General features: G+C 72.9%; 22 protein-coding genes and 1 tRNA gene. 10 read left to right on the forward strand and 13 right to left on the reverse strand.

All coding sequences use genetic code 11. The features are described from left to right. The 4 genes from ACIP82_RS35605 to ACIP82_RS35620 form a co-directional block, all read right to left on the reverse strand. Positions 1-12,594 (reverse strand): SDR family NAD(P)-dependent oxidoreductase (locus ACIP82_RS35605; RefSeq protein WP_400659603.1); only part of this gene is annotated, 12,594 nt, incomplete at its 3' end. A 396-nt stretch (positions 12,595-12,990) separates the two neighbouring features. Further along, positions 12,991-13,707 (reverse strand): HAD-IA family hydrolase, encoded by a 717-nt coding sequence (locus ACIP82_RS35610; protein ID WP_400659606.1) that lies wholly within the window; start codon positions 13,705-13,707, stop codon positions 12,991-12,993. Positions 13,708-13,869: 162 nt separating this feature from the next. Further along, complete coding sequence (locus ACIP82_RS35615; RefSeq protein ID WP_400659609.1) at positions 13,870-14,976, reverse strand: Gfo/Idh/MocA family protein; 1,107 nt, start codon at positions 14,974-14,976, stop codon at positions 13,870-13,872. 8 nt (positions 14,977-14,984) lie between these two features. After that, a complete protein-coding gene (locus ACIP82_RS35620; protein ID WP_363614919.1) occupies positions 14,985-16,151 on the reverse strand; it encodes a DegT/DnrJ/EryC1/StrS family aminotransferase in 1,167 nt (388 codons plus the stop codon). Positions 16,152-16,314: 163 nt separating this feature from the next. Between ACIP82_RS35620 and ACIP82_RS35625 the strand changes: the two genes are divergently transcribed. The 5 genes from ACIP82_RS35625 to ACIP82_RS35645 all read left to right on the forward strand — a co-directional run bounded on the left by ACIP82_RS35625 (position 16,315) and on the right by ACIP82_RS35645 (position 20,252). Beyond that, complete coding sequence (locus ACIP82_RS35625) at positions 16,315-16,755, forward strand: type II 3-dehydroquinate dehydratase (RefSeq protein WP_030397945.1); 441 nt, start codon at positions 16,315-16,317, stop codon at positions 16,753-16,755. Then, positions 16,755-17,774 carry an ROK family protein gene (locus tag ACIP82_RS35630; protein WP_400659613.1) on the forward strand — a complete coding sequence of 340 codons (1,020 nt, stop codon included), beginning with the start codon at positions 16,755-16,757 and terminating at the stop codon, positions 17,772-17,774. Before ACIP82_RS35625 ends, ACIP82_RS35630 begins: the two co-directional genes overlap by 1 nt. Before the next feature lie 99 nt (positions 17,775-17,873). Next, the gene (locus ACIP82_RS35635) at positions 17,874-18,935 is read left to right on the forward strand and encodes a 3-dehydroquinate synthase family protein (protein WP_400659616.1); all 1,062 of its coding nucleotides are present in this window, start codon (positions 17,874-17,876) and stop codon (positions 18,933-18,935) included. Between the two features lies 1 nt (position 18,936). Then, positions 18,937-19,791 carry a shikimate dehydrogenase family protein gene (locus ACIP82_RS35640; protein ID WP_400659618.1) on the forward strand — a complete coding sequence of 285 codons (855 nt, stop codon included), beginning with the start codon at positions 18,937-18,939 and terminating at the stop codon, positions 19,789-19,791. Positions 19,792-20,117: 326 nt separating this feature from the next. Next, positions 20,118-20,252, forward strand: coding sequence for a hypothetical protein (locus ACIP82_RS35645; RefSeq protein ID WP_400659621.1), 135 nt, complete (start codon positions 20,118-20,120; stop codon positions 20,250-20,252). Between the two features lie 223 nt (positions 20,253-20,475). Here ACIP82_RS35645 and ACIP82_RS35650 read toward each other — a convergent pair whose 3' ends face one another. Next, the gene (locus tag ACIP82_RS35650; protein WP_400659624.1) at positions 20,476-20,763 is read right to left on the reverse strand and encodes a hypothetical protein; all 288 of its coding nucleotides are present in this window, start codon (positions 20,761-20,763) and stop codon (positions 20,476-20,478) included. A 365-nt stretch (positions 20,764-21,128) separates the two neighbouring features. Between ACIP82_RS35650 and ACIP82_RS35655 the strand changes: the two genes are divergently transcribed. Together ACIP82_RS35655 and xerC are read left to right on the forward strand one after the other, a co-directional pair. Beyond that, positions 21,129-22,277 carry a hypothetical protein gene (locus tag ACIP82_RS35655; protein ID WP_400659627.1) on the forward strand — a complete coding sequence of 383 codons (1,149 nt, stop codon included), beginning with the start codon at positions 21,129-21,131 and terminating at the stop codon, positions 22,275-22,277. Positions 22,278-23,148: 871 nt separating this feature from the next. Next, positions 23,149-24,204, forward strand: coding sequence for a tyrosine recombinase XerC (gene xerC / locus ACIP82_RS35660; RefSeq protein WP_400659648.1), 1,056 nt, complete (start codon positions 23,149-23,151; stop codon positions 24,202-24,204). A gap of 461 nt (positions 24,205-24,665) precedes the next feature. Here the strand turns inward: xerC and ACIP82_RS35665 are convergent, their stop codons facing one another. Together ACIP82_RS35665 and ACIP82_RS35670 are read right to left on the reverse strand one after the other, a co-directional pair. Next, complete coding sequence (locus tag ACIP82_RS35665) at positions 24,666-30,878, reverse strand: hypothetical protein (protein ID WP_400659629.1); 6,213 nt, start codon at positions 30,876-30,878, stop codon at positions 24,666-24,668. A 116-nt stretch (positions 30,879-30,994) separates the two neighbouring features. After that, positions 30,995-33,280 carry a hypothetical protein gene (locus ACIP82_RS35670; RefSeq protein ID WP_400659631.1) on the reverse strand — a complete coding sequence of 762 codons (2,286 nt, stop codon included), beginning with the start codon at positions 33,278-33,280 and terminating at the stop codon, positions 30,995-30,997. 299 nt (positions 33,281-33,579) lie between these two features. On the opposite strand from ACIP82_RS35670, the gene ACIP82_RS35675 reads away from it, so the two are divergent. Continuing rightward, positions 33,580-34,011 (forward strand): transposase, encoded by a 432-nt coding sequence (locus ACIP82_RS35675; RefSeq protein WP_400659634.1) that lies wholly within the window; start codon positions 33,580-33,582, stop codon positions 34,009-34,011. Between the two features lie 548 nt (positions 34,012-34,559). Here ACIP82_RS35675 and ACIP82_RS35680 read toward each other — a convergent pair. From ACIP82_RS35680 to ACIP82_RS35705, 6 genes are all read right to left on the reverse strand, one after another. Beyond that, positions 34,560-34,633: transfer RNA gene (locus ACIP82_RS35680), tRNA-Pro, on the reverse strand. Positions 34,634-34,787: 154 nt separating this feature from the next. Further along, positions 34,788-36,077 (reverse strand): MFS transporter, encoded by a 1,290-nt coding sequence (locus ACIP82_RS35685; protein ID WP_400659651.1) that lies wholly within the window; start codon positions 36,075-36,077, stop codon positions 34,788-34,790. Between the two features lie 258 nt (positions 36,078-36,335). Further along, the gene (locus ACIP82_RS35690) at positions 36,336-37,127 is read right to left on the reverse strand and encodes a DUF1684 domain-containing protein (RefSeq protein ID WP_363614803.1); all 792 of its coding nucleotides are present in this window, start codon (positions 37,125-37,127) and stop codon (positions 36,336-36,338) included. A gap of 226 nt (positions 37,128-37,353) precedes the next feature. Beyond that, complete coding sequence (locus ACIP82_RS35695) at positions 37,354-38,214, reverse strand: acyl-CoA thioesterase II (RefSeq protein WP_363614805.1); 861 nt, start codon at positions 38,212-38,214, stop codon at positions 37,354-37,356. A gap of 238 nt (positions 38,215-38,452) precedes the next feature. Then, a complete protein-coding gene (locus tag ACIP82_RS35700) occupies positions 38,453-39,085 on the reverse strand; it encodes an alpha-ketoglutarate-dependent dioxygenase AlkB (protein ID WP_363614811.1) in 633 nt (210 codons plus the stop codon). 324 nt (positions 39,086-39,409) lie between these two features. After that, entirely contained in the window at positions 39,410-40,219 is an 810-nt protein-coding gene (locus ACIP82_RS35705) for a transglycosylase family protein (RefSeq protein ID WP_400659639.1), read from the reverse strand. Between the two features lie 700 nt (positions 40,220-40,919). On the opposite strand from ACIP82_RS35705, the gene ACIP82_RS35710 reads away from it, so the two are divergent. Together ACIP82_RS35710 and ACIP82_RS35715 are read left to right on the forward strand one after the other, a co-directional pair. Continuing rightward, positions 40,920-41,786 carry a hypothetical protein gene (locus tag ACIP82_RS35710; protein WP_400659642.1) on the forward strand — a complete coding sequence of 289 codons (867 nt, stop codon included), beginning with the start codon at positions 40,920-40,922 and terminating at the stop codon, positions 41,784-41,786. 222 nt (positions 41,787-42,008) lie between these two features. After that, the gene (locus ACIP82_RS35715) at positions 42,009-42,719 is read left to right on the forward strand and encodes a hypothetical protein (protein WP_400659645.1); all 711 of its coding nucleotides are present in this window, start codon (positions 42,009-42,011) and stop codon (positions 42,717-42,719) included. The last annotated feature ends 142 nt before the right edge of the window (positions 42,720-42,861 follow it).

The following is a 42,861-nucleotide window of genomic DNA, read 5'->3' on the forward strand; positions in this document are numbered from 1 at the left end:
CACCGAACGGTCCGACACGTCGGCAGCCACCACCTCCACCGACGCACCGAGCGCCTCAAGCCCGGCCACCAACTCCGCCGCACCCGGCGCCTCCGCGCCGCGACGACTCACCAGCAACAGCCGCCCCACCCCGTACGACTCCACCAGATGCCGGGCCACCAGCCCGCCCAGCGTCCCCGTACCACCGGTCACCAGCACCGTCCCCACCGGATCCAGAACCAGCCCGGCACCGGCGGGCACCTCAGCACGCGCCAGGCGCGGCACCACCGCAGTCCCGTCGCGCCAGGTGACGTGGGGTTCGCCGGACGCGAGCGCGTCGGCCACCAGTGAGGCGGGCACCGCCGAGCCGTCGGTGTCCACCAGGACGATCCGGCCCGGGTGTTCGAGCTGCGCGGTGCGGACCAGACCCCGGACGGCGGCGGCCGCCGGGTCCCCGGCGCCGTTCGCGGTCAGGACCGCGAGCGGGCCGGCGGAGTCACCGGCCAGGTGCTCCTGGATCCCGCCGAGCGCGGCGCCGACGAGTGCGCGGGCCGCCTGCGGCGCCGGCAACCCCTCGGGGACGCGGGTCAGGTCGAGCACGTCGTCCTCGGACGGGCGGTCCGCCGCCCGCGGCAGGTCGGCGGGCGCCCAGTCGACGCGGTACAGGTGCTCGGCGGCGGTGTCCTGGGCGGCGGACAGCCGCTCGGGCGCCACCGGCCGCAGGACCAGCGCCCCGACGGCACCGACGGGCCGGCCGACCGGGTCGGTCAGCGCGAAGGAGACGCTGTCCGGGCCCTCCCGGCGGGAGTGCACCCGCAGCGCGGTGGCCCCGGACGCGTACAGGGCCACGTCGTTCCAGGCGAACGGCAGCAGCACCTCCCCCGGTCCTGCCACCGGCGCCGCGCCCAGGTTGGCGGACTGCAGGGCGGCGTCCAGCAGGGCCGGGTGCAGTCCGAACCGCCCGGCGGAGTCCGTCAGTTCCTCCGGCAGCGCGACCTCGGCGAACACCTCCTCGCCCGACCGCCAGGCGGCCCGCAGGCCCCGGAACGCGTCGCCGTACTCGTAGCCCGCCTCGGCCAGCCGCTCGTAGAAGCCGTCCAGGGCGACCGGCTCCGCGCCGGCCGGCGGCCACGCCTCGTAGCCGAACTCCGGTGCGGTCTCGGCCGCCAGGAAGCCGGTGGCGTGCCGGGTCCACACGCCGCCCTCCGCGTCCTCGGGCCGCGAGTGCACGTGGACGGCCCGGCGGTCATCGTCGGCGGTGGCCGGATCGACCGTGACACGGACCTGGAGGCCACCGCGCTCGGGCAGGATCCCGGGCGCCTCGACGACCAGTTCGTCGAGTCGGCCGAGACCGGTCCGCTCCCCCGCCCGCAGGGCGAGTTCGAGGAAGGCCGCACCGGGCAGCAGGACCGTCCCGGAGACGGCGTGGCCGGCCAGCCACGGGTGCGATCGGATCGACAGCCGCCCGGTGAACACCTCTCCCCCGTCGGGCAGTTCGACCAAGGTGCCGAGCAGCGGGTGCCCGGCGGCGGCGAGCCCGAACGCGGTCACGTCACCGGTGGCGGCCACGGGCTCCAGCCAGAAGCGCTGGTGCTGGAAGGGGTAGGTGGGCAGTTCGGAGGGGCGGACGGTGCCGGCCTCGGCGTGGGCCGTGGACCAGTCCACGGGCAGGCCGCGGACGTGGAGTTCGGCGGCGGCGAGCAGGACGCGGTCCCAGCCGCCGTCCTCACGACGCAGGGTCCCGGTGACGACGGTCGGCGCCTGGACGGCCTCCTCCAGGACCTCGACGACGGCGTGCGCGAGCACGGGGTGCGCGCTGACCTCGACGAACGCCCGGAAACCCTCGCCCGCCAGGGTCTCGACGGCCTCGGTGAAGCGGACGGTCTGCCGCAGGTTGCGGTACCAGTACCCCGCGTCCAGCTCCGGACCCTCCAGCCAGCGGCTCTCGACCGTCGACAGGAACGGGACGACAGCCGGCCGCGGCTTCACCGAACCCAGCAGCTCGGCGAGTTCGGCCTCGATCGACTCCACGTGCGAGGTGTGGGAGGCATAGTCGACGGGGATCCGCCGCACGCGCACACCCTGCTCCTCGTACGAGACGACGAGCGTGTCCAGACCCGCCGGGTCACCGGCCACCACGACCGAGGACGGACCGTTGACAGCGGCGACCTCCACGCCGTCCGGCAGCGTGCCGGTCACCTCGGCGAGCGGCAGCCCGACCGACACCATCCCGCCCCGACCCGCCAGACCCCGCGCGATGGCCTGCGACCGCAACGCCACCACCGCCGCCGCGTCCTCCAGCGAGAGGATGCCCGCGACATGCGCCGCCGCGATCTCCCCCTGCGAGTGACCCACCACCGCATCCGGAACAACACCCAGCGACGCCCAGAGGCGGGCCAGGCCGACGTTCACCGCGAACGACACCGGCTGCACCACGTCCACCCGCTCCAGCGAGGCCGCACCCGGCACCTGATTCACCACATCGAGCAACGACCAGTCGACATAAGACTTCAAAACCTCATCGATCTCACCGAGAGCCTCCGCGAAGACCACGGATTCAGCGAGCAACCGACGCCCCATCCCCACCCACTGGGAACCCTGACCCGGGAAAACGAACACCGACCGACCGCTCACCTCCGCCCGACCGGACACCAACCCGGCCACGGCCCCTCCCTCGGCCAGGGCCCTCAGGGCAGCGACGAGCGCGGCCCGGTCGGCGCCGACGGCCACGGCCCGCTCGGTGAACCGGGTGCGCGCGGCGACGAGCGCCCGGGCGGTGGCGGCGAGGTCCGGCACCGACGGCCCCTCCGCGAAGGCCGCCAGCCGCGCGGCCTGCTGACGCAGCGCCGCCTCCGAGGCGGCCGAGACCACCCAGGGAACCACGTTCTCCCCGGCGCCGGCACCGGCGGTACCGGTCGGGGTGGCGCCGACACCGACGGGGGTGCCATCGACGGACACGGCGCCGCCGGCCGGCTCCGCCTGCTCCAGGATCACGTGCGCGTTCGTCCCGCTCACACCGAACGCCGAGACGCCGGCCCGGCGCGGGCGGCCGGCCTCCGGCCAGGCCCGCTGCTCGGTGAGCAGGGCGATGCCGCCCGAGGACCAGTCGATGTGCGAGGAGGGCGCGTCGATGTGGAGGGTCTGCGGCAACACGCCGTGCCGCAGCGCCTCGACCATCTTGATCACGCCCGCCGCACCGGCGGCGGCCTGGGTGTGGCCGATGTTGGACTTCACCGACCCGAGCCAGAGCGGCTGTTCGGCCGGGCGGTCCTTGCCGTAGGTGGCGAGCAGGGCGTGTGCCTCGATCGGGTCGCCGAGCGGGGTGCCGGTGCCGTGCGCCTCGACGGCGTCGACGTCGGCGGCCGTCAGGCGGGCGTTGGCGAGCGCGGCCCGGATCACCCGCTCCTGCGAGGGACCGTTCGGGGCGGTCAGACCGTTGGACGCACCGTCCTGGTTGACGGCCGAACCCCGGACGACCGCCAGCACCTCGTGCCCGAGACGCCGGGCGTCGGAGAGCCGTTCCAGCAGCAGCAGGCCCACGCCCTCGGACATCCCGAACCCGTCGGCGGCGTCGGCGAAGGCCTTGCTCCGGCCGTCGGCGGCGAGGCCGCGCTGCCGGGAGAAGCCGACCAGGCCTTCGAGCGTGGACATCACCGAGGCGCCGCCGGCCAGGGCCAGCGTGCACTCCCCGGCGCGGAGCGCCTGGGCTGCGAGGTGCAGGGCGACCAGGGAGGAGGAGCAGGCGGTGTCGACGGTGATCGCGGGTCCCTCCAGGCCGAGGGCGTAGGAGAGGCGGCCGGAGAGCACGCTGCCCGCGTTGCCGGTGACCAGGTAGCCCTCGTCGGCGGCGCCGCCGGTGCCCTGGGTGCCGTAGTCCTGGCCGTGGGTACCGATGAAGACGCCGGTCGGGGTGGCGCGCAGGGCGGTGGGGTCGAGTCCGGCGCGCTCCAGGGTCTCCCAGGCGACTTCGAGCAGCAGGCGCTGCTGCGGGTCCATCGCCAGGGCCTCGCGCGGGTTGATGCCGAAGAAGGCGGCGTCGAAGTCGGCGATGCCGGGCAGGAATCCGCCGCCGCGCACGTAGGTGCGGCCGGGGGCGTCGGGGTCGGGGTCGTAGCTGCCGTCGAGGTCCCAGCCCCGGTCGGTGGGCAGGCCGGTGACGGCGTCGCTGCCGGCGGCGACGAAGCGCCAGAGGTCCTCGCCGGAGTCGAGGCCGCCGGGGAAGCGGCAGCCGACGGCGACGATCGCGATCGGCTCGTCCTCGGTCCCGGCGGCCTGTGCCGCGGGGGTGGCGGGGGCGGCGGGGGCCGGTTCCGCGCCGACGAGTTCGGTCGCGAGGTGGGCGGCGAGGGCCTTGGGCGTCGGGTAGTTGAACACCAGGGTGGCGGGCAGACGCAGACCGGTGGCGGTGCCGAGGGCGTTGCGGAGTTCGACGGCGGTGAGCGAGTCGATGCCGAGTTCCTTGAACGCCTTGTCGACGTCCAGCGCCGCGGCCGAGCCGTGGCCGAGGACGGCGGCGGCGGTGTCCCGGACGAGGGCGGTCAGCAGCTCGTCGCGGTCGGCGGCGGAGAGTCCGGCGAGCCGCCGGGCGAGGGCGCCGGCGCCGTCCGCGGCGGTGCGGGCGGCGGCCCGTCGCAGGGCGCGGGGTGCGCGGGCGGCGGGTGCCAGGTCGCGCAGCAGCGGCGGGAGGTCCTCGGTCCGGACGCCGGTGACGTCGAGCCTGATCGGCACCACGGCCGCGGGCTCGCCGGTGAGCGCGGCGTCCAGGAGGGCGAGGCCCTGGTCGGCGGAGAGGGGGCGGGTACCGACCCGGGCCATCCGGGCGAGGTCGGTGTCGCTGAGCCGGCCGCCCATGCCGGCGGCCTCGGCCCACAGGCCCCAGGCGAGCGACACGGCGGGCAGTCCGAGCGAGCGCCGGTGGGCGGCCAGGCCGTCGAGGAAGGCGTTGCCGGCCGCGTAGTTGCCCTGGCCGGAGCCGCCGAGGACGCCGGAGGCGGAGGAGTAGAGCGCGAACGCGGCCAGGTCGAGGCCGGCGGTGAGCTCGTGCAGGTGCCAGGCGGCGTCGACCTTCGGGCGCAGCACGCTGTGCCACTTGGCGGCGTCCAGGGCTTCGACGACGCCGTCGTCGACGATCCCGGCGACGTGGACGACGCCGGTCAGGCGGTCGGCGAGGGTGTCGACGACGGCGGCCAGCGCGGTGCGGTCGGCGGTGTCGACGGCCTCGGCGCGGACCAGGGTGCCGTGCGCGGCGAGTTCTTCGAGCAGGTCGGCGGGCACGGCGGAGCGGGAGAGGAGCACGAGTTCCGCGACGCGGTGGACCGCCGCGAGGTGACGGGCCACCAGGCGGCCCAGGCCGCCGTTGGCGCCGGTGACCAGGACGGTGCCACCGGCCAGCGGGGACGGCGCGCCCTCTGCGGGGGCGGGCCGGGCGGCCGGGCGGCGCAGGCGGGCGACCAGCCGTCGCCCGTCTCGCAGCGCCAGCTGCGGTTCGTCGCCCGGTGCGGCGGCCACCGCCCGGGCGGCGTCGGCCGGGTCGTCGGCCTCGACGAGGACGAAGCGGCCGGGGTTCTCCGACTGGGCGGTGCGCACCAGGCCCCGGACGGGTTCCTGGACGAGTTCGCCGCGCCGGGTGACGACGACGAGCCGGGAGTCGGCCGTCCGGTCGTCGGCCAGCCAGGCCTGGAGCGCCCGCAGGACGTCGTGGCCGACGGCGTGGGCGCGCTCGGGCACGGTGTCGGAGGGCGCGCCGCCGCCGGCGGGCAGGACCACGAGGGGCGGCAGGGCTCCGTCCTCGGGCAGGTCGCTGTGGAGGGTCCAGTCGGCGGGCGCGTCGGCGGCCTCGGGTGCGGGGACCCAGTCGACCTCGAACAGGGCCGCGTCGTCCGCCGGACCGGCGGTGAGGCCGCGCGGGTCCACCGGCCGCACGGTGAGGGCCTCGACGTCCACGACGGGGGCGCCGGTGTCGTCGGCGGCCCGGATGGTGAGGGTGTCGGGGCCGGCGGAGGTGACGACCACGCGCAGCGCCTCGGCGCCGGTGGCGTGCAGGCGCACGCCGGCCCAGGAGAAGGCGAGCCTGGGCACGTCGGCGCCGGGGAAGAAGCCGGCCTCGCCGAGCGGGTGGAGGGCGGCGTCCAGCAGGGCGGGGTGCAGGCCGTAGGCGGCGGCGTCCGAGGTGGTGTCGGGGAGGCGGAGCTGGGCGTAGAGGCGGCCGTCGGCGAGCCAGGCGGCCTCGACGGCGTGGAACGCGGGGCCGTAGGCGACGGTGAGCCGGTCGTAGAGGCCGTCGATGTCGAGCGGGCGGGCTCCGGCGGGCGGCCAGACCGTCAGTTCGTCGGCGGTGGCGGGCTCCGGGCCCTCAGGGGCGAGCGTTCCGGTGGCGTTGGCGTGCCACGGCAGGCCGGGGCCGGTGCGGGTGAGCAGCCGGACGGCGCGGCGGCCGTCCTCGGCCTCGCCGACGTGGACCTGGAGGTCGAGGCCGCCGCCGTCCGGGACGACGAGCGGGGCGGAGACGGTCAGTTCCTCGACCGTGGGCACGCCGAGCCGGTGGCCGACGTGGGCGAGGGCGTCGAGCAGCGCGGTGCCGGGCAGCAGCGTCGCGCCGCCGATCCGGTGGTCGGCCAGCCAGGGCAGGGTGCGTTCGGTGATCCGGCCGGTGAAGACTGCGCCTTCCTCGGTGCCGAGCAGCAGTTCGGCCTCCAGCAGCGGGTGACCGGCCTTGTCCAGGCCGACGGCGGCGAGGTCGCCGGCGGCGCGGCCCGGCCGGAGCCAGTAGCGCTGGTGCTGGAAGGGGTAGGTGGGCAGTTCGGAGGGGCGGACGGTGCCGGCCTCGGCGTAGGCCGTGGACCAGTCCACGGGCAAGCCGTGCACGTGGAGTTCGGCGGCGGCGAGCAGGACGCGGTCCCAGCCGCCGTCCTCACGACGCAGGGTCCCGGTGACGACGGTCGGCGCCTGGACGGCCTCCGCCAGGGCCTCGACGACGGCGTGCGCGAGCACGGGATGCGCGCTGACCTCGACGAACGCCCGGAAACCCTCGCCCGCCAGGGTCTCGACGGCCTCGGCGAAGCGGACGGTCTGCCGCAGGTTGCGGTACCAGTACCCCGCGTCCAGCTCCGGACCCTCCAGCCAGCGGCTCTCGACCGTCGACAGGAACGGGACGACAGCCGGCCGCGGCTTCACCGAACCCAGCAGCTCGGCGAGTTCGGCCTCGATCGACTCCACGTGCGAGGTGTGCGAGGCGTAGTCCACCGGGATCCGCCGCACGCGCACACCCTGCTCCTCGTACGAGACGACGAGCGTGTCCAGACCCGCCGGGTCACCGGCGACGACGACCGAGGACGGACCGTTGACAGCGGCGACCTCCACGCCGTCCGGCAGCGTGCCGGTCACCTCGGCGAGCGGCAGCCCGATCGACACCATCCCGCCCCGACCCGCCAGACCCCGCGCGATGGCCTGCGACCGCAACGCCACCACCGCCGCCGCGTCCTCCAGCGAGAGGATGCCCGCGACATGCGCCGCCGCGATCTCCCCCTGCGAGTGACCCACCACCGCATCCGGAACAACACCCAGCGACGCCCACAGCCGCGCCAGGCCGACGTTCACCGCGAACGACACCGGCTGCACCACGTCCACCCGCTCCAGCGAGGCCGCACCCGGCACCTGGTTCACCACATCGAGCAACGACCAGTCGACATAAGACTTCAAAGCCTCATCGATCTCACCGAGAGCCTCCGCGAAGACCACGGACTCAGCGAGCAACCGACGCCCCATCCCCACCCACTGGGAACCCTGACCCGGGAAAACGAACACCGACCGACCACTCACCTCCGCCCGACCGGACACCAGCCCGGCCACGGCCCCTCCCTCGGCCAGGGCCCTCAGCCCGCTCAGCGCCCGCGCCCGGTCGGCGGCGACCACGACGGCCCGCCGTTCCAGCGCGGCCCGGGAGCCGGCGAGCGCGCGGGCGACGGCCGGCGCCTCGGCGACGGGCCTGGCCTCGGTGAACTCGGCAAGCCGTTCGGCCTGTTCGCGCAGGGCCTCGGGGGAACGGGCGGAGAGCAGCCAGGGCACCGGGGTACCGGAGCCGGCGTCGAGTTCGCCGTCGAGTCCGGCGGGCACCGCTCGGTTCGCCGGCTCCTGGGCGGGAGCCTGCTCCAGGACGACGTGGGCGTTGGTGCCGCTGACGCCGAACGAGGAGACGGCGGCCCGGCGCGGCCGGTCGACCTCGGGCCAGGCCCGTTCCTCGGTGAGCAGGGCGACCGCGCCGGACTCCCAGTCCACCTTGGTGCTGGGCGCGTCGATGTGCAGGCTCTTCGGCAGCACGCCGTGCCGCAGCGCCTCGACCATCTTGATCACGCCGGCGACGCCGGCGGCGGCCTGGGCGTGGCCGATGTTGGACTTCAACGACCCCAGCCAGAGCGGCTGTTCGGCCGGACGGCCCTGCCCGTAGGTGGCCAGCACCGCCTGCGCCTCGATCGGGTCGCCCAGCGAGGTCCCCGTCCCGTGGCCCTCGACGGCGTCGACGTCCGCCGCCGTCAGCCCGGCGTTGGCGAGGGCGGCGAGGATCACCCGCTCCTGCGAAGGGCCGTTCGGGGCGGTCAGACCGTTGGACGCACCGTCCTGGTTGACGGCCGAACCCCGGACCACGGCCAGCACCTCGTGCCCCAGGCGCCGGGCGTCCGACAACCGCTCCAGCAGCACCAGACCCACGCCCTCGGCCCAGGCGGTGCCGTCGGCGCCGTCCGCGTAGGCGCGGGCCCGGCCGTCGGCGGAGAGCGCGCGCTGGCGGGAGAACTCGACGAAGGAGGTGGGCCGGGCCATGATCGCGGCGCCGCCGGCCAGGGCGAGCGTGCACTCGCCCTCGCGCAGCGCCTGGGCGGCCAGGTGCAGGGCCACCAGGGAGGAGGAGCAGGCGGTGTCCACCGTCACCGAAGGGCCTTCGAGGCCGAAAATGTAGGAGATGCGGCCGGAGGCGACCGAGCCGGCGTTGCCGGTGCCGAGGTAGCCCTCCAGGCCGTCCGGGACCTCGGCGAGGTCGGTGGCGTAGTCGTGGTACATCAGGCCCGCGTAGACGCCGACCGGCTGCCCCTTGAGCGAGGTCGGGTCGATGCCCGCGCGCTCCAGCAGTTCCCAGGAGGTCTCCAGCAGCAGCCGCTGCTGCGGGTCCGTCGCCAGCGCCTCGCGCGGCGAGATCCCGAAGAAGGCGGCGTCGAACTCGCCCGCGTCGTGCAGGAATCCGCCATGACGGGCGTAGGAGGTGCCGGGGACGGCCGGGTCCGGGTCGTAGAGGGCGTCGAGGTCCCAGCCGCGGTCGGCGGGGAAGGGGGTGATCGCGTCGGTGCCCTCGGCGACCAGCCGCCACAGGTCGGCCGGGGAGGCGACGCCGCCGGGCAGGCGGCAGGCGGCGCCGACGATGACGACGGGGTCCTCGGCGGGCGGCACGGTGCGCGGTACGGGCGCGGGCCGGGCGGCGGTGGCCGGACGGCCGGTCAGCGTGTTCACCAGGAAGGCCGCGACGGCGGTCGGGTTGGGGTGGTCGAAGGCGAGGGTGGCGGGCAGCCGCAGGCCGGTGGCCGCGGTGAGGCGGCCGCGCAGTTCGACGGCCGTGGCGGAGGTGAAGCCGAGGTCCTTGAACGGGCCGTCGGGGCGGATCGGGTCGGGGCCGTCGCCGGCCAGCCCGGCGGTCTCCGCGAGGACGAGGTCGAGCAGTTCGCGCTGCCGGTCGGCGGCCGGGCGGCCAGCCAGGCGGCGGCGCAGCGCGGCGGCGGTCGCGGTGTCCGGGGCGCTCGGGCCGGCCGGGGTGTCGATGAGGTCGCGCAGCAGGGCCGGGACGTCCCGCGGGGCGAGGGCGTCCAGCCCTTCGGGGTCGAGCCGGAGCAGCAGCAGGGAGGTGTGGTCGGCCAGGTGGGCGGCGTCGAACGCGGCGGCGCTCTCCTGGGCGGTGAGCCGGCCGAGGCCGGGCGGAACGGGGCGTCCGTCCCCGTCGGCAGGGCCGGTGATGAGGGCGAGGCCGGGCAGGCCGTGGCGGCTGCGGTAGTGGGCGAGGGCGTCGAGGAACGCCGCGGCGGCGGCCTCCCCGGGGGCGCCGGGGAGGCCGAGCGGTCCGACGGTGGGGGTGTGCACGACGAAGGCGGACAGCTCGGTGCCGGCGGTCAGTTCGTGCAGGTTGACGGCGGCGGCGAGGGCGGCGCCGAGGCCGGGAAAGGCCGCGCCGGGGGTGTGGACGACGGCGTTGAAGCGCGTGCCCGGGCCGGCCAGCCAGTCGGCGAGGGCGTCGCGGTCGGCGAGGTCGAGGGCGCTGAGGGTGGTCTCGGCGCCGGCGGCGGTGAGCCGTTCGGCGAGTTCGGCGGCGGCCCGGTCGGCGGGGCCGTGGGGGCTGGTGAGCAGGATCCGGCGCACGCCGCGGCCGGCCACCAGGTGGTGGGCGACGGCGGCGGCGGCCGGCCCGTCGGCGCCGGTGACCAGGACGGCGCGGCGCGGGTCGAAGCGGGCGCCGGGCTCGCCGTGGGCGAGCGCGGCGGACACCCGGGCGGCGCGCGGGCGCAGCGCCACGCCGGAGCGGACGACGAGTTCGGGTTCGCCGGAGGCGACGGCGGTGGCCAGGGCGTCGGCGGCGTTCTCCTCCGCGTCGAGGTCGACCAGCAGGAACCGGCCGGGGTTCGCCACCCGGGCGGCGCGGACCACGCCGCGCAGCGCGGCCTGGACGAGGTCAGTGGCGCCGCCGGGTCCGGCGGCGCCCCGGGTGACGACGACCAGCGCGGTGTCGGCGAGCCGTTCCTCGGCGAGCCAGGCGGTGAGCTGCCCGTCGAGGGCGCGCACGGCGTCCTCGACATCGGCGGCGAGCGGTCCGGGGGTGCGCAGGCCGGCGCCGACGCCGAGCACGGCGACATCGGGCAGCGGGCCGGCCGCGGCCAGCGCGGCCGGGTCGGGGTGGGCGGCGGCGCCGAGGGCGTCGGCGAGGCCGAAGGCGTCCGCGCCGAGCACCGCCCAGGTGCCGGCGGCGGGGCGGGCGCCGGGGACGGAGGAGAGCGGCAGCCAGTCGACGCGGAACAGGTGCTCGTAGTGGCTGCCGCCGGCGGCCCGCAGCCGGGCGGGCGCGTCGAGCAGCACGTGCCGGGTGATCTTGCCGGAGGCGGTGCGCGGGATGCGCTCCGTCTCGTACAGCTCCTCGGGGACCTTGAAGTAGGAGAGCCGTTCCCGGCAGGCGGCCAGCAGGGCCTCCGGGTCGAGGCCGCCGGGGCCGGGCACCAGGAAGGCCACCGGCACCTCGCCGAGCACCTCGTGGGGCTTGCCGACGACGGCGACGTCCGCGACGCCGGGCACTCCGCGCAGCACCTCCTCGACCTCGGCCGGGTGGATGTTCTCGCCGCCGCGGATGATGAGTTCCTTGATCCGGCCGGTGATGGTGAAGTAGCCGGAGCCGTCGCGCCGGGCGAGGTCGCCGGTGTGGTACCAGCCGCCGCGCAGCGCCTGCTCGGTGGCCTCGGGCTGGTTGTGGTAGCCGAGCATCACGCTCGGGCCGCGCACCCAGACCTCGCCCTCCTCGCCGTCGGCGACGTCCAGGCCGGTCTCGACGTCGACCAGGCGCACACCCAGGCCGGGGACGGGCAGGCCGCAGGAGCCCTCGACGCGGGCGCCGGTGGGCCAGTTGACGGTGATCGAGCCGCAGGTCTCGGTGGAGCCGTAGGCGTCGATGAGCGGCGCGCCGAACGCCTCCTCGAAGGAGCGCCGCAGCGTGGCGGTGGTCATGGCGCCGCCGACCAGGCACATCCGCAGGGCCGGCGCGGTGAAGCCGTCCTCTCGGGCGGCGCGCACCAGCTGCTGGTACATGGTGGGCACGCCGGCCAGGAAGGTCGCGGACTCCTCGCGGACGGCCTCCAGGACGTCCCGCGCGGCGAAGCCGTCGAGGATGCGGGCGGTGGCGCCGACGGCGGTGACGCTCAGCACGCAGGCGATGTGGGAGAGGCTGTGGAACAGCGGCAGCGGCCAGACCACCCGGTCCACGGCGCTCAGGCCGGGCACCGGCACGTAGCAGGCGGCGACCGACCAGAGGCAGTTGCGCTGGGTGGACAGCACGCCCTTGGGCCGGCCGGTGGTGCCGGAGGTGTAGAGCATCCAGGCGGGGTCGTCGAGGCCGAGGTCGTCGCGCGCGGGGGTGGCGGGGTCGGTGCCGGCCAGGGTCTCGAAGGAGAGGGTGCCGGCCGGGACGGGGCCCTCGCCGGTGACGATCACCCGCAGGTCGGCCCGGCCGCGGGCGAGGGCGTCCAGGCCGGCGGCGCGGGCGGCGTCGGTGATGACGACGCGGGCGCCGCTGTCGTCCAGCAGGTGGGTGAGTTCGGCCTCGGTGGCGTGCGGGTTGAGCGGGACGCCGATGGCGCCGGCGCGCAGGATGCCGAAGTAGGCCTCCACCACCTCGACGCTGTTGCCGAGCAGGATCGCGGCCCGGTCGCCGGGCTGGAGGCGCAGGTCGGCGAGGTGGCCGGCGATCCGGCCGGTGCGGGCGTGGAGCTCGGCGTAGGTCACGCCGCGGACGGCGTCGCGGAACGCGGTCTTGTCCGAGCTGTCGCGGGCGTGCTCGGCCAGCAGTTCGGGCAGCGGCCGGATCAGCTCGGTGCGCAACATGCCGTCACTTCCTTGGGTCGGTTCGGTTCGGGTCGACTCGGTTCGGGCCTCGGGCGGGGGGCATTAGATTTCCGCCTGGCACCAGGGGTGGGCGGCGGCGGAATGGGATTCCATTTCCGGGCCGGATTTTCGCGGTACGGGGCCGGCGCATTGCCGGGCGGCCTTTCCGGGGCGGCCGTGCGCGAATTCCCGCCGGTCACAGTCTCGTGCGGCGGGGGCTCCGGGCCGCCCCTATCCGACCCCCTATACGGGCCCTATTCACGGTGGGCGGGAACGGCCCCGCCCCGCCGGGCGCGGCGGGGCGGGGCGGGGCGGGGCGCGGCGGGGCGAGGCGGGGAGGGGAGGGCGGACCGGCCCGGCCGGTGGGGCGGCCGGGTGGTCCGGGCTCGCGGCCGGTCAGCGGGCCGGGACGGGTTCGGGCAACAGGGCGAGCAGGTCGTCGGGCCGGCGCAGCACCGCGTCGGGCCGTTCGGCGAGCAGCGCCGCCTCGTCGGTCTCGCCCCACAGCACGGCGATCGCGCCGACCCCGGCGCCCCGGGCGCTCGCCAGGTCGGTGACGGCGTCGCCGACCATGACGGTCCGTTCGGCCGGCACGTCGAGCAGTTCCAGGGCGCGCAGCACGATGTCGGGCGCGGGCTTGGCCCGGGGGACCTCGTCGGAGCCGAGCACGTGGTCGAAGTGGTGCAGCAGGCCGAGCTGGTCGAGCAGCGAGCGGGCCCGGGGGCCGCTCTTGCCGGTGGCCACGGCCAGCCGGATGCCGCGCCGGTTGAGGTCGATGAGCAGTTCCCGCACCCCGGCGTGCACGGTGACCTGGGGGGCGAGCCGGTAGCTCTCCCGGACGAAGGGCTCCTCCAGGGCGAGCGGCAGCCCCATGATCCGCATGATGTCCGGGAAGTAGCGGCCCAGGTGGCGGCAGTACTCCTCGAACGGCGGGTTGCCGTCGCCGACCACCTCCTCGTAGGCGGTGAGGAACGCCCGGCGCATCACGTCGAAGCTGTCGACGATGACGCCGTCGAGGTCGAAGACCACGGCGCGCAGCGGGGAGGAGGAGGCGAGCGCGTGGCCGTCGGGCCTGGTGGTCGGGGCGGTGGCTGCGGGCTGGTCGATCGGCATGGGATCTCCATGGGACGAGGGGCTGCCCGGACGGGTGACCGGGCCTGACGCCCCGGGGCCGACGAGATGGGCACGGCCTCCGGGGCCGGGACACGGGGCTGCTCGGGTGGAGCCGCGGCTCGGCGGGGAACGGCGGGGACGGCGGTCGGACGCCGACGACGGTCAGACGGCGAGGGCCGCGGCCTCGTCGGCGAGCCGCGGCCGCGGGGCGCGGGCCGCCGCGTAGAGCCGCTCGATGACCGAGATGGTGTGGTGGGCGCGGTTCACGGCCGCGCCGCGCGAGGCCGGGTCGGCGAGCAGGGCGGGCAGCTCGTCGAGCTGGCGCACGTACTCGGTGCCGACGCTCTCCCCGGGCAGCGGGACCTCGGTGGTGACGCCGTCGCGGGTCCGGGTGAGGCGCGGGACCCGGCGGTTCGGGCTGAAGCCGAAGGTGCACTCCAGGGTCGCGGAACCGGTGGCGCCCTCCACGGTGATCCGGGTGGTGTCGACGGGTTCGTGGGAGGCCCAGCTCGCCCGCACCGCCACCGAGACGCCGGTGTCGGTGAGCAGGAAGCCGCGGGCGGTGTCCTCGACGTCGCCCGCGCCGTCCGGCCCCTCGGTGCCGCGCCAGCCGGCGCCGCGCCTGCCGTCGTTGACGAAGTCGGCGGAGAGCGAGCCGAGCACCGACGGGAACCGGACGCCGCCGCCGAGCACGGCCTGGGCCGTGTCCAGCAGGTGCCAGCCGAGGTCGACCAGGGCGCCGCCGCCGGAGAGCCGCCGGCTGGTGAACCACCCGCCGGCGTCGGGGACACCGCTGGCGCGGACCCAGGCGAGGTCGACGTGGCGGATCGGGCCGAGGTCCGCCGCCAGTTCGGTGAGGGCGGCGACGTCCGGCCGGTAGCGGGCGGCGCTGCCCGCCAGCAGGACGGTCCCGCCGGCGCGTTCGGCGGCGGCCAGCCGGTCCGCCTCGGCGGCGCTGAGGCAGACCGGCTTCTCCAGGAACACCGGGATGCCGCGGGTGAGCAGGCGCTCGGCTACGGGGGTGTGCAGGTGGTTGGGCACCGCGACGACCGCGAGGTCGACATCGGGGCCGAGCAGGTCGGCGTCGGCGAGGAGCGCGGCGCCGGACGGCACGTGCTCCGCGCCGCCGGGGCCGGGCTCGACGACGGCGGTGACCCGGTAGGCCGGGTGGGCCGTCAGGCGGGGCAGCCAGATGGTGCGGCCCGCCCAGCCGAGGCCGACGACGGCCACCCGTACCGGGGCGGCCGGCCCCCGTCCGGCGGTGCTCACCCGCGCGTTCACACCGCGGCCAGGGCGTCGGCGATGATCTGGGCGGTGTCCTCGATCGCCCGCTCGCTCGCGAGGAGGGTGCGGTGGTGCAGCCAGATGCCGTCGGCGGTGAGCGCCTCGCTGTTGGGGCAGGCCTTGGCCAGCTCGTCGACGGTGGTGTCGGGCGCGGCCGACTCCCAGAAGCCGTCCGAGCGGTAGATGGCGCGGAAGACCACGAAGGCGGGCAGGCCGCGCGCGATCAGGTCGTCGACCAGGGCGTTGCGCCTGTCCTCGCCGAGGCCGGGCACCCGGAACATCGCCATGTAGTGCGGGACGCGGTCGGCTCGCTCGTCGTGGCCCTGCGGCACCACGCCGGGGATCTCCGTCAGCAGGCTCTTGAGCAGCTTGGCGCGCTCCTCACGGACGCTGATCTGGCTGTCCAGGCGGGCGAGCTGGGCGCGCAGCACGCTCGCGGAGAACTCGTTGAGCCGGAAGTTGGAGCCGGAGGTCTGGTGGTAGTACTTCCGGTCCGTCGGCGGGCGACCGCAGCTGTGCCGCAGGAACGCCTCGTCGTACTGGGCGGTCTCCGGGAAGGTGACGGCGCCGCCCTCGCCGGCCGTCATCAGCTTGCCGTTCTGGAAGCTGAACGCGGCGATCGAGCCCAGCTCGCCGACCCGGCGGCCGCGCCAGCGGGCGCCGTGGGCGTGCGCGGCGTCCTGCACGATCGAGACGCCCGAGTCGGCGGCGAGCTTGTCGAGGGCGTCCAGGTCGGCGATCTGGCCGGCGATGTGGACAGGCATGATCGCGCGGGTCCGCGGGGTTATCGCGGCGGCGGCCGCCTCGGGGCTCAGGTTGTAGGTGTCGAGGTCGATGTCGACCGGCACCGCGGTGGCGCCGAGCCGCTGGGCGGCCTGGGAGGAGGAGATGAACGTGAACGCGGGCACGATGACCTCGGTGCCCGGGCCGACACCGAGCAACTGGAGGGCGATCTCCAGCGCGTGGGTACCGTTGGTGACGGCGAGCGCCTTGGCGGCGCCGTGGTAGTCGGCGAACTCCTGCTCGAAGGTCTCGACCTCCTTGCCGCCCATCCGCCACCACTGGCCCTGCTCCAGGGCCCTGAGCAGTCCTTCGCGCTCGGCATCGTCGTACTGCGGCCAGACCGGGAACTCCGGAGCCGGACGTCCTTGGGCACTCATGATTCCGCGCAGCCTTTCCTGTAGGGGGGACCGTGGAACGGCACGCTAACCCAGGAAATGCGGCCCGTCACTTCCCCTACACACCCCCCTAGAAAGCCCTTGTCCTGCAGTCCGGTAGCCCTCTTCGGGGTTCGCCCGGGGAACTCGCTGCTATAACCGGAATATGAGCGAACTGCTATTGCTGAATGGCCCCAATCTCGGGATTCTCGGCCGCCGCGAACCGGAGGTCTACGGCACCGACACCCTGGCCGACATCGAGGCCGCGGTCGCCGCCGAGGTGGCCGGCCGGGGCTGGAAGGTGGTCTCCGTCCAGCGCGAGTCCGAGGGGCAGCTGATCGAGGCGGTGCAGGACGCCTGGGACGGCTCCGTCGGGGCGATCGTGAACCCGGGCGCGCTGATGATCGCCGGCTGGGGCCTGCGCGACGCGCTCGCCGCCTACCCGCGGCCGTTCGTCGAGGTGCACCTGTCCAACGTCTGGGCGCGCGAGTCCTTCCGGCACGAGTCGGTACTGGCGCCGCTCGCCTCGGGCGTGATCGTCGGGCTCGGCGCGCTCGGCTACCGGCTCGCCGCGCAGGCGCTGCTGGCGAAGGTCCCGGCGTCCTGATGGGCTTCGCGACGGGAACCCCGGCAGGGGACACCACGACGACGCGGGCCGCGGCGGCGCAGGGCCCCACGGCTCAGGCCCCGACGGCTCAGGCCCCGACGGCCGCCCGGGGCGTGCTCGGCATCGACATCGGCGGCACCAAGGTGGCGCTGCGCGCCGAGGACGGCCCGCCCGGCGGGCCGGTCCGCACCGAGGAAGCCGTGCTGCGCTGGCCCGGCGCCCGGGTGGCCGGCGTCTACGCCGACTGGACGGCGCTGGCCGGCACGGTCGCCGACCTGCGGGAGCGCTGGGAGGGCGACTTCGCGGCGGTCGGGGTGGCCGTGCCCGCGACCATCGGCCCGGACGGCCGGGTGCTCGCCTGGCCGGGCCGCCCCGGCTGGCGCGGCTTCGACCTCGTCCCGGCGCTGCGGCGGCTCTTCCCCACCGCGGCGCTGGCCTGGGCGGACGACGGTGATCTCGCCGCGCTCGCCGAGGCGGTGCACGCCGGGTCCGGGCACGTGGTCTACCTGGGTGTCGGGACGGGCGTCGGCGGCGGTGTCGTGCACGAGGGCGCGCCGCTGCCGGGCCCGGGGCGCGGCTCCTGCGAGGCGGGGCACCTGATCGTCGACCGCCGGGGCCCGGTCTGCGACTGCGGGCGGCGCGGCTGCCTGCAGGCCACCGCCTCCGGTCCGGCGACCCTGCGGCGCGCGGAACTGCTGCGCGGCGCGCCGGTCGAGTACGCGGAGCTGCGGACCGGGCTGGCCGAGGGCACGCCGTGGGCGGTGGAGGCCGTCGAGGAGACCTGCGCCGCGCTGGCGGCGGTGGCCGTCTCGCTCGGCGAGCTGTTCCACCCCGAACTGACCGTGCTGGGCGGCGGGTTCGCCGACGGGCTGCCCGGCTTCACGGCGCGGGTGGAGGCGCACGCCGCCGCGCTGGCCCGCCCCGGCGGCCCGGCCCCCGCGATCCGGCCGGCCGTGCTCGGCGGGCTGTCCTCGCTGCACGGCGCCCTCGCGCTGGCGCGGCTGCAGCCCGCGTCCTGAAGCCGTGCCCGCGCCCGCGCGCCCCAGTCCCACCCCACCGAGCGACATCGCACCACACACCACCGCACACCACCGCACCGACCAGCCCTGGGAGCCGAGTTGACCACGACAGAAACCCTCGTCCGCACGGACGGCGGGCTGCGGCGCATCGACGTGGAGCTGGGCGAGCGCGGCTACCCGGTGCTGATCGGCCCCGGCGCCCGCCACCGGCTGGCCGGGGTACTCGCGAGGATCGGCGCCCGCCGGGTCGCGGTGGTCAGCGCCCGGCCCGCCGAGTGGCTGCCCGACACCGGCCTCGACACCCTGGTGGTGGAGGCGAAGGACGGCGAGGAGGGCAAGTCCCTCGCCTGGGTGGCCGAACTGTGCAGCCGCTTCACCGCGTTCGGCCTGGGCCGGGCGGACGCCGTGGTCTCCTGCGGCGGCGGCACCACCACCGACGCGGTCGGGCTCGCCGCCGCGCTGTACCACCGGGGAGTGCCGGTGGTGCACCTGCCCACCTCGCTGCTGGCCCAGGTCGACGCGAGCGTCGGCGGCAAGACGGCGGTGAACCTCCCGGAGGGCAAGAACCTGGTGGGCGCGTACTGGCAGCCGTCCGCCGTGCTCTGCGACACCGACTACCTCAGCACCCTCCCGCCGCGCGAACGCGTCAACGGCTACGGGGAGATCGCCCGCTGCCACTTCATCGGCGCCGGGGACCTCCGCCACCTGCCGCTGCCCGAGCAGATCGCCGCGAGCGTCGCCCGCAAGGCCGCCGTGGTGGCCGCCGACGAGCGCGACGCCGGGCTGCGGCACATCCTCAACTACGGCCACACCCTGGGCCACGCGCTGGAACGCGCCACCGACTTCCGGCTGCGCCACGGCGAGGCGGTCGGCGTCGGCACGGTCTTCGCCGGCCGGCTGGCGGGCGCGCTCGGCCGGATCGGCCCCGAGCGGGTCGCCGAGCACCACGAGGTGGTCGCCCACTACGGGCTGTCGACCGCGCTGCCGCCGGAGGTCGACACCGGGGCGCTGATCGCCCTCATGCGGCTGGACAAGAAGGCCGTCGACGGGCTCTCCTTCGTCCTGGACGGCCCGCGCGGCGCCGAACTCGTCAGCGACGTCCCCGAGTCACTGGTCGCCCGCACGCTGGACGCCATGCCGCGCGCCGCCGGGGAGGCCTGAGGTGTCCCTTCCCCCCGACCTGCCGGCCCCCGACGCGCCGACCCCCGACGCGCCGGCCGCCGGGCCGCCGATCTCCGGCCGCACCCGGCTGTTCGCGGTGCTCGGCGACCCGGTCGCGCAGGCCAAGGCGCCCGCTCTGCTCAACCCGCTGTTCGCGGCGAGCGGCGTGGACGCCGTGCTCGTCCCCGTGCACGCCCCGGCGGACCGGCTGGACGAGGTCGTGCGAGGGCTGAAGGCCGTCGCCAACCTGGACGGGCTGCTGGTCACCGTCCCGCACAAGCTGGCGATGTGCGGGCACGCCGACGAACTCAGCGACGCCGCCGCCCTGCTGGGCAGCACCAACGCGCTGCGCCGCGAGCCGGACGGCCGCTGGTACGGCGACAACTTCGACGGCGCGGGGTTCGTCAGGGGCCTGACCGCCGCGGGGCACCACCCGGCCGGGCTGCGGGTGGCGCTGGCCGGCGCCGGAGGCGCGGGGCTCGCCATCGCCGCCGCCCTGCTCACCGAAGGAGCCGCCGCACTCACCGTCACCGATCCCGACCAGGGCCGGGTGGACGCCCTGCTGGAGCGGCTCGGCACCCGCTGGCCCGGCCGCGTGGCCGCCGCCCCGCGCCCGCCCTCCGGCGTCGACCTCGCGGTCAACGCCACCCCGCTGGGCCTGGACCCGGCCGACCCGCTCCCCTTCGACCCGGCAGCACTGGCGCCCGGCGCGCTGGTCGCCGACATCATCATGACGCCCGCCGAGACCCCGCTGCTGCGCACCGCCGCCGCCCTCGGCCTCGCCACCCACCCCGGCATCCACATGCTCGCCGAGCAACTGCCGCTCTACCGCTCCTTCTTCCGCATTCCGGGGTGACCCCCGTTCCTCCGGAACCGCCGGAGAGCCCGGAACGGGCGGGACGGGCTGGACCCGCAGGACAGGCGGGAGAAACGGGGCACGGGGGCGTGCCCGGCGGGACGGAACCCCCAGGATCCACCGGGCCCGCCCTGTGGGGTGCCATGAGTGACGCAATGCCCCTGAACAGGTACTCTGCAGCTCCAGGTGATCATGGCAGGCTCGGTCTGTATGGCGCTGCGCATGCTCTACCTGGTCTTTCTCCGGCTCCTGGGACTGCCCCTGCTGCTCTCCCGCTCGGGGGGGCGAAGGACGCCGAGATCCTCGCGTTACGCCACGAGAACACGGTGCTGCGCCGTCGGCTCGGCGTCCGGCCACGCCTTTCCTGGCCGGACCGCGCGGTGCTCTCCGCTCTCGCCCGGCACCTGCCGGGCAGGCTCCGTCGGCACCGCCTGGTCACCCCCGGCACCCTGCTCACCTGACACCGCCGACTGCTCCGCTGGAACTGGAAGCAGAAACCCGTGCGCACGGGACGACCCCCGGCCGCACCGAGCGCTGCAACTTCGCGCTCCTGCCGACAACCCCGACGTCATCCCGTTCCCAGCCCAGCGGATCCAGCGCCACGACGTCCTCGACGGACTCATCCACGAGTACCGCAACACCGCCTGACGAAGACCAGAGCAGCTGACGAAAACACAGTTCGGCTCATGTCCGGGACTTTTGGAACCCTACAGAGTCCATCGCGGGGAACGCGAAGCGTGGCTGCCGGCGGATGAACTCCATGCGCTCGGAGACGATCGGGAAGTCCAGGTTGGTGCGGTCGGCCGACACCCGCGGGTCGGCCAGCAGCGTGCGGATCTCCGCGCGCCCGGTGACCAGCCAGGCCGCGCGGCCGTCGTACAGCGTCACCCGACTCACCGGCCCGTCGGTCGACAGGTAGCCGGACGGCGGCTGGTAGGGACACGTACGGTCCTGTGGATACGACAGCGACATGAGCGTTCCCCTGCCCGCGGGCCGAGGAGCGTCGGCCCGCGCGTCGGCCCAAGAGTCGTTCGCTCGGAGTCAACCTGCCCAGAGCGGTTGCACCGTAGCGGTGTATCCGGTTCTTCCCTCCAGCGGGCAGTCCGACACCGCACGCTGCTCCAGCTCCTGCGCCTGCACGACAGCCGACGCCGCGAGGTGCGCCGCCTCGTCCTACCGCCGGCGGCGGCCCCTCCGCGGCTCCACCCGTCTCCTGTCCGAAAACCGCTGCTGCCCCGCTCTTCGACGTCCCCGGGGCCGCCGAACCTGTCGGCACGTCAGAATGGCTTGTGGCCTGGCAATGTGCTGGCAGAATCACGAACCGGAGGTAGGGCTTCATGACCCGGTACAGCATCGACCCCGAACGACACGAGCTGATCGCCACCTGGGGAACCGGCGAGGGTGGTCTCGCCACCCGCATCGGCGTCCTCCCCGCTGGGACCGGCACCTCCGCGCTCCTGGGCCTGGCCCGTGCGCTCACCCAGCTGTCCGAGGCCGCGTGGCGCACCTACACCCACCCCGCCAGCGCTGCCTCCTCCCAGGAACCCAACAGCGAGGGCTGGCGCCGCTCGGAGGAGCGAAAGGCCTTCGACGAGGTCCCCCTCGCCATCACCCGGCCCAACCTCCCCCAGGACGGCATGCTCGACGTCTCCTACAGCCCCCTCGTCGAATCCGCCCACCGCGCCGGCCGCGCCCTCCACACCCTGGACGACCGCGAGCTCACCGACGCCGTCCTCGCCGAAACCGCCACCGAACTCGCCGCCGTGGAGAACGCCGAACTCGGCGACCTCACCGGCCGCGCCCGCCAGGCCGTCCTCCTCAGCCGCGAAGGCGCCTCCCCCGTCCAGGTCGCCGCCGCCGACCGCCTCCTCGAACAGAACCCCTTCGGCCCCGCGGCCCTCCTCACCGAGATCGACCCCACCGCCGCCGCCGTCGCCGCCGCCCACTGGCTCGCGGCCGCCGCCGAGGTCACCGCCGAAGCCACCGGCCACTCCCCCACCACCCTGCTCCTCGAAGCCGACAACAGCGAAGCCCTCCCCCACGAAACCCCCACCCTCGTCCTCGAACTCCTCGAAGCCGGTGTCTCCCCCTACGACGCGGTCACCGGCCTCGTACGCCACGCCCTCCACATCGCCGACGGCCTCCTCCCCGACCCGGCGGGCCTGCGCGAACAACTCGAAGACCTCGACGACGACCTCGCCGAACACACCGGCCCGGACACCGACCCCGAGGACACCGGCCTGCGCCTGACCCCCCTCGACCCCAGGCGCCCCGCCCGCGACCTCCTCGAAGACCTCCTCACCGGCATCCACGGCTGCCAGCTCCTCCACGAGGAATACGACGACCCCGACCACGAGGACGCCGATGCCGACGAGGCGGAGGACCGGAACGACGAACAGGCCGAACAGCACCAGGGCCACGGCCGCGAACGCTTCGCCCACCTCGTCCGCGAAACCGCAACCCGCCACCGCGACCGGCTCACGTGACCGACCACCCGAACCCGACGCACCCCCTCGACAATCACCCAGGGTGACGACGGGGGGCTGGCCACCCGCTCCCCTCGGCGACTCCGCGTGACACGCGCCGACCTGTCGGCAACCGCACGTTCACCCAGGCCGTCGACACGCGCGCCCGAACCCCGGCCGATACTACTCAGCGTAACCGCCCCAGCATGCACGTCTGGCGTTCAATCAGGTTCGGGAATTCCGCAACCCCGGAAAGGGGCCGGAATTCCACCACCCACCGGAACGGGCCGAGCAGCCCTGCGGGCGGGGAATGAGGATTCCCGCCCCCTCCGACATTCGGAGGAATTCGATAGACTCAGAGCATCCCAGATACCTCTCGCAGCCCGGATGCCGGGGCGCCGGACGTGATCCACAAGGCCGCGAGCTGCTCAAGGAAGCCACAGGCAATCTGAGCGCAGGTCAAGGGATCACACCAGGTCAGAGGCACCAAATGCCTTCGGTGGTCGCACGGTGGTCCCGTCGTCCGCCGCAGTGCGCCCGCACGGGACGAGACTGGAAGAGCCCGCACGACCACGACCCGCCGTGAAGTGATCACCATGCGCTCCTCCGCCAAACGCGGCCGCGTCTACCGCCGCTGCGACTGCCGCGACCAGCACCGCAAACAGCTCAGCGCCCGCTGCCCCCTCCTCGCCGCCGACCCCCACCACGGCACCTGGACCTTCGCCGTCGACAGCCACGCCACACCATCCGCCGCGGCGGCTACCTCAAGAAGAAGGCCGCGAAAAAGGCCCTGCACCGCCACCTCGAAGGCGAACGCACCGGCATCCCCCACAACCCCGACCAGAGCGTCGCCGACTACCTCGACGACTGGTTCCACGCCAAACAGGCCGAACTGAAGCCCACCACCGCCTCCCACTACCGCAGGTACGTGTACGACGACCTCATCCCCGCCTTCCGCACCATCCGCCTCGACGACTTCCGCTGGCCCCACATCCGCACCTTCGCCGACCACCAGCTCACCCACGGCCGCGGAAGGGCCACCGTCCACCGCATGCTGTGCACACTCTCCAGCGCACTCGGCGACGCCGTCCGCGCCGGCCGCCTGCACCACAACGTCGGACGCCCCCTGGTCATCCGCCGGCCGCGCCACGCCGACCGCATCGAGTGGACCACCGACCACGCCGCCACCTTCCTGCGCTACGCCCACGGCGCCGACCCCCCGATCGCCGACCTCACCGAACTCCTCACCGGCTCCGGCATCCGCAAGGGCGAAGCCCTGACCCTCCACGAGGACGACGCCTACCTCGACAAACGCTTCATGTACATCCACTGGACGCTCTCGGCCATCGACAACACCGAACTCGCCTTCACCGAACCCAAGACCCGCTCCAGCCGCAACTGGGTCGCCCTCTCCGACCGCGCCACCGCGGCGATCGCCCACCGTCTCGCCCCCGACACCCTCCGCGGCCCCAACCCCGCCCCCGGACACGGCCTGGTCATCCACCGCCACGGCCGCCCGCTCCACCCCTCCTACGTCCTAAGCCAGTTCCACCGCCTCTGCCACAAAGCCGGCGTCCCCGTCACCGGCGTCCACGACCTGCGCCACCTCGCCTGCGCCCCCGCCATGGACGAACACGTGCCACTGCCCATCGTCTCCAAGACACTGCGGCACTCCACCTTCTCCACCACCGTGGACGTCTACCACTACCTGACCATCCAGGCCGTCCGCGAAGCCGTCGACGCCATCAACCACGCCCTCGACCAGGCCGACCACAACGCCCTGCACGACCACCACGCAGCCCGAATCCCCCACAACCCCCACCTGACCACCCACCAGGCACGGAAAACGACACAGCATCGCCAACCAGCACCCCGGCCAACCCACCGGGACCACACTGCGACCACCAGCCGACGGAACACCAAAAAGGCCGCCTCCACCTTCCGGTGAAAGCGGCCTCCGACCTGCGAAAACGCTGGTCGGGACGACAGGATTTGAACCTGCGACCCCTTGACCCCCAGTGGTCGAACGGGCATCTGACTTATGCTCACCAGTCCAGATCACGCAGGTCAGGTCGTATCTCATCCACTCGCCATGACGCCTAATACCGCCTCATGACACCCAGTCCGTGAGAGGTGCGTGAGAGGTGCGCGAGCCGCAGTGAGCTTCCTCACTGCGGCTCAGCGGTGAGCACGTGGATGCCGACGAACCTCTGCTGTCTCGCAAGCGACGATTGTCCCAGCGGTCATCGAGCGCGAAACTCTTAAGGCCGGTGTCCTCGCCGCCCCCGAGGGCCAAGTCGGAGGAGGCCCCGCCAGGACGGGGCCTCCTCGTCGCCGCCCTCGCCGACCGCTACGGTACGGAGTCGCCCCCGCCTGACCGCACGCCGTCTGGGCCAAGGGGAGGCTCCGCTATGGAATTGCCGGGGAGAAGCGCCCCCGCCTCGGGGTCAGCCCCTGGAGCGCCATGCACCTCCGGAGCAGCGGTTCCAGGCGCAACTGGCCTCCCTCGTGGTCGAACACCTGGAGGGCGTCAAGGCAGGTAATGATCCAGCGGGCCTCGTCCTCGTCCTCAATCCGGACGGCCACGGCGGTCACCGCGCTCTCCAGGTCGAACGAGTCCTCCGTGAATTCTTCGGCAAGAGACCGGTAGCCGGTCACGAGCAACGGATCCGCGTACACGCCGGTCGCCTCGGCAAAGGCGCGAGCTTCGGCCCGGTCCTCGCGCAGGCCGGCCAGTCTGTGCAGCACCGCATCCGGGTCGCCCACTTCGCCGTGGAGACGGTGGGCCCGGTCGACCAGGATCGGCCAGCCTCCGGTCAGTTCATGGAGACGGTCCAGGCGGTCCTCCGTATGGAACTTCTCGACCCGCTGGGCCCAGCCGCGTAGGCTGCGACGGTCGTGCCGACGCAGCACCACCGGAGCCGCCGAGGTGGCTTCGGTGCCCGTCAGCAGGGGACGCCACAGACCCAGCTGGGAAGGGTCTGTGACCACGACCACCGCGCGGGTCACCCCCGGTGTCACAGGCAACAGCGTATCGGCCAGGTCCACAGCCTGCCGGGGGGCCTCGGGTCGGGCGTCCGGGTACCGAGCGAAGTCACTGATGACTACACGTCGTTCACGCGGACGCCCACCCGTGAGTTCCTGCTTGTAGACACTGGGCCTGCCGACAGGCGGCAACGTCCAGTCGGCGATACGTCCGGCAACCGTACGAAGGGTGTCACCGACGTCGCCGACACCGGTCGCGGTGGTACCGAGGACGACCCTCGTCTGGTTGGCTCGCTCGCCGAGGAGGTCGTCAAGCTGGGTGATGGTTAGCGGGGCCGACCGGCCATCGGGCAACTCGGGACGCCCCTCCTGCACGATGCTCTCCTGGAGCTCGCAGTCCTGTTCGGCTCTGAGCAGACGGGCGTCCACCTCATGAGAGGTGCCGATCATGCGAAGGGCGTTCGGGCCCCTCAGATGCCAGCCCTGGCCATCGTGGTTGGGAGCGAGGATACCGAGGCCCACCATCTCGGAGAGATATGCGCGGAAGCCCTCGGTGTCGAGTTGTTCGAAACCCTTGCGCCAGAATGTCTCGCACTCTTCGCGCAGTTCGGCGTCACTCAGCCGCACTTCCAGACCGCGGTGGCGCGCGTGGTAGGCCAGCACGTTGGCGATCACGTCGTAGCGATGGTCGAGACTCAGGGTGTCCTTGAACGCCGCCGAGATGCCGTCCCTGAGGCCGGTGTCCGACTCCACGACCTCGATGTCGGCGATTTCTACCGCGTAGGGGGGTCCCTCGACCCCGCGCCTCGTCCGCTTGCGGTGCATCACCTCGACCAGCCGGTGACCGAACATCTGGAGCAGGAAAGGCTGGTAGGAGCAGTAGCCGAGTACCCGGTTGACGAGGTCTATGTCCTGGAACTCGAAACCGAGCGCCCGCATGGGGTCGACCAACAGTTCGGCGGCGGACTGGGGAGCGAGCGGGCCGATCACCTTCGGGGTCTGCGCGAGGTGACCGAACGGCCCGTTGCTGGCGAGCTTGGAGAACCGCTGCACGGAGTGCAAGCCTGCGAAGACGACCTTGGCGCGGTCCTTGGTGTCGGAGCCGAGGCCCTTGAGCTTCTTGGTCTGATCGAAGCGGGGAGCATCCGCCTCGAAGAACTGGTCGCACTCGTCGAGCAGGACCAGCAGCCGCCGACGGGAGTCCCCGTCGAGCCAGGCGCAGATGCCCGCGCGAACCCGTTCGGAGATGTCCTTCCCCGACTTACGGCTCGGCTGTCCGCCCAGCACTTCGGTCGTCCTGAGCTTCTGGTCGAGGACACTCCACAGCGCCTCCGGTCCCAACGAGCTGCCCTTACCGATGTTCTCCTGGTCGAGGTTGACGTACACCGCCAGCTGGTAGCCGGGGCGCTGCTCCTCGAACCGCTCCCCGGCGTCACTGAGCAGGGCGGACTTGCCAAGTCCCCGGCCGCCGAAGATGACCTGTGTGCCGCTCCGGTCGAGAACGCTCTTGCGCTCGACGTCGCGCCCGTAGAACATCTCTCGGCCGATCCGTCCGCGCTTCTCCCTGATGTAGGGGTTGACCCCCGAGAACGGCAGCAGGGTCTGCGTGGCCGTGCTGACCTGCCGGTTCCCCCGTGCCGCGAGATAGGCGAGGGCTGCGTCGTCAACGACCAGCATCGGCTGCAACCGGGCTGATCCGACAGCGAGTTCGGCACGGGCCTCACGGCCCAGCGTGCCGAAGTAGAGGACGAGGAGGCTCGCACCGCTCGTGTCGCCCTCCGCCAGACTCATCACGTACTTGGCGGACGGACGGCCCCAGACCATCAGCACACGCAGGTTGCCGCCCTGCTCCCGGATCTCCGAGCCGAACGCGGGCGCCTTCGCTCTACCGTTGATCTCCACTTCCGTCGCTTCGAACAGACGGTACTCGCGTCGCCGGTGGGACTTCTCGTCCAGCGGCTTGGCGCTCTTGGCCTCGTAGCCGAGGAGCTTGAGAGCTGGGAGCAGCTGCCGCCGGGCGGACACTTCAAGCCGGTCCTTCGGCTCGGTCGCACCCAGCTCCCGCCATTCCTCCACGGCGTCCGCCGCCAAGGCCGCCTCGTCGGTCGACAGCGCGCTGTAGTCCAGGATAGGGATGTTCGGGTGGGTTCCGCCGGATCGGATGAGGTCGACGAGGGCGTGGTCAATTCCCTTGGGCAGCCCGTCGGGCACCGCCGGAAAGAACTCGGTCAGGTGGGACTCGCCGCCGTCGATCTCTGGAACGTCCTCGCCGATCTCCAGGAAGTAGACCAGGTCCGCGGCCGTGGCCAGGCCACCGGTGTCCAGGTGCCGCAGGACCTGTGAGCGCAACTCCTCTGTGGGATCCAGGACGTCGAGCCGGGCTCGGATCCGGTCGGCCGCCTGCTGCCGGAAGGTGGGCAAGTCGTCCCGCACGGTGTCGAGCGCCCGTCGTACGTCGACCAGGCCGTGCACGTCGATGTCGTCAAGCCGGCCCCTGGCGTCGGCAAGGAGTTCTTGGAGACGCAGGTCCTGGTCGTCGGTGATGGCACTGTCGGCCTGTGCCCGGTGCAGTTCCGCAACGAGGTCGTCGTGTTCGCCGTGCAGTTTCGTGCGCCGGGCGGCTGCCAAGGCCTCGATCTCGGCCACCGCTGGTGGGGTGAACTCCCCGGGCTGTGCGCCGGGCAGCAGCCCTCGTCCCGCCAGGTCGACGAGGGTACGAGCTGCGGCGAAGGCATCGTGTGCGAGCCGCTCGGCGAGAGCGTCCTGCCAGCTCCGGTCGACGGCGGTGAGCAGCTTGCCGAGCGCCGGACGCTGGCCACGGCGGTCGCATACCTTCAGAAGTTCCGCGTCCAGCACGAGTTCGGGATCCACGGGGCTTCCGGGACGCGTGGTCACGGTGCCACTTTCCAGCAGGGCAAACAGCTCCTCCATGGAAGCGAGTGCCGCCCAGGCAGTAGCGGCCTTGACAGCGCCGTAGCTCCGAGTCAACTGCTCCAGTTCGCCCAGTGCCGCCTCCCGGCCGTTCAGCAGGGAACGACGCAGGGATGAGATCTCCTTGACCGCGCGGTTGCTGTCGGAGCGATCACCACGACGGATGGTGTCGACCGCCAGGCACCACTCCTTGGCCAGGCCGACGGTTCGTTCCACGAGATGCACCAAGTCTTGCCGCCCGGAGCCCTGGAGCGGCTTGCCACTGGACGCGCGGTGCTTGCGGTCCATTCGGTCGATCTCGTTGTTCACCTCGGGCAGCTTCGACAGGCGTTCGGCCTGCTCGCGTACCTGGGCCGCCCCGTCACGGTGGTCGCGGACCACGGTGGTGAGCATCGATCCGAGGAGGCCATCGTCGGACAGCCAACGCTTGGCGATCTCCGTCGCCCGCACGAACCGAAGCCGCGGTGGCACCAGCAGAACACGACACTGCTCCAGTAACTCCCGCAACCGCACCTCCGCCCCGGAGACATCGGCGCTGACCGTCAGCGGCGAGGCCGTCATCAGGGCACCGCTGAGGGTACGGTCGGCCACCGCGGTCGCCGCCTCCGCCAACCGTTCCGGCAGCCGGGGTGCCAAGGCCTTCAACTGGGCACCCGCCAGGTGGTCCCCGGTGATCAGCGCCGTACGTAGCAGGGCGGGCAGCAGAAGGAGCTCGCTGCCTTCCATGTCTCGGCCTTCGTATCCGCTGTACTGCCGGAGCAGGTCCGCGGTCAGCCGGGCTCGCTGGCTGTCACCCGACGTCAGCAGTGCGGCGGCACCGGCCAGACGAAGCGCCACCACCTGCGCCTCGGCGTGACCGGCTGCCTTCGCGACATGGTGGGCGAGCCCGAAGCGTCGCTCCACGACCAGCCTCGTCAGTGCCTGCTCCGTCGCGACCGCGCCGAGGTTCTCCTTGGTGGTGACCGGGGCGATATCCTTCGGAGCCGGCTCTGCGGACTGAGCGTCTTCGTCGTACGCCCCGGTGGACACCGACGCGGACACAGGGGCTAGCGCTGCCGGGAGGCCCGCCGTCAGATCCGTAGTCGCTGCCACCGTCCCGTCCGTGGATGCCATGGCCTGGGGCTCGTCAGTGTCGGGCAGACCGGCCACCGGTTTCGGGGCGGGAGCTTCCGGCACGGTTACGGCGTGAGGCTGGGATCCCTCGGGGGTGCGGCCACCGGGCTTGACCGTGAGGCCATCGTCCGGCTCCTTGGCGACCTGCTCCCCCTGCCCGGCGGTCATGTCGGCGGCAGCTGGCTCGTCGGCCGCTCCGACATCGCCTTCAGCAGCCTTCACGTCCGCCTGGATCTCCACCTTGGCCCCGACTTCAGCCGATTCCGCGAAGGCTTCCTCCGGCTGCGCCAGTACCAGCTCATGGGCCATGACCACCGCCATGGCACAGGTGGGCAGTAGCCGCACCATCTGATCCTGCAGAGCCAGAATCTCCGCCGCTGCATACAGCTGCCGCCCGTCGCGGATCAGCCGCGCGAGATCGGCGAGCGTGGCACCTTCCTGCCGTTGGGTCTGCTCCCATACGGCTGTGTCCAGCAGCCGGCGGGTCGCTCCTCGCACGGCCTCGGCAGCGGATGCGGCGGGGCTGTCCGGTCGGCATGCGACGTCCAGCAGTTCCCGCAGCGTCTCCCGTACCTGGCGGTCATGGTCGTGTACCGTCCGGTACTCACGTGCGGCTTGCGTCATGTTCTCCAGTCGGCGGGGCACCCCGTTCATCCCCGCCGCACGGAACACCGCGTCGGCCGTGTCGAAGACGGCGCCGAGCGCGCCCAGTGCGGCCAGGTCCTCGTCATGCGGAGGGCGCCCGTCGGCCACCGTACCGGTCACGTTCTCCGCGGCCTGCCGGGCCAGTGCGAGAGCCGACTCCAGTTGTCGGCAGACTCCCTCCGGCTCCGTCTCCTGGTGGGCACGAGCCTCTTCGGACGCGGCCGACAGCACCTCGTGTGGCGCGCTGGAGTCCGACACAACGTCCTCGGAAGCTCGGGCCGTCCCATCCGACCCGTGGGTGACGGCAACCGCTTCGCCGTCTCCGTCACCCGCAGACAACCGCTCGCGGCCTTCTCGTATGCCCTTGAGGTCCGGGTACGCCGCTACTACGGAGCGGGCCTCGTCAGCCACGGAGGCCAGCCGTAGGGACTCCTCTTCGTCGGCCGTCTCGGTGAACCAGTCCTGGCCGGCCGCCCAGGCGAGCACGTAGGCATCGGTGACGGAAGCGTTGCACCAGGCAAACACCGTGGCCCGAACCAGCGTGCCGCCCCATCGGGAGACGGGGTCGGAGACGGTCGTGTCGTCCTGGGCGAAAACGGCCTCGGCGATCTGGTTCACCACAGTGGGCGTGAGGTCCCTGATGCCGCAGGTGCAGGCGTGCTGCCGAACATCGCGCCGTAACCGGGAGAGGACGTCCTGACACAGGGCCCTACCCACCCGCCGCGGGGCCGCCATGCGGATACCCAGGTTGCCGAGCAACCGCTGCCGCTCCCTGGGCGCCAGTGAGTTGAAGGCGAGTTCCACCATGTCGACCGTGAACCCGCTCATGGTGGCGTCGACCGGGTGCTTCAAAGCGTTGAGGGCGGTGGCCAGACCTTCGAGGTCCTCGGCCGAGGCGACCGGCGGGGACAACGGCGGCCCCGTGATGACGCGGTAGCGGTCGTGCATGTACGCCTACTCCGTTTCTGCGGCTGATTCTGCGGGATCGGCTCGCTCGACGCCGAGGAGCCGGGAAAGTGGGGACAGGACGGCGGAAGGAGAGATTGGCGGCATGGATTCACGGATCAGCGGCCGCGAGTGTGCTCAGTTACGAACGTGTAGCCGAAGGGCAGTTCCCAGCCGTCCGCCTTACCAAGCCGGCGGCAGTGGTCGCGGAAGGCAGCTCGCTGCGCTTCGCTGGGGAAGCAACCTGGCCGAAGGCGCCGAAGGTGACCTGCAACGAGCTTGGAGGTGAGCAGCCCCACGCTCTCCAGGTCCGCGCCGCCCCAGGGGCGTATGACCCGTCGTGGTACGGGGCGGTAGCCGATGAGCGGGATGGTCGGCTGCCCGTCGCGCGCCGGGTAGTGGGGTTGGCCCCCGCCATCCCGGCTGCCAAGGGCCGGCTCCAGAAGTCGTTCCCCGATCAGCTCCGCGACCGCCGACTCCAGAGCGGCGGTCTGGGAGCGCGCCGGCCGACGTCCGTAGGTCGCACTCGGCAGAACCGAGCGGTCCAACAGGGCATGACCGTCCGGGGTGAGCAGCCCGCAGCGGCGCACGGTGCGCATCACCAGCTGCCGGGGGCCGAGGCCGGCCGCGCTGTCCCCATGGCGATCGCTGCCCGGAGCATCCTCTCTGGTGAGCACGCGGGGGTCGTAGCGGTGCCCGATCACTCGGTCGCTGACGTACAACGGCTCCGGGAGCTGGGTCGTGGCCAAGCGGACCACTGTTTGACCGCGGAGCCAGAGCAACTCAAGCATCAGACCGGGGAAGAAGTCGCGGGGCCAGTGGATGCCCGTCAAGCGACCGGGTTCGGCGCCGAGTTCGGCGGTGACATCCTGAGCCGCCTCGCTTTCGAGCAGTATCCGCCCGGCGTGACCAAGTTCGAGGTGAGATGTGAGACGTGAGCCGTGGGATGAGCGGAGTTCGCGTGCGACATGCGGGGGCAGGGGGAACCAGCCGCCCATGAGATGGGCCAGTCGCAGGGGCGACCGCCAGGCGATCCCTGTGTCGTTCCGCAGAAGTTCACCGGCGCCGAGTAAGGCATCGTCGGCGAGGGGTGGATCGACCGGATCGACGTCCGCTTCCGTGTCCATCCCTGCTTCCGGATCCGGCGACTCAGGAAGAGTCGATGCCCAACCACGTCCTGCCGGGGCCAAGGGGTCGCCGGGCGCTCCGGCGCCACCAGGATAGTGAGACCGCCAGACCCCCCCGCTCTCGAAGGCGTCGTCGTGCGTGATCAGGGAGCCGTTCTCGAACAGGCCCTCGTTACTGTCCCCTCGGACAACGTCGGCGATCGTCAGGTTCGCCCGGCAGACCGCCGCGGCGTATCCCACTCCCCTGAGCAGTTCCGTAGCACCGGGGAACTGGCGAAGCCGCGGTCCGACCGCCGTGTACACGGTGGTCGGGGCGACAAGGCCATGGCGCCGCCGCCTCGTCGGGGTGGCTGCATGCTCCACCGCAGCTGCAAAGGACCTGAGGTCGCCGCCACCCAGCGGGCCTGTATCTCCCCAGCACTGCGCGAGGGAGGCCCGGGTCATGGCGTAGTGGCCCCATGTGCGCAGCGCAGCGCTGGAGCCGAGGACGCCCCGTACGGTGTCGAGCAGACCGAGCAAGCCCGCTCGGAGTTCGTCATCACTTGTGCTGCCGATGAGTTCGGCCAGCGATACGGGCACGAAGGGACTGAGCAGCTGATCCCGTGCCGTAGTCAGGAGATGGTCCGTATAGGCCGTCAGGTCGTCGCACCGGGCCGCTTCCGGGGACGGGTAGGAGACATCGACGACGACATGTCCGTCCTCGTTGATCCAGCGCCGTCGTGTACGTAAGCGGTGGAGCTGGGCCGGCGAAAGGCTCAGGGCCGGGCCAAAGGCATGGAGGTCCGGGACCAGAAGTTCTCTTCGGCGAAGAGCCGCGCCAGTCGCCGTCCGGCCTGGGCCCACTGCACCAACAGGTGCCCCCGACACCCAAGCTGGTACATCCCCGAGAGCCCCCACTTCCGGGTGTGCTCCCTCGCGGTGGACGATCTCTGCGTAGATCGGATCCGACCCTGTGGCCACGCACACCATGGCGCCGACAGGAAGCGGCGGAGCCCACTCCCCGAAGGTGATCACAGGGAAGTCGTCGAGCCGCAGGGGACTGCCACCATAACCATCACCTCCGAGGTTGTACCCGAAGTACGCAGCGTTTAAGGCAACGGCAGTGTGCACTGGTGCCCTTCGGGCGGCGACCACTGCTTCGAGATAGCGCAGCAGCAGATCCCGTTCCTTGCCGGGGGTCGCGTCGTAGCCTTTCGTCATGGCGGGGGTCAGCAGGTCCTGTTCCCCGTACGGATCGGGCACCCCCGGATGCCTGTGGTCGCCGCCCATCGCTGACATATACAGATCCCCACCCATGGCACTTCCGCCACATCACAGGCCACCCGGCCCGCTGGCGGTAATTCCGGCAGACTACGCCGAAGTGTCGGGTCCCTGTGGCAGCTTCCTCACTTTGTAATCGTCAAATATCCAGATACGCCCAACTTGCACGATCGTTTACGCCTGTCATGGTCCGTCCACCAAGGAGCAGAGTGCTGCTGGTCGGCCGCTGGACCGGACGCGCCAGTATCCTCGACCCCTACTAGCCCTACCTCCGGCAGCGCAGCTTCCCCGGTCAGGAGCAGATCGTCCGCGTCTATGTGCGCCTGCTGAGGGAGGCGTTCCGCTACCAGGACCCGCCCCAACGCAAGCCCTTTGTCAGGGACGTGACCAGCTGGATCACCCGCCGCCCCGACCGCCTCCGCAACGAGGACGCCCAGCAGCTCAATGGGGTCCTCGCCCGCGCCCCGGCGCTGGCCACCACGGCCGAGCACGTCAGGGCCTTCACCGGGCGGATGAACGACTGCCGCGGACGAGAGCTCAAGGACTGGATCGCGCGCGTCCAGAACGACCAGGTCCCGGCCCTTCGAAGCTTCGCAAACGGCCTCCTGCAGGACCTCGATGCGGTCGTCGCCAGCCTCACCCAGCGCTATAGCTCCGGCGCAGTCGAGGCCACAACAACAAACTCAAAATGCTCAAGCGCCAGATGTTCGGCCGCGCCGGCTTCGAGTTCCTGGGCTGCACCAGGCTGAAGGACTGTCGGCCCGGGCCGTGGTCCGGCAGTTGGGGATCCCAACGTCCGCCGAAGGGCTCGGCGGTGGACTCGGTCGAAACCCGCGAACTGGGAGCTGCTGAAGCAGACCCCCTGCTTCGGCTGCCGCCGAAGGAGGTACGGCAACGGCCTGACACCGGGACCAGGAGCGGCCGCACACCGAGCCGCGCGACAAATTGAGATGCGGCCACCTCAGCATCTCCTGGTTCATCCGCCGCTGGAACAGCCGCAGGACCTGTTCGGGCTCACTTGATCGGCGCCGGAGATCGTCAAGTGCCAACGCGTCAGACCGAGGCCGCAATGACGGCGAGCAACCATCGAGACCATAGTTGCGACCGACAGAGCAGACAAAAGGGAAGGAACGATGCAGATACTCACCAGTCCGCGACGCCAAGCGGTCTTCGCCCCAGGTATCGAACCGTGAAACCGTGAGACGAATGTGAGAGACAGGCCCCAGAACGCACCAGAGGCCGCTTCCTCGCGAAGGAGAAAACGGCCTCTGACCTGCGACAATGGAGCGAACTCCAGTCGGGACGACAGGATTTGAACCTGCGACCCCTTGACCCCCAGTCAAGTGCGCTACCAAGCTGCGCCACGTCCCGTGGTCTCGGCGCCTTGCAGCGGGGCCTGGGGGGCTCTGCTGTGGGGCTTCTCGACCTTGTCTCCGGTTCCCGGCGACGTGGAAAACAATACAGCACGGCGGGGGGTGCTCGCTGCCAGGTTTGCGGGTGGCGGGGGGTGGGGTGGGTCGTGGGGTCAGGGGGTGGGGTGGCGGGCGTCGTAGGCGAGGAAGGCGGGGCGGCGGGCGGCGAGGAGGAGGACGGCTGCGACGCAGGCGAGGCCGCCGCTGATGACGGAGGTGGCGGGGCTGGTGAGGGAGGCCACGGCGCCGGACTCGAAGTCGCCGAGTCGGGGGCCCCCGGCGACGATGACGATGAAGATGCCCTGGAGGCGGCCGCGCATCTCGTCGGGGGCGGCGACCTGCATCATCGTGTTGCGGAAGATCATGCTGACGGTGTCGGCGCAGCCGGCGACGGCGAGCAGGAGGAGGCCGAGCCAGAGGTTGCGGACCAGGCCGAAGGCGGCGATGGCGAGGCCCCAGGCGACGACGGAGACGAGGATGGCGACGCCCTGGCGGTTGACCCGGCCGACCCAGCCGGAGAAGAGGGCGCCGATCAGGGCGCCGACCGCAGGCGCGGAGACGAGGAGGCCGACGGTGCGGGCGTCGCCGCCGTAGAAGGTGACCGCGATGGCGGGGAAGAGGGCGCGCGGCATGCCGAAGACCATCGCGGCCAGGTCGGCGAGGAAGCTGGTGCGCATGTTGGGCTGTTCGCGCAGGAAGCGCAGGCCGTCGAGGACGGAGGCCCGGCCCTTGCGGTCGCCGAGCGGGAGCATGGCGGGCAGGCGCCACATCGCGTAGATGGTCGCCGCGAAGGCGACGGTGTCGACCAGGTAGGCCGCCTGGGCGCCGTAGGCGCCGATGAGGACGCCGCCGAGCATGGGGCCGACGGTGAGGCCGAGGTTCATGCTGACGGTGTTCAGGGCGTTCGCGGCGGGGAGCTGGTGGCTCGGGACGAGGCGCGGGATCATCGCCGAACGGGCGGGCGAGCTGAGCGCGAAGAAGCCGGCCTGGACGGCGACGGCGGCGTACAGGACGGCGACCTGACCGAGGCCGGCCAGCGACTGGGCGGCCAGGAGGGCGGAGACGGCGGCGAGGCCGACCGAGCCGATGAGCCCGAGGCGGCGGCGGTCGACGCTGTCGGCGATCGCGCCGCCGTAGAGGCCGAAGGCGATCAGCGGGAAGAGGGAGAAGAGGCCGACCAGACCGGTGGCGAAGCTGGAGCCGGTCAGATCGTAGACCTGGACGGCGACGGCGACGGCCGTCATCTGCTGGCCGATCGACGAGACCGCCTGACCGAACCAGACCCGCCGGTAGTCGGCGTTCTCGCGGAGCGGGCTGAGGTCGGCGAAGGCCCGCCGGTACCAGGGAGCGGGTGGGGCGGGGCTGGCAGAGGCCGACGCGGGAGGCGCCGACGCAGGAGGGATCGGAGGAGTGGCCGAGGGCGAATTGGCAGGATGATTGGTCGACACAGCCACCCATGTTCGACCCGTCCGCCGACGCCCCGCCCACCGGGGTACCCACCAGTCGGCTCCCGGCCCGCGCGGGCACCCCGCCCAGCGGAAAACTCCGGGGAAACCCGCTGGAAAGCGCCGGAAGCCCACCGCCGCCCACCGGGCCGGTGGGCGGCGCGAATCCACGGAAGCGGACCTACGGAAGCGGACCTACGAAAGCTGACCCGCGGACTACCGCGTCAGGACGTGCTTCTCCCCCGCCTCGACCGCGAAGTCCAGGCGGTTGCCGGGCGGCGGGAAGGGGCAGATGAAGTGGTCGGCGAAGGCGCACGGCGGCAGGTAGGCCCGGTTGAGGTCGAGCACCGTGCGGCCGTCGGCATCGGGGGCGGGGAGGGTGATGAAGCGGAAGCGGTAGGTGTCCGTGCCGCTGGTCGCGTCCGCGATGACACCGCTGAGCCCGCCGCCGGAACCACTCACCGTCAGGGTGCGGTGCTCCCCCGCGACGGTGAACGCGATCTGGCCGACGACAGCCAGCGGCCGCTCCTTGCCGTCCGCGTTGGGGACGAGGACGGCCTGCCCACCGTCGCCCTCGAACGGCGTGAAGACCGCCGGGACGGCCCACTCCGGGGAGTAGGGGTACGCGGAGATCCCTGCGAAGGACACCCGGCGCGGGGCGGCCGGGTCGAAGACGCGCAGGGCCAGCTCGCCCTCGCGCTCGATCGGCACGAGCCGCAGCTCGCCCAGGGAGGCGGTGTCGCCGGCCGGGTCGGTGTCCGGACGGAGCAGCGCCTCACCGTCGACGGGAGCCGACGCTCCCGCGACCGTGATGCCGTCACCCGCCTCGGCCCGCACCCGGACGCCCTCGGCATCGGCCCACCAGCGGCCGGGCAGGCCGGGTATCCCGGCGGGCTCGGGCTCCAGCCAGTGCGTGCCGGTCAGCGCCAGCTGCCCGTGCGGCGCGCTCACCGACGCCGCTCGGCTGTCGCTCCAGTGCTTCCATTCCTCCGCGGCTGTCGCCGTCATCGAAACGCCCTCCCACTTCCGGTCCGTGACCCGCCCGGGCCATCCCTTGTCCGTCACCAGCATCAAGTCCGTCAACAGCATCAACGCCGACACCCGGGGTGGATCATTCCCGCATCCGGAACCCCGTGGAGCCGGACCGGCCGACGCCGGGCAGCCCCCACGGCCACCACCCCGGCCCGACCGGCCTTCGACCGGCCCGGACAGCCCCCCGACCGACCCTGCGGTGTCAGCCCTTCAGCGGCCGGAACAGCCCCTCCTGCACCACCGACACCACCAGCTGCCCGCGGCGGTCGAAGATCTGCCCGCGCGCCAGACCGCGGGCGCCGCGGGCTATCGGGGACTCCTGCTGGTAGAGCAGCCAGTCGTCCGTCCGGAACGGCTGGTGGAACCACATCGCGTGGTCGAGCGAGGCCATGTCGAAGTGCCGCGTGCCCCAGAGCGGCTCGACGGGGGCCCGGACCGCGTCCAGCAGCGTCATGTCGCTCGCGTAGGTGAGGGCGCAGACGTGGATCAGCGGGTCGTCGGGCAGGGAACCGTTGGTCCGCAGCCAGACCCCGCTGCGGGCCTCGACACCGGCCAGCTCCTCCTTCGTCCAGCGCAGCCGGTCGACGTACCGGATGTCGAAGGGCTGCCGGCGGCTGATGAACGGGGGCAGCTCGCCGAGCCGCGAGCCGACCTCGTCCAGCGCGCTGGGCAGGCTCTCGGGGGCCGGCACGGCGGGCATCGGGTACTGGTGCTCGATGCCGCCCTGCTCGGGGAGGTGGAAGTCGGCGGTGAGGGCGAAGATCGAACGGCCGCCCTGGATGGCGAGCACCCGGCGGGTGGTGAAGGAGCGGCCGTCGCGCAGCCGGTCGACCTGGTAGACGATCGGCACGCCGGGCACACCGGGGCGCAGGAAGTAGGCGTGCAGGGAGTGGACGGGGCGGTCGCCGTCCACCGTGCGCCCCGCCGCGACCAGCGCCTGGCCGGCCACCTGGCCACCGAACGTGCGCTGGAGCGCCTCCTCGGGGCTGCGCCCGCGGAAGATGTTCAGTTCGATCTGCTCAAGGTCCAGCAGTTCGACGAGTTCGTCGACGGGGGTACCCATGCGTGCGTTCCTCTCCGGACACCCGGCCCGGACGGAGATCTTCCGTCCGGCTGCCGGCGCCCGTTCTATCGAATTCTCCAGCCCAGTCGAATTCTCCGGAGGGCCCGGGAATTCCCGCACACCGGAGCGCCCTCGACGGATTCACTCGAACGAGGTTCGAGCACTCGAGCACTCAAGCACTCGAACACTCGAGACTCAAGGATTCGGGGTCGGGCTCCGGAGCCCCGGACGGCTCCAGCTAGTCGAACAGACCGGACTGACGGATGGTGATGTTGAGCCGCCCGGTGAGACCGAGCGCCGGATCCGCCGTGCCCGGCAGCGTGCGGACCACGCCGTGGTAGGCGTAGCGGGCCGGACCGCCGAAGACCAGCAGGTCGCCGCTGTGCAGTTCCAGGTCGGTCCACGGGCGGGTGCGGGTCCGGGTGTTGCCGAGCCGGAAGACACAGGTGTCACCGAGTGACAGCGAGACGACCGGCGCGTCGGCCCGCTCGTCGCGGTCCTGGTGGAGACCCATCTTCGCGCCGTGCGGGTAGTGGTTGACGATGGCGATGTCCGGTTCGTACGCCCCGGCACCCGCGATACCCGCGACGCCCGAAACGTGCTCGCCCTCCCCGCCGTACGCGTCGGCGACCGCCCGGTGCGCGAGGTGGCCGAGTTCGGGTGGGAACGCCTTGACGGGCGTACCGTCGGCGGCGGTGCGGCGATACCCATAGGGGTACCAGTGCCAGCCCAGGCTCACCATCCGCACGGACATCACGCCGCCGGTCGGCATCCGGACGGTGTGCATCCCGGCCGGCGGGCGGGCCCACTCCCGGCAGGCGGCGACCAGCCGGAGCTGGGCGTCGGCGTCGAGCCATCCGGGGAGGAGCACGGCGCCGGGCGCGGGCTCGGACCGCCCTCGCGCGGAAGGCTCGCCGGAGGCCGCTCCGGAAGCACCACCGGAAGCACCGCCGGAAGCCGCACCGAACAGCTCGCCGGAGAGCTCGCCGAAGAGTTCACCCTGGGACACACCACCATCCTCGCGCACCGGTGAAACCGGGGCACCTGCCCCTCCCCGGTACGGGACGCGACCCGGAACCCGGCCCCGGACACGGCCGGGAACGCCGACCGCCGCTCCCCCGCACAGCGGAGAAGCGGCCGTCGGAACAACGCGGACCGAGGACGGCGCCTACGGAACCACGACGCGCGCCGGAGATCAGACGGTGAGGGTCTGGCCCGGGAGGATGAGGTCGGGGTTGCCGCCGATGACCTTGGCGTTGTCGTTGTACAGGGCGTGCCAGTCGACGCCCTTGGCGGCGGCGATCGAGCTCAGGGTGTCGCCCGCCTTGACGGTGTAGGTGCCACCGGTGACCGGCTTGGCGTTGTTCGAGGCCCGGCCCTTGCCCGCCTGGGCGGACTTCGCGGCGTTGTCGGACTTCCACGACTGGGCGGAGTCGGCGGCCTTCGGCGCGGCGGCGGCCTTGGGAGCCTCGGTGGCCTTGGGAGCGGCGGCCTTGGGAGCCTCGGTGGCCTTCGGGGCCTGCGCGGGCTTCGGCGCCGGGGTGGTGGCCGGGGCGGCCGGCTTCGCGGCGGTCGAGCCGGCCGAGGTGTCGACGGCGGCCGGGGCGCCGCCCTTGGTCAGGCCGGCCTTGACGGAGCAGACGGGCCAGGCGCCCGGACCCTGCGAGGCGAGGACCTTCTCCGCGACCGAGATCTGCTGCGCCTTGGTGGCCAGGTGGGCCTGCGAGGCGTACGCGGTGCCACCGAAGGCGGCCCAGGTGCTGGAGGTGAACTGCAGACCGCCGTAGAAGCCGTTGCCGGTGTTGATGGCCCAGTTGCCACCGCTCTCGCACTGGGCGACCTTGTCCCAGGTGGAGACGGACGCGGCGGAGGCCGAGGTGGCCGTGACGAGGCCGGCCACCGGCAGGGCCGCGACAGCGGCGCCCGCCACCACGGCCATCCGAACACGGTTGCGCTTGGTGACGGTGGAGGGGGTGGCAGCGGCGGTCTCGTTACGGAAGGTCATGAGGTTCCTCTCGACAGCCCCGGGCGGGCATGCGGAACCAGACCCTCGAAGGGGCCGATTTCGCTCACCGCGTCCGCCGGGCGGCCGGGCACGTGTCGGACGTGCCGCGCCGCCCCTGGCCACCCGCCACACACCGGGGACCTGTTCGAGCGGTCACATCGGCGGGCACTGCCGACGCCGGGCTGAGCCGGCGGGCTGTGCGTCGGGGGTGAACCCGGGTGGTGCTCGTTGCACCGCCAAAGAAGCTACGAGCCGGTAGTCACGGAAACCAAACACTCAACGGTCTGCCCAGCTCAGCCATGGGTTACCCGCGGTAACGACCATGCAATGGTGACCCAAATGTCCGATTTGGCCGCTGTTTCCTAGATCAAACATCGCCATGACGTGTCTCACCCCACATTTCCATTCCGGCACTCCCACCATCGACATCGACACATTGCGAGCAGGCGACCACGCGGCGCGGTCGAATCCCGGGCAATTCCCGTCACCCTCACCGGCCACCCGTGACCCCTGACACAGGGGTCCGTTGGTAATGGCGGCCGGAGGCACCCCTTCGTCCACCCCCAGGCCGGCCCCACCGGCACCCCTCACTCCGCCCAGCCCCACCCCGCCCCACACCCGCCCCACCGCACACCCCACCGCACACCCCACGCCCGCTCACGACGTACCCGACAGCCCGACAGCCCACAGAGGAGTCCCAGTGCCGCGCATGCTCAACGTCAGCGACGAGGTCCGATCCGAGATCGGCGACGACGAGGCCGACCGCCTACTCGGCGGCGCCCACGCCCCCGACAGCTACGAGTGCACCTCCTGCCGCACCCCCGGCGACTCGTTCCAGGAGCCCACCAGCACCGTGCTGTTCGTGGGCGAGGAGACGGCGGTGCTCGCCTTCGCCCACGCCCGCTGCATCCCCTCGCAGGTGGTGCCGGTCTCCGAGGAGCAGCTGGTCGGCGCGGTGCGCAGCATCAGTCAGGCCCAGGCCGACGCACCCGCGGCAGCCCCGGCGGCCCCCTCCGCCTCGATTCCGGCCCCCGCCGCACCCGCCCCGGCCCCCGCCGCCCCGGCCCCCACCCCCACCACGCCCAGCGCGGCGGGCCAGGCCGCCGTCCTGGGCATCACCTGCGGGCTGATCCTGCACGGCGACGCCGGCCACGCCTCGTTGGTGGTCGAGCCGACCGGGCCGGTCGGCCGGCCGGGCAACACCTCGGGCACGGACGAGTTCCTGGACCTCCTCCAGGACGCTGGCTTCCAGCTCGTCACCGATCTCGACAAGACACCGGACCAACTGCCCGGCTGGTCCGTGCTGGTGGCGATGGGCAAGCTGCACGCGATTCTCCAGCCCGCTGCCGCCGGCGGCAGCACCGGCTGGTGGCAGGCGCACCAGCCGCTCCAGGTCACCGACGCATGGCGGTTCGCGGCGAACCAGCTCGCCGAGGTGACGATGTACGCCGTTCCGGCGGGCATGGTCGGCCGTCAGCCCCGCGAGGACCTGCTCCGCCAGGCGCTCGAACGCGCCGTGGCGCTGGGCCAGGTGGTCGCCGCCTCGCTCCCGCTCGCCGGCACCTGAGCCGTCCCCTTCGCCGCCCCGCATGCCGGGGTGCCGCGCGCCGACGGCGCGAACGCCGCGGCACCCCGCGTCTCCGCACCGCCCCAGGCGCCCTGACCGCGCTCCCGGGGCGGTGCAACCCCGCATCCCCTGCCGCTCTCACTCGTTGGCCCCTACGTGTACAGCTACGACGTCCCCGCATCCCACCGCCGGTCCCCCAGTGCTCCCCGCGCGATCCCGGGCATGCGCCCGTCGTACGACGCGGAGCACCCGCACTCGGCGACACCGATCTACGACGAGCTGTACTCCGAGTACCGGCGTCTGTTCCGGGCGCTGCCGGGCGACCGCTCCGGCGAGGAGAACCTGAAGTTCGCCGGCTTCGCGGTCCGGGACGGCTACCCGGTACTCGCCGACCCTCGCCCGTACCCGCCGCAGCACCAGGCGTTCCACACCTACGCCGGGCAGGCCGCCGGCATTCCCCAGTTCATGCCGAGCCAGCAGAACGGCTCCGGGGCGGCCGGCCACACCCACCACGGCGGCCAGGGCGACCCGGTCGGCGGACACGGTCCCCTTGGCGCCCCCGGCGACCCCACCGGCGACAGCGGCGGCCACACCGCCCCGACCGGCCATCCCAACCACGCCAACCAGGGCGGTCGCGCCGATCACAACAACCGGCACACCCCGAACGGCCACCAGGACGCACCCGCCGCCCAGCCCGCCTCCCACTTCACCAACGGCCAGGGCTGGGTGGCCGCCGGCTACCTCGGGCCGGTCCCGCACCCGATGCCCGCGCCGCCGCCGGCGCCCGCACCGGCCCTCGGTCCCGGCACCGACAACGGCACCACCACTCTCGGAGAGAACACCGCCCCCCAGACCACCACCCGCCAGAGCACCGGCGGACGGCACCGCAACCTGCTCTCCCTCCCCCCGGGCCGCGGCAGCGACCAGCACTGACCCCCGCCCCTCCCTCCACCCCCGCACGCACAAGGGCCCCGCCACCGCTTGGGTTCTAACGGTCCTCGCAACACCCGCGATCTGTGGGAGTTGCGAGGGCCGTGGCTGTTGGACGCGATGATCTTTCGGGTTTGAGGGAGCG

The organism is Kitasatospora sp. NPDC088548 (genome assembly GCF_044753005.1).
Taxonomy (GTDB): domain Bacteria; phylum Actinomycetota; class Actinomycetes; order Streptomycetales; family Streptomycetaceae; genus Kitasatospora.

Coding starts and splice junctions, on each gene's coding strand:
- ACIP82_RS35620 (WP_363614919.1), bottom strand. CDS start 16,151: ATGAGTGCCCAAGGACGTCCGGCTCCGGAGTTCCCGGTCTGGCCGCAG.
- ACIP82_RS35695 (WP_363614805.1), bottom strand. CDS start 38,214: ATGGGTACCCCCGTCGACGAACTCGTCGAACTGCTGGACCTTGAGCAG.
- ACIP82_RS35655 (WP_400659627.1), top strand. CDS start 21,129: ATGACCCGGTACAGCATCGACCCCGAACGACACGAGCTGATCGCCACC.
- ACIP82_RS35625 (WP_030397945.1), top strand. CDS start 16,315: ATGAGCGAACTGCTATTGCTGAATGGCCCCAATCTCGGGATTCTCGGC.
- ACIP82_RS35610 (WP_400659606.1), bottom strand. CDS start 13,707: ATGCCGATCGACCAGCCCGCAGCCACCGCCCCGACCACCAGGCCCGAC.
- ACIP82_RS35650 (WP_400659624.1), bottom strand. CDS start 20,763: ATGTCGCTGTCGTATCCACAGGACCGTACGTGTCCCTACCAGCCGCCG.
- ACIP82_RS35630 (WP_400659613.1), top strand. CDS start 16,755: ATGGGCTTCGCGACGGGAACCCCGGCAGGGGACACCACGACGACGCGG.
- ACIP82_RS35665 (WP_400659629.1), bottom strand. CDS start 30,878: ATGCACGACCGCTACCGCGTCATCACGGGGCCGCCGTTGTCCCCGCCG.
- ACIP82_RS35705 (WP_400659639.1), bottom strand. CDS start 40,219: ATGACCTTCCGTAACGAGACCGCCGCTGCCACCCCCTCCACCGTCACC.
- ACIP82_RS35670 (WP_400659631.1), bottom strand. CDS start 33,280: ATGTCAGCGATGGGCGGCGACCACAGGCATCCGGGGGTGCCCGATCCG.
- ACIP82_RS35715 (WP_400659645.1), top strand. CDS start 42,009: ATGCGCCCGTCGTACGACGCGGAGCACCCGCACTCGGCGACACCGATC.
- ACIP82_RS35690 (WP_363614803.1), bottom strand. CDS start 37,127: ATGACGGCGACAGCCGCGGAGGAATGGAAGCACTGGAGCGACAGCCGA.